Source organism: Cognatundibacterium oligocarboniphilum (assembly GCF_013377855.1).
GTDB lineage: Bacteria > Pseudomonadota > Gammaproteobacteria > Burkholderiales > Burkholderiaceae_D > Undibacterium > Undibacterium oligocarboniphilum.
In genome coordinates this window covers 345,605-403,275 of record NZ_JABXYJ010000005.1, presented here as the reverse complement: position 1 = coordinate 403,275, position 57,671 = coordinate 345,605, and the positions used below count along the sequence as shown (strand labels likewise).

Genomic DNA, 57,671 nt, shown 5'->3' with positions numbered 1-57,671 from the left:
CACCGGATAAACCAAGCAGCACACCGGGGAAACCATTCTTATTCACATAATCACGCAAACCCAATACCAGCGCCTGATAAATCTGTGCTTCGGCACTGCCATTTTCAACTAATTCTGCCGACTGCGGCTGCGCGCCTTCAAATTCGATCACATGCAGACCAGTTTCACAGTGTCTGAGCTGCGCGCACACATTTCCAGCCTGATCCAGCACAAAAGAATTACCATCAAAAATCAATTCATCCTGCCCACCAATCAGATTGGCATAAACCAGTGCAAGACCTGCAGAAGTGACATTGGCACGCATGACTTGTTGACGTCTGTGCAGCTTGTCCATATGAAATGGAGATGCATTAGGTACCAGCAAAACCTGCGCACCGGCATTTTGAGCTGCCATTGGTGCATCTGCAAACCAGGTATCCTCGCAGATATTAATCCCAAAACAAATACCCTTTACCGTAAACACGAAGACATCAGATGCAGGACTGAAATATCTGCGCTCATCAAAAACAGCGTCATTTGGTAAATGACGTTTGCGGTAAGTTCCGACAATCTGGCCATTCATCAGAACAGACACTGCATTGAACAGCATGCCGTCCTGCGCCAACGGATACCCCACCAGTACAGACAGATCAGGAAATTCACGTAGCTGATCAGCAAGCGCCTGTAAGACATTCTGCGATTGCAGACAGAATCCTGGGCGCAGCAGCAAATCTTCTGGCGGGTACCCGGTCAGCGACAGCTCTGGCGTCACAACAATATCGGCATTTCCAGCAGCTGCCCGACGAACATAGTCTACAATCTGTGCAGCATTTCCGGCCAAATCTCCGACCGTGCAATTCATCTGAGCTATAGCAACTTTAATCGTCATAATCGTGCAATCTTATTCCATTTAATAATGAAATTAATTTCTGAAAACCAGCATTATCGCACGTGCATCGCCAGTTCCTTATCAGATGTAGGACAGCTGCCATGGGAAAATCTACTTCGAGCGACCGGAAACAAAAATCCGTTTCTTTCATTTTCATTTTTACATGCATTGCATGAATCGGGCAGCGCATGCACCCAGACTGGCTGGCAACCCCATTTTGTGACCATCTGGGATCGGGAGATTTTGGTAGGTGCCTGCCCGCTATACAAAAAATCTCATTCTTACGGTGAATATGTCTTCGACTGGAGTTGGGCCGAGGCTTATCAGCATCACGGTCTGCCATATTATCCCAAATTACTGGCAGCGATTCCCTTCACCCCCGTAACGGGGAGCAGGCTTATCAGCGCCGTGCCGCAAGTTAGACAATTTCTGATCGATGCATTGAGAGAAATCCTTACAAAAGAACAATTATCGTCCATCCATCTGCTGTTTCTGGACTTACCCGAAATTTCAGTACTACAAGAAGCCGGTTTTCTGATCAGGACTGGCATTCAATTTCATTGGCACAATCATCAATATCTGACTTTTGACGATTTTCTTGATACGCTAGATCATAAAAAACGAAAAAATATTCGTGCAGAAAGAAGGAAAATCACCGAACAAAAAATTAGTTTCAAGCATATCCCTGGAGAACATATCACCAGGGAGAAATGGGAATTTTTTAAACACTGTTACGACCTGACCTATCTGAATCATCATTCTCGCCCCTATCTGAACCTGGATTTTTTCCTGCAGATAGGAGCTACTATGCAGAAGCAGGTTCACATGATCCTGGCAGTCAAAGATCACCAAAACATTGCTGCCACACTGCTTTTTCACGATGAGCAACACGTCTACGGTCGCTACTGGGGTTGCGTGCAATATTATCCTTGCCTGCATTTTGAAGCCGCTTACTATCAGGGAATCGAATTTTGTATTCGCGAAAAATTCCTTACTTTTGAAGGCGGCGCACAAGGTGAACACAAAATGGCACGCGGCTTTTTGCCGGAAAAAACATACTCTGCCCATTTTTTAAGTCGCAAGGAATTCAATCATGCTGTAGCCGCCTTCCTGCGCCGGGAAAGTCATGACGTTCAACTTTACGCGGATATGCTGAACGAGCACAATCCTTACAAAAAATTGCCGCAAAACAAAATAATTACATCAAGCTCACTTGATATTTAATGTTGTACAAGGCATTCTGCTGACATGGAAAACAAGCCAAACCCAACTCCCCCTTCTTCTCCGCCTTCAGCCATGCACAAACGCGTTGGCAGATTTTATCTGACAGAACAATTAGGTAGCGGCGCGAACGGTTCCGTGTTCCGGGGACATGATCCTGTGATCGATCGTGGTGTCGCCATCAAGTTATTGAATACCAATATCGGTACAGCTGATAAAAAATCGCGTGAACAACAGTTCATTAACGAAGCGAGGGCGGCAGGCCGCTTATCACATCCGAACATCGTGACCATCTTCGATGCCTCTACAGAAGGAGGCATTACATTTATCGCCATGGAACTATTGCCTGGTGAGGATTTAAAGACCATGCTTGCGAATGGAAAAAATTTTGATATCGTAGAAACGGCATCGATTATTCAAAAGATTGCAGATGCTCTGTCTTACGCCCATGCACATGGTGTGATTCACCGCGACATTAAACCAGGTAATATCTTCATCCTATCCAATAATCAGCCTAAAGTAGTCGATTTCGGAATTGCACGCGCACCAAACCGTTTAATTGATGAAAACAAGCCTGCCGATGTGACCCTGTTTAACAACAATATTCTGGGAACACCGAACTATATGTCTCCTGAGCAGGCTTTGGGAAAACCAGTCAATGCACAAACGGACATTTACTCCCTCGGAGCGGTGATGTATGAAATGCTGACGATGCAAAAGCCTTTCCAAAGCAATGACATCAATAAGCTATTGCAGCAAATCGCACATAAAACACTTAAATCACCGACTGAAATTAATCCACGCATTCCAAATTCACTGTCCAAAATCGTCATGAAAGCGATGGAAAAAGATTTGAATGCGCGTTATTCCACTGCCGAAGCATTATCGACAGCACTGAATAATTTTATAGAACGGGATAAAAGACTCAAGCGCAAACGTAAGTACGCTCAGCGCGCTCCTGCAGCAATCAATCAGCGGAGAGATAAGATCAGCTCCTTAACATGGATCAGCCTGATTGCCGTTCTGGTTGGACTGGTCATTGCTACGACTATGTATTTTCCTCATTAAAACCCGTCCAGCAACAGACTTTTCGGTAATACACGCATCAACAATAAATAATAAACAACGAAACTTCGTCATTACAACAAAAAACGCGGCAAATATGCCGCGTTTTTTGTTAACCACAGATAAACGGAGATTTATTTTCCTGCGTTTTTAAAATTTTCAACGCCAGCCAGAATTTCTCTCTTCGCGGCTTCAGGACCATCCCAACCCTCGACCTTCACCCATTTGCCCTTTTCCAGGTCTTTGTAGTGTTCAAAAAAATGCTGAATTTGTTTGAGGCGCAATTCGTTCATATCTTCAGGTTTTTGCCAGTGGGTATAAATTGGCAAAATTTTGTCGACAGGCACGGCCAGAACCTTCGCATCATTTCCAGCCTCATCCGTCATATTCAGAACACCAATCGGGCGGCAACGAACTACAACACCTGGAATTAAAGGGAAAGGTGTAATGACCAGCACATCGACAGGGTCGCCATCATCAGCGATTGTTTGTGGCACATAGCCGTAATTGCACGGATAGTGCATGGCCGTGCCCATAAAGCGATCGACAAAAATTGCTCCGGTATCTTTATCTACTTCATATTTGATCGGATCAGCATTCATCGGAATTTCGATAATGACATTAAAGTCATTTGGTAAATCACGACCTGCAGGTACATTATTCAAGCTCATGTCAGTCTTTCTTTTCAATATCAGGGAAGTCTCAATCACTACTCGGGATTATATCGGCTTTCAGGTTGAATTGGTGCAATGCACACAGCGCAAAATCATCACAGCGTGGTCGCAATTGCACATTGCCGGTAGTGATAGGCTGCCTCGTCATCCTGACCAAGTGCCTCATGTAATTGCGCGAGCTTCAGATTCGACTCTCTGACTGTCCGCCCGGAAACAGCATCAGATAATGCCTGTTCCATATGACGTTGTGCCTTACCCCATAGTTTCTGACGCAAACATAAAACGCCAAGCGTCAGAGCTAATTCGGGGTCAGTCGGATGCTCGACTGACCATTTTTCACAATTCTCGATTTGCGACAACAAGGCGGCCGAACCTTCCGGGGCTGCCGCATCGCGGTAATCTCTCAGCAAACGCTCATCCCACTCTTCCAGCAAGGCTTTTTCGACAATCGTCCGCGCTTCATCAAACAATCCTCTGGCGTTAAATGCCAAGGCTGCCTGATGTGCTACGAAAGCAGATTTACGGTCGCTTGCGGGAATGTCATACCAGGTTCGCCGTACCGATTCTGCATCATTTGCGCTATCTTTAAGCAGGTCTTCATACGATAACTCTTTTAAACGGCTAGATAATGCGGGGTGCAAGGCATGGTGCTTATCCAGCGTGCGTACCAGCTTCAAGACTTCCTGCCATTTTCTCGCCTGTTGATTTGCTTTCAGGGCCCACCGCAATACCTGGATATGCCGACTGCCATTTGCCTGAAGTTCACGAACGGATTCCAGCGCCTTTTCTGACTGATGCTGATCAACTAATAATTCTGTCATACTGACCAGACGAGCCACTTTATGTGAATTATCCGTCTTGATTCCGTTCATCCACCCATCCCGGCGCTCAAACTGCCCCATGTGATGCGCAGCGCGCGCACCAATTAATGCGGCAATACTGGCGTTTTCGGGCAATTCCGCTGCACGGATTGCAGCTTTTTCTGCGTAACCGAAACGTCCCTCAAACAGAGTGCGGATTGCTTCGCGCAATGCTTTATTACTTTCACGTTCTTTTTTACTATAACGGTATGCAGCGACTTTTTTCGGCATTTTTCGTGCGCTGTTAATGGCGCCAAGCACCAGATAACAAACGACGAATAACACCAGTAATAAAAACAGAAACAGATTCAGCGACAAATCCAGACGATAAGGCGGGAAGAACAATACAACATTACCGGGATTAAAACGCGCGCCGATCGCCAGCCCTACTGCCAGAGAGAAAAGAATCAGAAGCCGGATGAAAATTTGCATATCAGGGCTTCACTTTATAGTTACGCACTGCATTGAGGCTTTCCGACAAAGTCGGCATTTCAATAGACAAATTACTGCCCTGCACCTGGCGCAGCAATGCCTGTACCGTCTGAGTCTGTTTGGCACGAGTGTCAAAATATTTGCTGATTGCATCCTGCGCTGTAACCAGATCATTACGGAAAATACCTTCATTTCTGGAAAGCAGGGCCAAGCGCGCATTCAGCAGCCGCAATTTCAGATTTTCACGCGCAAAATAGGCCTGGTTCGGAGCAAGTAACAACGCATCAGGCGTCTCGACATTCCGGATACGGATCAATTGCCGGACCTCGCCCCACATTTCACTTGAAAAACTTTGCCATACATCCTGTGCTCGCACAGACCAGCTGACATCGTCAGTTTCAGCAACCGCTTTTTTGTTATCCTGCTTGGTACTGGCCGCTGATTTGGGCAATACCCGCAATGGCGCTTTCGGCGCAACTGCGGTGACTACCGACTTTTCATCAGACCATAAAGGAATGTGATCAACCTGAGCAATGACGCTATCCAGACGCAAGGCCAGCCCCGGCAAATCCAGCGCAGGCAAAGACTTCAAACGCTCAATATCTTTTGCAATAGCGCGTCTGATATGAATAAATTGCGGTTTCTCAGACTTAGCTAAGCGATTATCCGCATTTTGCAAGGCAATCAATGCCCCCTGTACATTGCCTGCCAATTGTAATTGCTGGCTGGCAGTTGATAAAACCTGCTCGACCTCCGCCAACGCCCATTCGTCACGATTCTTGGACAAATCCTGATACAACTGTTCCAGCGCTAATTGCTGACTCTGCGCTTCTGATTGTTTGCCCTCAAGCAAAATGACTTTTGTCTGAATTTCCTTCGTTGTGTCCTGAATATTTTTGGCCAGTATTTTCGTTTCGCTGCTGTTGGTATCGGCGCTCAGCAAACGGCGGGCGACCTCTTCTCTTAAAGCACTGATTTGATTTTGCGAAGACCACCAGTTTGCCGCCAACAAAACTGCCAGCACGCCAGATATCAGGTATCCTGGCTGAGTCCAGTTAGGGTTCGCGCCGGAAACGGCTGGTGCAGGAGTCACCGCTGGTACGGTGATTGGTTCGGTTTGTTGAGACAAGGAATCGCTCCCTGAATTGATTGGCTGTTCGTTCATACGCATGATTGTAACGCGACAAGCACATTTTCGTCGCCGGTACCCGTTAAAGTAATGTTGCGAAAACCAAGCGCCGTCGCAGTTTCAGCAATGCGAGCATGAGAAACGATCAGATTCTGATGTTGCATTTTTAATACATATTTTCCACAATCTAGTTTCTCTGTCCATCGCATCAAAGTTCGCACGGCTTCCGAACTGGTTATTACCCAGTCGCTATCCATACTCAGCAAATGTCGTAACTGATCTTCACATTCGACGGAGAATTCGGGCTCTGAGCTGGAATATGCCACCAACTGAACCACATCGGCCCCGTACTTGCGGAACGCATCAGCCAGGAATTCGCGTCCCCGGCTCCCACGAACCACGAGCACTTTCTGTCCAGCCAGAGAAACTGTGTCCATTTCTGCCATCAGGGTTTCAGAGTCTGTCCGGTCTGAGTTGCCCGGCTTGCGGATGTCAGCATTTTGATGATTCAGACCATGCTTTTCCAACGCTCTGCGACTCCCCTCTCCCACAACAGCAATCGGAAGCGCAGCAGGCCATGCAGCAACATGTGGAAAGAAACAGTCAATAGCATTCGGACTGACGAAAGCAACCAGGTCGAACTTCGTCAACAAGCCCACAGTTCGTATGATTTCCGACTGATCGGTTAGTGGACGGATATCGAGTAATGGAAAGACTACCGCCTGCCTTTGCAGGCGTTTCAGCTTTTCCGCAAATTCAAATGCCTGAATCCGGGGACGGGTAATAATCACTGGCCGGCGAGACATCCCTGGCCAGTCACTCTGTGATTTGCGCTTTACAAACTGCAAGAATACCGGCAGCGTCCTGCGCAGATAAAGCATCTGCCAACTGGGCACCCAGCGCTTCAAATTGGTCCGCCACACCATGCACTTCAGCCTGCGCAATCCGACTGCCATCCGGTGTCGCAACCATTCCACGCAAATGCATCTGCGATCCACTGACGGTCGCATAGGCAGCAAGTGGAATCTGGCAACTACCGCCAAACGTCCGGGAAACACTACGCTCAGCATTAACTGCTTGGGAAGTTGACAGATGATTCAATGGTGCCAGCCATGACATCAAATCTGCACGATGGGCAGATATTTCAATCGCCATTGCCCCCTGTCCTGCAGCAGGCAGACTTTGTTCAGGTGACAAAAAGCCCCGTATACGCTCTGATAAACCCAGACGTTTCAGGCCTGCCGCGGCTAGAATGATTGCCGCATAGTCACCATCGTCCAGCTTGCGCAACCGGGTATCCAGATTGCCGCGTAATGGGCGAATCTGCAAATGCGGAAACCGTGCGGAAATTAAAGCTTGCCGGCGCAAGCTACTGGTACCGACTACGGCTCCGGCGGGCAACTCATCCAAGGAAGAAAATTGGTTTGACACAAAAGCATCGCGCGGATCTTCGCGTTCAAGTATAGCTGCCAAAGCAAATCCTTCCGGCAGATCCATCGGTACATCTTTCAGGGAATGGACGGCGAGATCAGCCTGTCCTTCAAGCATAGCGACTTCCAGCTCCTTCACAAACAAACCCTTACCACCCACTTTGGACAAAGCACGATCCAGTATCTGATCGCCACGCGTCGTCATACCAAGGATTTGAATATCGCAGGCCGGATAGAGGGCCGCCAGTTTATCGCGCACATATTCAGCCTGCCACATCGCCAGACGGCTTTCGCGGGAAGCGATAATTAATTTTTCAGGAGTAGTCACTATCAGATTACCTGTTACTTGATCGGAGGCCGGCATACAGGCCGACCAGAATAATTGCTGCGAATTTTACCACCCAACCTTTATTCCATTGCCAACGAAACCAGGGAAACTGATCGTATTTTGATGCACATCCACAAACTTGACACATAATCTGCTCTGGCGGCATCATACTGTCCTGACAAGAAGCAATTTTTCCAAAATGCCGCCATCAATGAGCGGCTTTTTTTACGCACCGAGAACGGATTTCCTATGCAAGCAAGCACGAATGACCATAAAAATCATCTTATCCTGACGGGCGACCGTCCTACCGGTCCGCTGCATCTCGGACATTTCGTCGGAAGCCTGCGTAATCGTGTCAAATATCAGCATCAATACGAGCAATACATCATGCTGGCAGATGCCCAGGCTCTGACAGACAACATGGATGATCCGGCCAAAGTACATAACAATGTCCTGGAAGTCGCACTCGATTACCTTGCTGTCGGAATTGATCCTGCAAAATCCACTATTTTTATCCAATCGCAGATTCCCGAATTAACCGAACTGACGTTTTACTATCTGAATCTGGTTTCTGTCGCACGACTGGAGCGCAATCCAACGATCAAACAGGAGATTATCCTGCGTAATTTTGAACGTGATATTCCAGCCGGATTCCTGACTTATCCGGTCAGCCAAGCAGCGGACATTACCGCATTCAAAGCCACGCTGGTTCCTGTTGGCGAAGACCAGATTCCAATGATTGAGCAAACAAATGAAATCGTCCGGCGCTTTAATCGTTTAGTCAATAAAGATATTCTGGTGGAATGTCAGGCACTGGTGCCGGAAATCGGCCGGCTACCCGGTATTGATGGTAAAGCCAAGATGAGCAAATCTCTGGGTAACACCATTAATCTGGGTGCTTCACCAGCAGAAATCAAAGCAGCTGTGCGCAATGTTTATACCGATCCGTTGCACCTGCGCGTGAATGATCCAGGCCATCTGGAAGGTAATGTCGCGTTTATTTATCTGGATGCTTTTGATGAGGACAAAACCGGTCTGCAGGCGATGAAAGACCATTATGTCCGCGGCGGTCTCGGGGACAGTGTTGTAAAAGCGCGCCTCGAAGGTATTCTGCAGGATTTGCTGGCGCCGATTCGGGAGCGCCGTGAAGAGTATGCGAAAGACCGTGGACAAGTATTGCAAATGCTCAAAGAAGGAACGCACAAGGCAAGGGAAATCGCCGCTCAGACCACGGACGAAGTCAAGGCGGCGATTGGTCTGAAACATTTCTGAGTACGACAACAAAACAATGCGGCACAGTACCATCCCTCCCAACAAGGGTCATCGCATCCAGTTTATTTAAGGAAAACGCCTGCACTCATGTCCAGCTCATACCAGATCAGCCTTGACTCTGCCAGAGCACTGCACCTGAGTGCTCAGGGCTTACTGAAGAACCCGCGTCGCCAGCCAGTGAAGGAAGACGTACTGCAATGCATACGCCGCATGTCTGCGCTTCAGATTGATACCATCAGCGTAGTCGCCAGAAGTCCTTATCTGGTTCTGTGGAGCAGACTCGGCGCTTATCCCGCAGCCTGGCTCGATGAACTGCTGGCGGAAAAAAAACTCTTTGAATACTGGTCACACGAAGCCTGTTTTCTGCCGATTGAAGACTATGGCTTGTACCGACATCAGATGATTTCTCCTGATGGAATGGGCTGGAAATTCAATCACCGGTGGCAGCAGGAGCATCAGCAGGAAATTATTCGTCTGCGCGACTTCATTAGCCAAAATGGCCCTGTGCGCTCTGTTGATTTTGAACGACAGGACGGAAAAGCCGGTGGCTGGTGGGAATGGAAACCCGAAAAACGTTCATTGGAAGTGCTGTTTACCACGGGGCAGCTCATGGTTGCCCAGCGGCGCGGCTTTCAACGTGTCTATGATTTGCGTGAGCGTGTGCATCCGGCATGGGACGACGAAATTCACCTGCCAACCCGGCACGATGCCGAAAAAAGCAAAATCCTGTTGTCGGTCAAGGCACTCGGCGTGGCGAAAGCAAGCTGGGTCAAAGACTATTTCCGGCTGAAAAACATCAGTCCTGAAAATCACCCCGATCAACTTTGCAAACAAGGTCTGCTGATCAAAATTAAGGTAGGGCAATGGGAGCAGCCTGCATACGTACACACAGATCATCTCGAACAACTGGAACTCGCCGCAGATAAAGCTCTAAAGGCAAGCAGCACAAGAGTTTTATCGCCTTTTGATCCGGTGGTATGGGACAGAAAACGCGCAGCGGATTTATTCGGTTTTGAATACCGGCTGGAATGTTACACTCCCGCAGCTAAACGGCAATATGGCTATTTTTGCCTACCTATCCTGCGCAATGGCAAACTGGTTGCAAGAATCGATGCCAAAGCACACCGCAAACAACAGATCATGGAAATCAAATCCCTGTTTCTGGAAGCCGATGTCCGTATCAGTGACACATTGGCGGCTGATCTCATGAAAGTCATCCGTGAATTCGCTGTCTGGCATACATGCACAGACGTTCACTTCAGTCCTGCGGATATTACCCCTTTCATCAGACGGATGCTGGCGTTCTGATACTACTCCTTATTTTCCGATAACCATACCGCGATACCATCCTTGCAAAACGGATATTTCGCCATAAACTTGTTCAGCATCAAGCTCTGTCTGCATCGAAGATACAAGATAGAATCTGTTTAACACCCCTCAGATCTGGAGAGAAAATGTACAGCAAAATTTTGATGCCAACAGATGGCTCCGAACTGGCCAACGCCAGTGTTCAGGCAGGAATCGATTTCGCCAAACAGCTTAATGCAAAAGTGGTCGCCTTATTTGTAGCGAGTAGTTATCAATATCCGATCTACATCGACATCATCCCTCCCAATACGCCAACCGAAGAAGAATACCAATCGGCCATGCGTACGCTTGCCGAATCCTATCTGCAACCAGCCCGCGATGCGGCAAAACAAGCAGGTGTGGAATTTGAGAGCGTGATTCAGTTCAATGATTCTCCGGCCAAGGAAATTGTTCATACAGCGCAGCAATATGGCTGTGATCTGATTTTCATCGGCTCGCATGGCCGTAGTGGCGTCGGCCAGCTTTTGCTCGGCAGCACAACCACCAAGGTTTTGTCGCTTTGCAACATTCCCGTCTTAGTCCACAGGAACAAGGCACACTGACAATTGCAGACTCTCCATCTTGCAGTGCCACATCAGGATAGCATTACAGTACAATAGGAAGGAAACTGCCCCCATGTGCCAATTTTCACCTGAATGTATTGAATGATCCGAATTCTGATTGCAGACGACCACACAATTATGCGCGAGGGACTCAAGCGCATTCTGGACGGTATTGAAGATGTGCAGGTCGTCGGGGAAGCAGTGGATGGATTTGACACATTGGAAAAAGTACGCACCATGGAATTCGACGTACTGCTCATGGATCTGTCGATGCCAGGCAGAAGCGGGGTTGATCTGATCCGGCAAATCAAGGACGAATCGCCCAAGCTTCCGATCCTGATACTGACCATGCACGAAGAGGAGCAGTACGCCGTCAGAGCCATCAGGGCTGGCGCCAGGGGTTATCTGACCAAAGAAAGCGCAGGCACCCAGCTGCTGACTGCCTTGCGTAAAGTAGCTTCCGGCCGGCCCTATATCAGCATTGAAGTGGCAGAACAATTGGCGATGAATGTCATGCCCGCAGATGACAACCTGCCGCATACTGCACTTTCAGACCGTGAGTTTGAGGTTTTCAGTCATCTGGTCAAGGGGAAGTCGATTACAGAAATCGGCGACTTTTTACATTTAAGCGTTAAAACTGTCAGTACCCATAAAATGCGGATTCTTCAGAAAATGAATATGACAAATCTGTCAGACCTGGTGCAATACGCAGTGGCGCATCACTTGCTAAACAACGGTTCCTGAAATCTTCCATCTCCCCGCATTTCACCTGCTCGCCTGAAAGCTTGTAGGAATATTCCTAGCCATCCCTCCACAAATCCGACAGGGCAAATCAGCATCGCCTGATATAAATCAAAGCGCTAATCCGCAATAATGGACTCAAGCAAACAAAGCATTGTCCTACATCAAGCGCATTATGAATTTATATATTGTCGAAGATTCTGTCCTGATTCAGAACCGCCTCATCCGTTTCGTGGAAGAAATCCCGGGGATGTATGTCGTCGGTGTATCCGGAGATGTCGACAGCGCTTACAACGGGGTCATTAACAGCGAGACCGACGCGATCATTCTTGATCTGCAACTGGGAACGGGAAATGGCCTGCAGTTATTAAAAGAAATCAAGCAACACAAACCTGAAATCAAAATCGTGATTCTGACCAATCACTCGACCGAAGACAACCGCCTTCACGCACTTCGCGCAGGTGCCGATGATTTTCTGGATAAATCCACCGACTTTGAGCAGATTCAGAATATTTTGCACAGCTGGCAGCAACCGCTTGCCCCTCACAGAATTAATTAATCTTCCCTCCCCAGGAGACTTCTATGACTACCGCCCTTCACACATCCCGCCATACGAACCCACATGTTATGGTAAAAAATTTACCTGCCACAGTTTCCAATGAAGCTGGATGGCGTTGCCACGGCAACTTGTGGTCAAATTTGCGTGAGATCTGTGAACTGCTGCACATACCTGCCCCGGCATGTTCAGGCGAAGAAGAGGTACTGTTTCAGCATGTCCGCTTCAAAGCTGGTCAACGCGTTCATACTATCGGCCAGGATTTCGACTCACTTTATATTGTGAATTCCGGCTTTTTGAAAACAGTGTTGATTGACGAATATGGTAATGAGCAAGTGCTGAGCTTCCCGATGAAGGGCGACTTACTCGGCATCGACGGCATACATAATCAGCACCACGCCTCAGAAGCGGTGGCCTTATCCGACTGCGACATCATTTTGCTGCCCTACAAAACATTTGCAACGCTGGGACGCACCTACTCCGAATTGGAAAATGCGATGTACAGCGTCATGAGCCGGGAACTGGTGCGCGAACAATCCATGATCGGCATGCTGAGCGCACTGAGCGCAGAAGCCAAGGTTGCCCGCTTCCTGACCAGTCTGGGTGAGCGTTTCAGCCAACTCGGCTATTCAGGTAAATGTTTTAATCTGCGTATGACGCGTCATGAAATAGGCAGCTACCTCGGTCTGACACTGGAAACCGTCAGCCGCACCCTGTCCGCATTTAATGAAATGGGATTCATCAGCGTCGATCAGCGTGAAATCTGCTTACTGGATACGAATGCGTTAAAAACATTGCGTCGCCTGCCTCCCGCTAAGGCAAGAAGCAAGGTCACAGAAAAAGTTACTGAAAAGGTATCCGTTCTGGTGGGGAAAAAATTATTGCCTCAATGGAGCAATGAAACTGTTGTCGCGGCATGAGAAAATTAAGCTAAACTCGCTGCTGGAATTTCTCAACAAGAAATAATAAGAGCAATTTCAGGGAAATACGCATTTTTCGTTTAGCAAAATAAGTTGTTTTCGTAGAGAAAAACTCAACAGGAGCAATGACATGGCATACAAAACCGTACTGGTACACGTAGATGAATCTGCGCGTTCAGAACTCAGAGTTCAAATCGCCGCAGATATAGCAAAAGCAGAGAGCGCACACCTGATCGGAACTGCTGTGACCGGTGTATCCCGCTTCATTTACCAGGACGGCAACATCAGTGCCAGCGATCCGAATCTGACGATTCACCTGAATTTTCTGAAAGAACGTGCAGAAAAAGCCGTTGCGCAATTTAATGCAAGTGCCGAAAAAATCGGTGTCAGTTCTTATGAAAGTATGATCGCAAACGATGAGGCTGGTGGCGGGATTGGCCTGCAGGCGAGATACAGTGACCTCGTTGTGATTGGTCAGACCAATCGCGAAGAACCTTCGCCATCTGTCCTGCCCGATTTTCCTGAATACATCGTTATGAATTCGGGCCGCCCGGTTCTGATCATCCCTTACGCGGGTGAGTTCAAGACGGTTGGCAAACGTCCCCTGATTTCCTGGGATGCCAGTCGCGAGGCGACGCGTGCATTAACAGATGCCCTGCCCTTGCTAAAACGGGCAGACCTGGTTCAGATCGCCATTTTCAACCCTAAATCCATTCCGGATGCACATGGTGAACAACCCGGAGCAGATATCGCACTTTATCTGGCAAGACATGGAATCAAGGTGGAAGTATCTGTTCACAAAACATCTACAGATATTGGCAATGCGCTCCTTTCCCTCGCACATGATCTCGACAGTGATTTGTTGATAATGGGAGGGTATGGCCATTCACGCTTCAGAGAAATGATTATGGGCGGCGTGACCAGAACCATCCTGGAGAGTATGACCATTCCGGTATTCATGTCTCACTAACGCCATATTTTCAATACCGGAAACAATCGAATGGCATCCGCAAGGATGCCGTTTTGTTTAAGCGTCGTACAACCATTCTCTTTTTAACTAAGCCTTCGGAGGCATCCTGACCTGCTCCTGGCATTAGCCAAAACCAAATAGAGTTCCCAGTTAAAAATTTCTGTCATTTGATTCAACACCACACTCAGCAGGTCAGAAGAATCAAAGCCCCTGCGAGAAACTTATTTACTCTTCGCTGGCTTCCGGTAATTTGAGTCGTCCGGTATGGTAATCGTATTCATAGACTTCGCCATAACGCCCCCACTCAATTGCAACCTCAAGCACACGCTTGGCTTCATCCGCTTTCAAAAACTCTTCCAGCATTTCAAGCAGTGGTTGCTCTGACAGGCTGCCATTATCTTCGATTTCCAGGTTATTTCGGATATGCGATGCCAGTGGTACATGAATCAACAACTGTTGCCCGAATAACTCCTGCTTCTCAGCCTGTTCCGCTTCGTAATATTTTTTCCCCAACGGAGACAGAATGATGTCACCTTTTTCAAGTACCGCAAATCCAAGCAAGCTCAATGCCTCATAAGTCGGAAACAATTCTTCATCCGATAATTCGGCCTCTTCTGCCAGTTGCGGCAAATCAGCACGTCCATTGAACGGCGCTTCGGCAATCATGTCCAGCACCGCCTCAATACGACTGACGTCGGTATCAGGCAGGCGATAGCCAATATGCCGCGTATTCGGTGCATCCGAAGCCGCTTCATGTGTATGCCGCATCGTCATCAGACCGTAAATTTCATCCATTAATGCACGGACTTCAACAGCCTCAACATGGCGTGGGCGCGGCAAATCAATCTTGACTTCACACCGGACGGTTCCAGGATCGCTAGAAAGAATAATGATCCGGTCAGCCATCATGACCGCTTCTTCAATATTATGCGAAACGATCAGAATTCCCTTGGTCGAAATCTTTTTCTCTTCCCATAAATCGAGCATATCATTTCGCAGCGTTTCGCCGGTCAGCACATCCAGCGCGGAAAAGGCTTCGTCCATCAGTAAAATGTCCGGATTTGTCACCAGAGCGCGGGCGATACCGACACGCTGCTTCATACCTCCGGATAACTCCCTCGGCAACGCGCCGCCAAAACCTGCCAGACCAATCAGCTCTAACACGGCATCTGCCCGTTGCTCGCGTTCGTCAGCAGGCACACCCTGCGCCTCCAGTCCAAGCTCCACATTCTGCTGGACAGTCAGCCACGGAAATAAGGCAAAAGACTGAAACACCATGGCCACGCCAGCCACCGGCCCATAGATATGCTGATCACGATAAGCAACCCGCCCCTTATCGGCAGGAATCAATCCAGCCATGATGCGCAGCAATGTCGACTTACCTGAGCCAGATTTGCCAAGTAGCGCAACAATTTCACCTTCTTTCAGCTGAAAATCCACTTTGTCCAGAATCAGGCGGGATTTGCCATCAGCGGCTTTGAAAGATTTGGCAACATGATTCAGGTCAATCAGTAAATTCTGTGTCATCGGTATTCTCCAGACTGACTCTGCCGGCTTCGGCCATCGTCAGTCTCATTATTTTGATAATATAATCAGCGTCTATCTGCAGAATGACATGCCAGTCAGCGAATATGATCCTCTGCCAGCAAATACAGTTTGCGCCAGAAAAAACGATTCAATAAAGTCACAAAAATACACATGATCCCAATACCCAGTGCAATGCGGTGAAAGTCTCCGGCCTCGGTCATCTGTTTGATATAACTTCCAAGCCCATCAGCCACCAGCGTCGTTTTGCCCCAGGTGACATATTCTGCAACGATACTGGCGTTCCACGAACCACCGCTCGCTGTGATGGCGCCCGTAATAAAACTGGGGAAAATCGCCGGTAGATAAACACGTTTCCATTTCAGCCATCCACTCAGCCCCAGATTATCTGCAGCCAGACGAAGCTCATTCGGAATCGTCGATGCCCCGGCAACCACATTAAACAAGATATACCACTGGGTACCAAAAACCATTAACGGACTAAGCCAGATGTTCGGTGAAAGATTCAGTGCCAGCATCACAAACACTACCAGCGGAAACATGAGATTGACCGGAAAGGCAGCCAAAAACTGCGCAACCGCCTGCACCTTTTGAGAATACTGAGGGCGCAAACCGATCCACACCGCAATCGGCACCCAGACAAGCGATGCGAGTCCGATCAGCAACATCACCCGCAACAATGTAATGAATCCGAGCCCAACAACGTGCACGGCTTCATGCCAGCCAACATCGCTGTGAATGAAACTCATCAAGCGGTAAATAGCCAGCAGCGTTATCAGAATCAAGCCCACATCCCATAAACGGGACCAGACAGGACTGACCAGTTTCTTCCGCATTTTTTCAGAAGTACCATCATGATGGACGCTAAACCAGCCGAGCACACGTCCTAAACGCCCCCAGAATTTTTCTGTCCATCCGCGTACCCAGCGACTATTGCGCATCCAGTCCAGCAACCAGGATTGCTGTGCTGTTTCCCCCTGAGATTCCTCGAAGCGGAATTTATCTGCCCAGGCCAGCAATGGGCGGAAAAACAGTTGGTCATACAACAGAATTCCAGTCAGCATTGCGGCGATTGCCCAAGCAATTGCCGGTCCGTTTTTCGCTTCAATGGCAACGGCAATATAAGAACCAATCCCTGGTAACTTGATGTCTTGACCAGCGACGGAAATTGCCTCTGCGGCAACCAGAAAAAACCATCCTCCGGACATGGACATCATCATGTTCCACAACAATCCGGGCATCGCAAAGGGCAACTCAAGACGCCAAAACCGCTGCCACCCCGACAACCGGAAAATATGTGCCGCTTCCGCTAATTCAGAAGGTACATTCCGCATCGACTGGTACAAGCTGAAAGCCATATTCCAGGCTTGAGAAGTGAATATCGCAAAAATAGCTGCACACTCCACACCCAGTAAATTTCCTGGAAACAGCGCAATAAATGGCGCAATTGCAATAGCCTGAAAACCGAGAATTGGTACGGACTGCAAAATATCCAGCGCCGGAATCATGACCTTTTCAGCTGCCGCATATTTCACAGCCACAGCAGCAAAAATCAAACTGAACAGTAAAGAAAATCCCAGCGCGGTAAACATCCGGAGAATGGTGCGCAAAAGATAATAAGGCAAATAAAACGGATCCAACGACACTTGCAACGCTTCCCCGACCAGAAAAGGCCGGCTCATCTGCATTGCTGCAAAAGCAAATACACTCAGCAACGCAAGAATCAAAGGTAATAATGCCCAGTCCCAACGGTTAGGACCTGTGTCTTCCCGTGGCTCTTCTCCTGTCTGAAGTTTAAATAATTCAAACATTGACGATCCCCCAGATAGCGACTGATCCGGAAATAAATAAAATAATACTCAACAAACGACCTCCCCTGCTGTTGATGCCCGTCAGGCGAAACAATTGCATACGTCTGCTCACACTCAATGCTACAGTTGCTATCTGCATTGAATCTGAAAAGTGATTGGATAAGTAGGAAGTCAGCGAATGCTGTTAGAACTACTCCCCGCCGTCTGGCAAGGTAGTAGCAGAGTTTCTGCTTTACATTGCCATGTTGTGATTAGAAGATAATCTACAACTATAACTGTCCACAGAATGAACTCCGAAATGATGAAGTCCGCACTCTAACACAGGGAGCTATCTGCTCACAATATGCTGCGTCGCGGAATTTATAAAAAATTTCAGAATGACTGCGTCGGGGTAAAACATCATGCATTAATTACTGGAAGAACGCGTTTTTCTTGCGTTCAAAATATCAATCAGATCACGCCTCTCTAGTTCAATTGCAAAATCCAGTGCTGTCATACCTTTGTCATTTTTCAGATCTGGGTCAGCACCTTCATCCAGTAACAGCTGGAAGGCGGCAGCCCGACCGTAGCGCGCTGCCATCATCAAAGGCGTGGTTTTATTCGGTGACTCAGCATCAATGTAGGCATAATGTTCCAGCAAAATAGCAACCACTTCCGCGTTGCCACTGGCCGCAGCATAATGCAATGCAGTCCACCCCGGCTGATTCACTTCCGCACCTGCATCAATGAGTTGTGAAACTGCCGTCGCATTCCCCAAAAAACTGGCAATCATTAATGCGGTATCGCCATTTTTTGCTCTCGCTGCCACCCTGATATCCGGTGAGTGCAGCAGTACATCAACCACACGCATTGCCTTTTCTCGCAATGCGATCATCAATATTGTTTCGCCACGCTCGCCTTCCACAGAGTTAACATCAATTCCCTGCTGTAAAAAATTTTTAACAGTTTCTGCATCATTAAAACGGATCGCAAACAAAAAATCTGCATAAGAATCCGCATACGAATCTGTCGGACAAGCCAGCAATAAACAAAAGGTCACCAATACGCAAGCGATACGGGATAGCATCACAATCCTCGTTGAGCGAATTGAAACAAATCAAAAAAATTCTGCGTTGTCACGGTTTGCACCTGATGCGCCGGAATACCTTTAAGATCAGCGAGAAATTCACCGACATGACGCACAAACCCGGGTTCATTCATTTTCCCGCGATGCGGTGCAGGTGCCAGGTAAGGCGAATCAGTTTCAATCAGGATTCTGTTCAAAGGCAAAGCTTTAGCCACTGCCTGTAAATCTTTCGCACTCTTAAAAGTCAGTATGCCGGAAAAAGAAATGTAAAACCCCATCTCCACTGCGGCAAGCGCAACCTCCAGAGACTCTGTGAAACAATGCATGACACCTGCCACACCACCATGATCCGTTCCCGCTCCCTCTTCCTGCATGATGCGGATCGTATCTTCTGCAGCAGAACGGGTATGGATGATCAGTGGTTTCCGACTCAAGCGGGAAGCACGGATATGCTGACGAAAACGTGCCCGCTGCCACTCCAGATCACCCTTCAGGCGAAAATAATCCAGGCCGGTTTCTCCGATTGCGATGATTTTAGGATGCCGGGCCAATTCGACAAGCTGCTCCGCAGTCGGTTCAGGCGTATCTTCATAATCAGGATGTACGCCGACGGAAGCATAGATGTGAGGATAGCGCTCTGCCAGTTCAAGTACTTGTGGAAAATCGGGCAAATCAACCGATACACACAAAGCATGACTGACACCATTATCCTGCATTTTCTGCAAAATTTCCGGCATACGGATGGCAAGCTCAGGGAAATTAATGTGGCAATGAGAATCAACGTACATAACGGGTCATTCAGTGTGTTCAAAAATTCGGATGTGCGTGTTCTGACCGACGATGAGTTGACGGACAAAAGTCCGGAGAGATGACGATCAACGTTGACCGATGACGTCCAGCACAGCTTGCGCAGAAATGCCGGCAGTATCTCTCAGCAAAGTATGGTGCATAGCTGTAAATCTGTCCTTCAGATTATTTTGCAAGACATCATCATTTAACTGCGTCCAGATTGCCTCTGCCATCGCTTCCGGCGTGGCGGCTGACTGTAAAAATTCAGGAACAACAAATTCACCTTCCAGAATATTTGGCAGCCCGACCCATGGCTGATATCCCATATGCTTGAGAATCTGCCATGATGCTTCCATCATCTTATACGCAATGACCATTGGCTTTTTAAATAAAGCCACTTCCAGAGATGCCGTACCAGAAGCCACCAACACTGTATCTGCTGCGGCAATCGCCGTATGAGAGCGACCATCAATCAACAGTACCGGAACACCTTCCAGTTTCGCTGCCACTACTAGCTGAATGTAATAGCTGCGCTGCGCATTGCCAGCCATCGGTACAACGATCTGTAAGTTGGGTTCACGATCTGTGAGGATTTTTGCTGTACGGATAAAAGCTTCCGTATTGTATTTAATCTCCGACATCCGGCTACCCGGAAGTATCGTCACCACTTTGAACCGTGGATCCAGGCCAAGCTCCTCACGTGCTGCAGCCGTATCTATTTCCAGAGGAATCACCTGAGCGAGCGGATGGCCGACATAAGTGACGGGAATACCTGCATTTCGGTAAATTTGTTCTTCAAATGGGAAAACAACCAGCATGTGCGATACTGCTCTGGCGATCTTTTTAATTCGCCCGCCACGCCAGGCCCAGATAGACGGGCTAATATAATGCATGGTAGGAATACCAGCCTGACGCAAATCAATTTCCAGATCAAGATTAAAATCCGGCGCATCGACACCGATAAATACATCGGGTTTCTCATTGAAAAGCTGCTCACGCAGCTGCCTGCGTATACCGCTGATTTCCCGATAGTGACGAAGCACTTCAAATAATCCCCGGACAGACAGTTTTTCCATTGGCCAGTCATTAATAAAACTGTGCTCGGCCATGCGCGGCCCGCCAATGCCGTGTATGCGCGCATCAGGTATACGCGGACGCAGCCCGGATAGCATCCGGGCTGCCAGCATATCACCGGATGTTTCGCCGGCGACCATCGCAATGACTGGTTTCTCTGTAAGGGACATGTGATGACTGGCTGCCGTCAGATAATTAACGAACAATGCCGCGTGTTGATTCGTTCAGGAATTCACGCATCAACGAGACCTGAGATGCGGCTGCCGGATCCAGCGTTTCTTCATAGCTGTGCAACGCGACTTTGGCTTCTTCCAGCGTCAGTCCTGATTTATAGGTCAGCTTGTAAGCATGACGAATTGCATTCAGCTGGGCACGGTCAAAACCTCTGCGTTTCAGACCTTCCAGATTCACGCCATGCGCCTGCGCCGGATTTCCCGACAACAGGACAAAAGGCGGCACATCCTGCGTCAGGCTGGTATTCATCCCGACAAACGCATGGGCTCCGATCTTGCAGAATTGATGGACAGCAGAAAATCCGCTCATGATCACCCAGTCACCAATCTGAACATGCCCTGCCAGTGCCGCATTATTGGAGAAGATCGTGTGGTTACCGACTGTGCAATCATGGGCAATATGCACATAAGCCAGGAACCAGTTATCGTTTCCGATTTTGGTGATACCTTTGTCCTGAGTGGTACCGCAGTTAAACGTACAGAATTCACGAATTAAATTCCGGTCACCGATTTCAAGATAAGTGATTTCACCGCCATATTTTTTATCCTGGGGGGGGCCGCCTATCGAAGAAAAAGGATGAAAGTGATTATCCCGCCCAATCGTCGTATGCCCATCAATGACGACATGTGAACCAATCTTTGTCCCAGCCGCAATGCGTACATGCGGACCGATAATGGCATAAGGTCCAACCTCAACGGAGCTGTCCAGCTGAGCCTGGGGATCAACCAACGCTGTTGAATGAATTGGCATTATTTCTCCGCGGCATCGTCTGTTGTGCGCATGGTGCACATCAACTCGCCTTCGAGGGCAAGCTGTCCATCCACCGTACCTTTTGCTTTATATTTCCAGATGCCACGGGCCACCTTCAGAATTTCAACTTCCATTTTCAACTGATCGCCGGGTTCAACCGGTCGTTTAAATCGCGCACCGTCAATTCCAAGGAAATAAACGATCGTTTTGTCGTCCGGTTTTTGTCCCATAGTCAGGAAAGACAGAATAGCGGCTGTCTGCGCCAATGCCTCGATCATTAATACGCCCGGCATTACGGGTTTATTGGGAAAATGCCCATTAAAGAACTCTTCATTCGCCGTTACATTTTTGATTGCAGTGATGGTTTTTCCACTTTCCCAGTTCAATACCCGGTCTACCAACAGCATCGGATAACGATGTGGCAAATATTCTTTAATTTCGTTAATGCAAAGTGTATTCATGATGTCTTTTCAGTCAATGTTTTGATTGTCTTTTCCAGTTGGCGAATTTTTTCGCGCATACCGGATAAATTACGAACGATAGCAGCAGTTTTTTCCCAATCCGCATTTTTTGCCAGAGGATAAAAACCCGTATATTGCCCAGGCTCGAGAATGGATCTCGAGACCATGCTGCCAGAAGAAATGTGAACATGATCAACGATAGTCAGATGCCCCAGAACCATTGCTGCGCCCCCAAACGTACAGTGTTTGCCAATTTTTGCGCTACCGGCAACACCAACACAGCCAGCCATTGCAGTATGCTCGCCAATATGGCAGTTATGGCCTATCTGAATCTGGTTATCAAGTTTGACGCCATTTTCAATAATCGTATCTGCGAGGGCACCACGGTCAATGCTGGTGTTGGCGCCAACCTCAACGTCATCACCAATCATGACACGCCCAGTTTGCGGGATCTTGATCCAGGAACCGCGTTCATTAGCAAAACCAAAGCCATCAGCACCGATCACTGCACCGGAATGAATAATGCAACGTTGACCAAGCTCGCAATAGTCGTAAATACTCGCATTGGCATGAATGATCGTTCCGCTCCCGATGCGGACACCACGGCCAACAGACGTGCCCGCATGAATCACCACATTGCCTTCAATCACCGCCTCTGCCTCAATGCTGACGTGAGGGCCAATGCTCGCATCAGGTGCAATTACTGCGTGCGGACTCACCCAGGCGTCCGGGTGAATGCCTGGAACAGGAACAATTGCAGCCAGAGATGCAAAGTATTGGGCGGAACGGGCAAAATAAACGTAAGGATTTGAGGTCAGAATACATGCCCCAGGATACTGGGATGATATCTGCGCGTGATCTGTCTCCGTGAGTATCAACGCAGCGGCATGGGTTGACGCTGCCTGCTGACGGAGTTTTGAATTTGAAAGGAAGGTTATATGAGATTGGCCGGCATCACTCAAAGGAGCAATACCGGTTACTGTCAGGTCTGGTGAACCAATTAATTGACCACCGAAGCGATCGACCAATTCTCCCAGCCGAGTGCTTGTCGTGGTCATGGCTTATTTGGCGAGTGCTTTAAGAACCTTGTCGGTAATATCAACGCGAGGATTAAAATAAACAGCATCCTGCAAAACAATGTCGTATTTTTCTGTTTCTGCAATTTGCTTCACAACTTTATATGCTCTATCGACCAGTGCAGCGATTTCTTCATTTTTCCGCTGATTCAGATCTTCATTAAAAATCCGCTGTTTGCGTTTGAAGTCCTGATCCAGATCAGCCAGCTCACGCTGTCGCTTGATTCTTTCCGACTCAGACAGAACAGGAGAATCTTTGTCCAGTTTTTCGGCCATCGCTTTGATCCGGGTTGCAAGATCCTGCAACTCTTTACCACGCTTGGAAAATTCCTGTTCAATCTTTGCCTCTGCGGCTTTTGCCGGGGCAGATTCGCGGATAACACGCTGAGAATCAAAAATCGCGATTCTCGAATCCTGTGCTTGCGCCTGAGATAAACCCACAAAGCAGGCCGCACAAATCACCAGACGCTGCAACAATTTGGACGGGGTAATATGCTGACTCAAAATAATCTCCGTAACCTCTATGGCAAAACTAATTAAAAACCTGTACCCATCTGGAACTGGAAGGCTTGCTTCTTATCATCCGGTTTTGCGTTCAGCGCACGACCAAAACTGAGCTTCAGCGGCCCTACAGGAGATATCCAGCTGATACCGATACCGGCGCCAAAACGCAGGTCGCTCCAACGCATTTTCTGTCCTTCATCAAACACCTGACCACCATCCAGGAAAGTGAACCAACGCAAAGATTTATCTGCGCCAGGGAAAGGAATCTGTAATTCTACATTACCCAGAACCCGGCTGGCACCACCGGTCGCATTGCCATAAGGGTCTTTTGTACCCAGCGATGAAGGCTCATAGCCACGCACGGAGCCGATACCACCAGCATAGAAGTTCTTGAAAATCGGGTATGGCTTACTACCAATTCCATGACCATAATCAAATTCACCGTTTAAAGCCAATGTGACCGAACGATAAATAGGCTTGAAATACTGAGCATTGTAAATAGCGCGGTAGTATTTGAAATTACCAATCGCCGCCAATTCCAGATTGGCGCGCTGATAACGACCGATCGTCGGCGTCAGAACACTGTCTCGGCTATCGCGCTGCCAAGCAACCGTCATCGGGAACGAATTCGTTGTCGCTGTTCCCACGCCATAGTAAGGGTCAGTAGGATCTTTTACCCCATTACCATAGGCAGCAACATAGCGCAAATAAGCCTGCGGACTACCTGTAATATAGGTTTCTACTTTTGTCCGCTCAAAACCCTGTCCAAAGAATACGGTATCCACCTCTGAGAATGGGACGCCGAAACGCAGGTTAGCGCCGGTCGTCTGTACGCGGTAATCACCGATACTGCCAATAATCGGACGTGTCGTTCTCAGATAAGCCTCTACGCTACGACTAATGCCGTCATCCGTAAAATAAGGGTCAGTATGCGCCAAAGCAACCGTGCGGTACTGACGGCTGGTATTGATTTCAAGACCAATGGTATCGCCGCTGCCAAAAGCATTAGCCTGCTGAATGGCACCTGTCAGCGTCAACCGTTCCGCACTGGAGTAGCCCGCACCAAAAGTCAGATTGCCAGTCGGTTTTTCTGTGACCGACAAATTCACGTCCACCTGATCCGTACTGGTAGCCACTTCCGGCGTCTCAAGTTTTACATCACCAAAATAACCAAGGCGTTCCACACGGTCTCTGGACGCCTTGATTTTCTCACCATCATACCAAGAGCTCTCAAACTGACGGAATTCCCGGCGGATCACTTCATCCCGCGTACGGGTATTACCGGCCAGATTGATGCGCCGGACATAAACCCGTTTTCCACCATCAACGAAAACGGTAAACGCCACTTCTTTCTTTTCTTTATCCAGAATCGGATTAGCATTCACATTCGCAAAGGCATAACCAAAATTCCCCATGCGTTCAGAAATTCGTTTAGTGCTCTCGGTCAGCCGGGCAGCGTTGTAAATATCCCCCTTCTTTAACAACATTAACGATTTCAACTCATCTTCACGCCCATACATGTCGCCCTCAAGCTTGATGTCGGAAATCGTGTATTTATCACCCTCGGTCAGATTAATGGTGATGTATATATCTTTTTTATCCGGAGTGATCGAGATCTGGGTAGACAGAATCTGCATTTCCAGATAACCACGATTCTGATAAAACGAACGTAGCGTTTCAATATCGCCGGATAATTTTTGCTTGGAATATTGGTCAGCTTTGGTGTACCAGGAAAACCAGGTTGGCGTATTCAATGCCATCAGGTCACGCAGCTCGCTATCTGAAAAAGCCTTGTTGCCGATAATATTAATCTGTGCAATACGGGCAATCTCGCCCTCGTTCACCGCAAAAGTCACTTTAACGCGATTACGTTCAATCGGCGTGATTGTTGTGGTGATCTGCATCCCGTACAAACCTTTTGACAGGTACTGCCGCTTCAGCTCCTGCTCAGCGCGGTCAACAGTCGCCTTATCGAAAATTCTGGATTCACCGATACCAATATCTTTCAGAGCCTTAACCAACGCGTCTTTTTCGAATTCTTTAGTACCGGTGAATTCAACACCTGCAATCGTTGGGCGCTCATCCAGTAATACAACCAGAACTCCGTTCTGCTCTTCAATTTGGATATCCTTGAAAAAACCTGTTGCGTACAAGGACTTGATGGCCGCCGTACTTTTTGCGTCATCAAAAACCTCACCCACTTTCACGGGCAGATAGCTGAATACAGTGCCGGCTTCCGTCCTTTGCAAACCTTCGACACGAATATCCTTGACTGTAAATGGCTGAATGGCAAAGGCACTGCCCGAGCAGACTGCGAATGCAGCCAATGCGATGGAACGAAGGGGAAAATTTGGCAAAGTGGATCGCTCAATATGTAATTTCATTGGGTGTACAGTTCTCTCAATACTCTCAATTATGCTATCTGAAATGCGTCTTTATCATTAAACCGGCTATTATGACATCAGTCTTGCGATGTCATTAAAAAAAGCGATAGCCATGATCGCCATTAATAACGCAACACCTGCCCGTTGCGCCATTGCATTAAAACGTTCAGATACTGGTTTGCCAGTCAAAACTTCCAGCGAATAATACAACAAATGGCCGCCATCTAACACCGGAACGGGGAGCAAATTCATGACACCCAGACTGATACTGATCAATGCCAGAAAACTGAGAAAACTGATCAACCCTGAGCGAGATGTCTGACCGGCATAGTCTGCAATGGTCAGGGGCCCTGTGATATTTTTTAAGGACGCCTCGCCAGCCACCATTTTTCCCAGCATTTTGAAGCTCAAAATGCTGGCATCAAACGTCTTTTGCGCACTTTGAGCAATAGCTTCACCCAACGTACTGCGCACGGTCAGCATTTCTGGCGTCAGCGTAAGCTGCACTTTCAGACGCCCGATTGCTTTACCATTTACCGTATCGGCAACCGGAGTCGCCTCAATATCCAACTCCTGAGCCTGCCGCAATACATGCAATTTTAATTTTATCCCGGCCGAGGCATTGATTACTTCCGTCAAAGCGAGACCATCAAGCACCGGGCGATTATTGATCTGCGATATGACGTCCCCCTGCTTCAGACCGGCCGCCTGTGCCGGACCATCAGGCAGGATCTGTCCCAATACCGCCGGTGGCCGCTGAACGGAAAAACCTAACTGGTTCAGAAAATCACCTTCCAGATCATGATTACTCAGATGATTAAGTGGCAGAGTGACTATTCGTTCAGCAGAAATACTGTGATTATCATCGACGGCCTGTCGGCTGACCGCAATTTCAGCATCCTTTTTTTCGAGCCCGCGTTGCATCAGAATCCAGTGAACATCATTCCAGCTGCGCACAGACCGTCCATTAATACGCTGAATCAGATCACCCTGCCGCAAACCTGCATGATAGGCAACCGAATCGACAGATGGGACACGTATTTTGGCAACAGGTTCAGGAACGCCATGTACGAATAAAATCGTATAGAGAAAAATTGCCAGCAGAAAATTGGCGACCGGACCGGCAGCCACGATGATGATGCGTCTCCATACAGATTGACTACAAAATTCCCGCGCCATCTCGTCGGGAGCAATCGGCATATCACCTTGCTCCCGGACATCCAGCATTTTTACATAGCCGCCGAGAGGGAGCATAGAAATCGCCCATTCGGTCTGATCTTTACCCAGCTTTCTCGAATAAATAATTCTTCCTATTCCGACGGAAAACCGCAATACTTTGACACCGCATAATCGAGCTGCCAGGTAATGACCAAGCTCATGAATGGTGACCAGGGTGCCGATTGCCACCAGGAAGGCAACGATAGTCCGTATCAGTGTCATGATGTGATGAGTGCACTGGCTACAAGTCGGGTACGGGCATCGGCAGCCAGAATACTTTCGAGATCATGTGCCGAATCGATTCCAATCTGATTCAGGCATCGCTCAATAATCTGATCAATCATACGAAAACCAATTTTCCCATCCAAAAACGCTTGGACAGCAACTTCATTACTTGCGTTCAATATCGTTGGTGCAGAGCGACCGGCCCCGAGTGCCTGATAAGCAAGACTCAAACACGGGAAACGCTGAAAATCAGGTGCCTCAAAATTCAGCCGCCCCACTTTAATCAGGTCAAGCGGACTGACGCCGGAATCAATCCGCTCAGGATAGGCCAGACCATAAGCGATTGGTGTGCGCATGTCCGGATTTCCCAGTTGCGCCAGAACCGAGCCATCCGCATAAGACACCATAGAATGAATCACGCTTTGCGGATGAATCACTACCTCAATCGATTCTGCCGGGGCAGAAAATAACCAGTACGCCTCAATAACTTCCAGACCTTTGTTCATCATCGTGGCAGAGTCAATCGATATTTTTTTACCCATCACCCAGTTAGGATGTGCGATTGCCTCTTCAGGTGTCACCTTGTCCAGACTGGCAATATCCCGTTTCAGGAAAGGACCTCCGGATGCAGTCAGTAAAATTTTACGTACCCCACGCTGCGCCATTTGACCATCGTAATTCGCTGGGAGACATTGAAAAATCGCATTATGTTCGCTGTCGATAGGCAACAATACAGCACCGCTGGCTTTTATCGCATCCATGAACAGCGCACCTGACATCACGAGTGCTTCTTTATTTGCTAGCAAAACCTTTTTACCTGCCCTGGCGGCCGCTAAAGATGCAGGCAAACCTGCAGCACCAACAATCGCTGCCATGACTGTATCGCATCCTGATGCAGATGCCACCTCACACAATGCATCGGAACCATGCATAATCTGTACATGACCAGCATCAGTTCCAGCCAACAGTTTATGCAGCGCATCGGCCGCCTCAGCAGTTCCCACCACAATCACCTCAGGACGATGCAACCGGCATTGCTGCGCCAGCTTCTCCACCTGCGTATGCGCAGTCAGTGCATAAATGCGATAACGATCCGGATGCTGGCCAATGACATCCAGAGTGGAAACACCGATCGACCCGGTCGACCCTAAAATACAAACACGCTGCATCATCTCTTTACTCATTTTATTATTCTTACGATCAGTACCACATTTCCAGCAATACTGCGAGGGGCAATACCGGTATCAGAGCGTCAATCCTGTCCAACACCCCACCGTGACCAGGCAAAAGCCGACTACTGTCTTTCATTCCGACCCGGCGCTTCAAAAGAGATTCAAACAAGTCACCAATGACACTTGCGGCACACAGCAAAGTCATCACGACTGCAAGTATGATCCAGCCTTTGCGCAACCATATCTGACTGGCGAATGTATCCTGTAATTGTGGAATTTGTGTCGAAATCGCAGACAGGACAAGAACTGCACACCAGCCGCCAATTGCACCCTCCCAGGATTTCCCGGGGGAAATAGAAGGTGCCAATTTGCGTTTCCCGAAAGCTTTACCGGCAAAATAGGCGCCAATATCAGCAATCCAGACGATACACATCACCGACAGCAGATACAACGGAGACATCCGGAACAATACAGCCATTGCGATGAAGCATCCGAATATGCTGATGGCATACAGCGTGCTCAATATGCCATTTGAAAAACCAAAATCCGGCAAGCCCTTAAATAATAACGGGGTAAGACGCAACGCCCAAAATGCCACACATAGGGAAAATAGCAACTGGGTCGAAAAACTTTCCAGATGAAATAATAAAAAACCAAAGAAGCCAGTCCACAACATCGACATAACAACAGGCGCAGGTTTTTTAAATAAACGCTGACACTCCCAGATTGCTGCTCCAAAAAACAAAACAACAACAAACGAGAAAGCAATATAGTTGGCGGAATACAATACCGGAAACAAGATGCCAAGCAGTACCAATGCGGTAATGACACGGGTTTTTAACATCAGCGACTTTCAAAAAATTATTTTCCGGGACAGGGTAGAAAACCCGACTCCCGGCATTCCGGGATTAAAAATCAACAATCCACCAATATGATGACACTAAAAAATAAGCTTAAATCCCTGTGACCAGCCAGCCGACAAAAAATCACCGTTCGTACCCGCCATGCTGAAAACATGTGCGGACAGGAACGGTTGTTTTTTATTTCTGATTGCCTGACTCATGAAGCGATACGGTATCAAAGGGCTTATACCGTCAATACTTCTTTTTCTTTCTCAGCCAGCAATTTATCAACTTCGGCAACAAATTTGTCGGTCAATTTCTGGATATCATCCTGCGCGCGGCGCTCATCATCTTCAGAACACTCTTTATCCTTCAACATTTTCTTCAGCGACTCATTGGCATCGCGACGAATATTACGGATAGCAATCTTGGCGCCCTCGCCCTCGGTCTTGACCAGCTTCACCATTTCTTTACGGCGCTCCTCAGTCAGCGGCGGCGTAGGAACACGAATCATATCTCCCTGACTGGACGGATTGAGACCAAGATCGGAATCACGGATCGCTTTCTCAATGACGTTCAACATCTTTTTTTCCCAAGGCTGCACGCCGATGGTGCGTGCATCAATCAAAGTCAGGTTTGCCACCTGACTCAGATTGGTTGGTGAACCGTAATAATCCACCATGACATGATCCAGAATTCCGGTGTGCGCGCGGCCTGTCCGGACTTTTGCCAGATCAGCCTTCAGAGTCTCAATTGACTTCTGCATACGCTGATCACTGTTTTTTTTAATTTCTGCTACGGTCATACTGTCCTCCTATACATCATTTCGGGCATTCTATGCGCAAAAAAATCTTATCAAAATCAACTCATCCAATCAGAGAGGCTGCATTATACGTGGACTAAGGTTCCTTCGTCTGCCCCCATGATGACATTCTTCAGCGCACCCGGCTTCACGATTGAGAATACTTTGATTGGCAGCTTCTGATCCCTGCACAAGGCAAACGCAGTTGCATCCATTACCTGTAAGTGACGGGAAATAGCCTCATCAAAAGAGATTGTGCTAAAGCGGGTCGCATTCGGATCTTTTTTCGGATCTGCCGTATAGACCCCATCCACCTTAGTCGCTTTGAGCACAATTTCAGCGCCGATTTCAGAGCCGCGCAATGCAGCTGCCGTATCAGTCGTAAAGAAAGGATTTCCCGTTCCTGCAGCAAACACAACCACCTTCCCCTCTTCCAAATATTGCAGCGCCTTAGGGCGAACATACGGTTCAACAACCTGCTCAATGCCGATTGCCGACATCACACGGGCAGTGATGCCAACCTGGCGCATGGCGTCCGCCAGAGCCAGCGAATTCATGACGGTTGCCAACATTCCCATATAATCTGCAGTTGCGCGATCCATGCCCTGAGCTCCGGGAGCAACGCCGCGGAATATATTACCGCCACCGATCACAATGGCCAACTCAACACCCAGGCGGGATATCTCAGCCACATCCGCAACCATACGCTCAATCGTGGCACGGTTAATACCAAATGGATCATCGCCCATCAAGGCTTCGCCAGAGAGCTTCAAGAGCACACGCTTGTAAGCAGGTTTTGTCATGACAGGACTCCTTCTGGAAAATTAAAATTAGTAAAACAAAAAATCATTTGATCTGTGTAATCGCACCAATTACACAAATCGAATAAAACTTCATTCCCGGCTGTCTGGCAAACACCTTAAAAAAACGGGCCTTTCGGCCCGTTTTCTGTTACGCCTGATTACGCTTGTTTTGCTGCAGCCACCTGAGCTGCCACTTCTGCTGCGAAATCATCCACTTTCTTTTCGATGCCTTCGCCAACAACAAACATCGTGAACGCCTTAACAGATGTATTGCATGCTTTCAGCATCTGCTCAACAGTCTGTTTATCGTTTTTCACGAAAGGTTGATTCAGTAAGGAAACTTCCTTCAGGAATTTTTGCACAGAACCTTCAACCATCTTCGCTGCGATATCAGCTGGCTTACCAGATTCAGCTGCTTTCTGCTCAGCAACAGAGCGCTCTTTTTCGATCAGTTCTGCAGGAACCTGTTCTGTAGACAGGGAAACTGGCTTCATCGCTGCGATATGCATTGCCACATCTTTACCGACCTGCTCATCGGCACCATCAAACTCCACGATCACGCCAATACGTGTGCCGTGCAGATAAGATGTCAGTTTTGCCGGTGTTTCGAAACGGGCAAAACGGCGGAAAGACATATTTTCACCAATCTTGCCGACCAGTGCGGAACGCACTTCTTCAACCGTCTTACCTTCGAGTGGCAATGCACCCAAAGCAGCGACATCAGTCGGATTGTGTTCAGCAACCAGCTTTGCACAGGCGTTAGCCAAAGCGATGAAATCATCGTTCTTGGTCACAAAATCGGTTTCGCAATTAACCTCGATCAGCGCGCCAACATTACCAGCTATATGAGAAGCAACCACGCCTTCTGCAGTAATACGGGAAGAAGCTTTAGATGCCTTGCTACCCAGTTTCACACGCAGAATCTCTTCCGCACGGTCCATATCACCATCCGCTTCCGTCAAAGCTTTTTTGCACTCCATCATTGGCGCATCCGTCTTTGCGCGCAACGCGCCAACCATTGCTGCTGTAATCGCTGCCATGTCATTCTCCTAATTCAGTAGTGCCTCAGGCACCGATCATCAAATTTAGTTTAAAAAAAAGGGCGACCACAGTTGCCCCATTTTTCATTCCCGGCTCACGTCAGCAAGCCGGGTGAGTTACTTCAACAAGATTACGCTTGCTCAACTTCCACAAATTCGTCAGAGCCAGGCTTTACCGCTTCCAGAACTTCATTGACCGCATTTGCGCGACCTTCCAGAATCGCATCTGCAACACCGCGTGCATACAGAGCAATCGCTTTGGAAGAGTCATCGTTACCAGGGATAACATAAGTGACGCCTTCCGGGGAGTGGTTAGTATCAACCACGCCGATTACGGGAATACCCAGTTTGGCAGCTTCAGTGATCGCACCTTTGTGATAGCCAACGTCAACCACGAAGATTGCATCAGGAATACCACCCATATCCTTGATGCCGCCGATGGATTTTTGCAGCTTGATCATTTCACGTTGGAACATCAACGCTTCTTTTTTGGACAATTTTTCAACGGAACCGTCTTCGATTGCCACCTCCATCTCTTTCAGACGCTTGATCGATGTTTTGACTGTTTTGAAGTTGGTCAGCATGCCGCCCAACCAGCGCTGATCAACGAATGGCATGCCAGCGCGTTGCGCTTCAGCAGCGATGATATCGCGAGACTGACGCTTAGTGCCAACCAGCAGAACTGTGCCACGATTAGCAGACAGCTGACGAATATACTTCATCGCCTCCTGGTACATAGACAATGTCTTTTCCAGGTTAACGATATGAATCTTGTTGCGGTGACCGAAAATGAACGGTGCCATTTTTGGATTCCAAAAACGGGTTTGGTGACCAAAGTGCACACCAGCTTCCAGCATTTCACGCATTGTTACAGACATAATAACTCCAGGGTTAGGTCTTGAATCCAGCCAGTGATCTTCCTGATTAATTTCAGTCAGACACCCTTTTCGACCGGATTCGATTAATAAAAAATAAATTAACTTGAGCAAATTAAGCATCAACCACAAGCTAACCATCTATTCTACTATAAATTCCGATATTTTCTCAAGTCGGAAGTAGGACGCCACAGGCAAGAGTACGGTTCCTCGACTATAATTCCAGCTTTATGTGCCTCAGCTCGAGTAGCCCGCACCAACATCTGCGGGCACGCAGCCCATTCTATAGCCCAAATAGTTAAAATAAAAGAAACAAAAATGGAATCCATCTCAATCAAAACCGCAGAAGATATTGCAGGAATGCGTATTGCCGGCCGCCTGGCCTCCGAAGTCCTCGACTACATCACTCCATTTGTACAAGTCGGCGTAACGACTGGCGAACTCGATCGCCTGTGTCATGAATACATGGTCAATGTGCAGGGCAGTATCCCTGCTCCACTGAATTATTGCCCACCTGGCTACACCCCTTACCCGAAAGCCATCTGCACATCCGTGAATGACGTCATTTGTCACGGCATTCCTGGCGACAGAGTGCTGAAAAGCGGCGATTCGGTGAATCTGGATATTACAATTATCAAGAATGGTTATCACGGTGACACCAGCAGAATGTTTCTGCTCGGCGAACCATCCATTATGACCAAGCGTCTGAGTGAAATTACCTATGAATGTATGTGGCTGGGTATATCCAAAATCAAGCCGGGCGCTCATCTCGGCGATATCGGCTATGTCATTCAACAACACGCAGAAAAAGCAGGCTATAGCGTCGTGCGCGAATTTTGCGGCCATGGAATCGGTAAAATTTTCCACGAAGCACCACAAGTCATGCACTATGGAAAACCCGGTACGATGGAAAAACTGGAAGCTGGCATGATTTTCACTGTTGAACCGATGATCAACGCCGGACGTCGTGAAATCCGCGAAATGGGTGACGGCTGGACGATCCGTACCAAAGACCGCAGCCTGTCAGCCCAATGGGAACATACCGTACTGGTCACCGAAACCGGTTTTGAAGTGCTGACATTATCAGCAGGCTATCCACCAATCCCTGATTTCATCAAGCTCGCATAAGGCAAAGAATAATGCTGTCACCGGCGCTAGCTTTCAAAGAAGACATAAAAAAAGCACAGACTGCTGTGATTGATAATTACCGCGACAGTCGCAAAGCAGAAAAACTGTTGCATGACCTGTGTCGTAATGTCGATCACACGCTGGATAAAATCTGGAAGCATTTTCAGATGCCTAAAGACTGCTCTCTGATTGCTGTCGGCGGTTATGGCCGGGGAGAATTATTTCCGCATTCGGATGTCGATGTTCTGATACTGCTCAGTCAGACTCCGGATACAGATCTGAGGGACAAGCTGGAAAATCTGGTGCAGCTATTCTGGGATATCGGTCTTGATATCGGGCACAGCATCCGTACGGTAGATGAATGCCTGCAAGAATCAGCAGCAGATATCACCGTGCAGACCAGCCTGCTGGAAGCCCGGCTAATCACCGGTAGCCGGAAATTATTCTGGGAACTGCAGCAGCGCTATGCGGAAGCAATGAATCCGCAAAAATTTTTCCAGGAAAAGCTGCTCGAATTACAGCAGCGCCATGTCAAATACGAAGATACCCCTTACAGCCTGGAGCCTAACTGCAAGGAAAGCCCCGGTGGTTTGCGCGATCTGCAGGTTATTTTGTGGGTGGCAAAAGCAGCCAATCTGGGAAATTCCTGGGCTGAACTGGCTGGCCGCGGATTGATTACAGATACCGAGGCACGTCAGTTAAAGCGTAACGAACGGGCTTTCAAAGATATCCGCATCCGCCTGCATGCCCATGCCGGCCGGCGTGAAGACCGCCTAATTTTTGATGTGCAGACTCCGATTGCCGAGTCATACGGTTTCAAAACTACCGATTCGCGCCGCGCCAGCGAATATCTGATGCAGCGTTATTACTGGGCAGCCAAAGCGGTCACCCAACTGAACCAGATTTTGTTGCAAAATATTGAAGCGGTCTTGTTTCCGCAGCCATCCGTGCCGCGGCCAATCAACGAACATTTCAATGAAGTGAATGGCTTTATTGACATTGCGCGCGACGACACATTCGAGTCTGCGCCCTCAGCCTTGCTGGAGGTATTTCTGGTACTTGCCAAGCATAGCGAATTGAAAGGTATGACAGCGCGAACCCTGCGCGCCATGTGGCATGCCCGCCTGCTGATGGATGCAGAATTCCGGCACGATATTTTTAACCGTGCCCTGTTTTTACAAATACTGCAGTCGCCGCAAGGGATTACCCATGCGCTGCGTCGAATGAACCAGATGAGCATTCTGGGAAGATATCTTCCTAATTTCCGCCGCATTATCGGGCAAATGCAGCACGATCTGTTTCATGCCTACACGGTTGATCAACACATCCTGATGGTTGTGCGCAACCTGCGCCGCTTCACAATGGCAGAGCATGCGCACGAATACCCGTTTTGCAGCCAACTGATGGCAAACTTCAACCAGCCCTGGGTGTTGTATATTGCGGCATTATTTCATGATATCGCCAAAGGGCGCGGCGGCGATCATTCAGTACTCGGTATGACCGACGCCAAAAAATTCTGCTATGACCACGGCTTGACGAAAGCGAATACCGAACTAGTGGTATTTCTCGTTAAAAATCATCTGACCATGTCGCATGTGGCACAAAAACAGGATTTATCCGACCCGGATGTTGTCAGAAATTTCGCCGCACTGGTGAAAGATGAACGCCACCTGACTGCCTTGTATCTGCTGACAGTTTCCGATATTCGCGGCACGAGCCCAAAAGTCTGGAATGCGTGGAAAGGCAAGTTGCTCGAAGACTTATACCGCATGACGCTCAGAGTGCTTGGCGGTGAAGCGCCCTCCAAAGACCGGGAACTGAAAAATCGCCAGGAAGAAGCGTTAAAAGCATTGCGGCTGGCCGGCATCAGCCCCGATGCCCATGAACGCCTGTGGGAACAACTGGATGTCTCTTACTTCCTGCGTCACGATGCCTCGGACATCGCCTGGCAAACAAGAGTCCTGCATGACAAGATCAGCCATCCGACACCGGTCGTCAAATGTCGTCTTGCACCGATTGGTGAGGGTCTGCAAGTTACGGTCTACGTGAAAGACCAGCCGGATCTGTTTGCACGCATCTGTAACTATTTTGATGGCAAGAATTTCGGCATTCTGGATGCCAAAATTTACACCACCAAAAATGGCTATGCGCTTGATACATTCATGGTGACCGAGCCGACATTCGCCAATCAGTACCGGGACATCATCAATCTGATTGAACATGAGCTGAGCGAGGTTCTGGCGCAACAGACACCACTATCACCTCCAAACTGCGGACGCCTGTCGCGCATGTCGCGCAGCTTCCCAATCGTGCCGACGGTGGATTTGCGCCCCGATGAAAGAGGTCAGTATTATCTGCTCTCGATCTCTGCCAACGACAGAAACGGCTTGCTGTATGCGATTGCGATGGTACTGGCCAAATATAAAATCAATCTGCATACCGCCAAAGTGATGACCCTTGGTGAACGTGTGGAGGATGTTTTCATCGTTGATGGTGCAGCCCTGCAAGGTGCAAGAACCCAAATCCAGTTTGAAACCGAATTACTGGAAGCTTTGCGCGTGGGGTAAACAACGCATCATTTCAACTTTATCGTCACCCCGGCGCCGCTTTCCGGCGCTGATGCTTTTATTTTCTTATGACTGAACTAGTACGACTTTCAAAACGCATGTCCGAACTCGGATTATGCTCCCGCCGTGAGGCAGATGAGTGGATTGCCCGTGGCTGGGTACGTGTGGATGGAAAAATTGTTGCCGAACTGGGTAGCAAGGTGCTTCCACATCAGCGCGTCAGCGTCGAGCGCCAGGCTGCGGCCGAGCAGTCAAAGCGTGTGACCATATTGATCAACAAGCCGGTCGGCTATGTCAGTGGTCAGGCGGAAGATGGCTATACGCCAGCCATAGCACTCGTAAAACCGGAAAACCGCTGGCCGGAAGACAAGGTGCAGACGGTATTTCACCCGACCCAATTGCGCAGCCTGGTGCCGGCCGGTCGTCTGGATATCGACTCGGTGGGCCTGTTGGTATTGACGCAGGATGGACGTATCGCAAAACACCTGATAGGCGAAACAACTTCGGTCGAGAAGGAATATCTGGTACGGGTTGCCTACAGCAAACCAGGGCGCCTGCCGGATGCCGACCTGCGTCGCTTAAATCACGGACTGAGCCTGGACGGCAAAAAACTGCTGCCGGCCAAAGTGACCTGGCAAAACGAAGATCAGCTCAACTTCATTCTGCGGGAAGGAAAAAAACGCCAGATCCGCCGCATGTGCGAACTGGTAGGATTGAGAGTCATCGGACTCAAACGCGTCCGCATCGGCAAAGTCAAACTGGGTAAATTACCTGAAGGACAATGGCGTTATCTGCGGGATGATGAGGAATTTTAATTTTACACATACTCCCCCTGATTTCAGAAAAACCGCCCTGTCTTCCTCATTAAATAAAGTCTTTAAAACATACTCCCAGGGGGTATGTTTTAAAGGTTAATGACAACTGAGTAAGCTCATACATATCGAACAGCAAAGCATTGCAAGAGCAATCGGCATCAGATGCTCAGTCGTCCATGGCAGGATCTAATTCGGGAAACAGGATTTCAGTAAATCCGAACTGAGTCAGATCCCGGATGCGGCGCGGGTACAAAATGCCATCCAGATGATCGCATTCATGCTGCACGACCCGGGCGTGAAAGCCATCCACTTCGCGACTCAAGTGATTGCCGAACTGATCCATGCCCGCATAATGCAGAGCAGACCAGCGCGGCACCAGTCCCCGCATACCCGGCACGGACAAACAGCCTTCCCACGCATCATCCGTGGCATCCGAAAGTGGTGTCAGTACCGGATTGATCAATACCGTTTCCGGCACCACCGGCGCATCCGGATAACGGGAGTTGGATTGAAAACCAAAAATCACCAGCCGCAGATTGACCCCGATTTGCGGCGCCGCCAGCCCTGCACCATTGGCTGCCCGCATCGTGTCAAACATATCGCTGATCAGCTCATGCAAGGCCGGGGTATTGAACTCGGTGACCGGTTCTGCAATCCGCAGCAAGCGCGGATCACCCATTTTTAAAATTGGATGAATCATTTACCTCACCTTTTCTGGCACGACAATCAGATAACTCAACACCATCAGCATACACTGCACAACCTGATAATACGTAAAAAAACGGCCCGAAAACTCAGGCCGTCAGTGCATTTTTAAAAGCAGGCAGATCCCAATTCCGGATAAAACCTTATTTAATATTCTTCAGAAATTCAGCGAATTCAACGCTGGTTTCCTTGTGCTTCAGGCCCAGAGCCACACTGGCCTTCAGATACCCGAGCTTGGAACCGCAATCATAACGGGTCGCAGATGGGCGATAAGCATAAACCGGAAAATCTTTCAGCATGGCAGCAATACCATCGGTCAGTTGAATTTCCCCTCCGGAACCTTTGCCCAGATTTTCGAGATAGGAAAAAATCCGGCCGGATAAAATATAGCGTCCGACCACCGCCAGCGTGGACGGCGCCACATCCGGCATCGGTTTTTCGACAATACCCTGCATACGTTCCAGACGGTCCTTGTAAGGCGCGCCGCTGACGATGCCGTACTGGCGGGTAAATTCACGCGGTACATCCTGCACGGCGATAATACTGCCGCCCTCCTGTTCGTATTGCTGCGCCATTTGTGCCATCACGGATGGTTGTCCCGGGTCGGCGTCCATCAGATCGTCCGCCAGCAGGACCGCAAAAGGATCATCGCCAATCACAGGCCGGGCGCACAACACCGCGTGCCCCAGCCCCAGAGCCGCAGGCTGTCGGATATAAATGCAGTTAATGTTTTTAGGGATCACGTTCCGCACCAGATCCAGCAGAGCTTCCTTGCCCGCTGCTTCCAGCTCGCTTTCCAGTTCATAGGCTTTATCAAAATGATCTTCGATCGCGCGTTTATTACGACCGGTGATAAAAACCATCTCGGTGATGCCAGCCTCGACAGCTTCTTCCACTGCATACTGAATCAATGGCTTGTCCACGATCGGCAGCATTTCTTTTGGCTGCGCTTTCGTGGCAGGCAAGAACCGACTCCCCAGACCCGCGACCGGAAAAACGGCTTTTTTAATCTTTCTCATTTCAGCTCCTGGAACATAAGTGAAGCAAGTCTGCTTCGGTCAATATAGAAATACCCAACTCTTGTGCTTTAACCAATTTGCTGCCCGCTTCATCGCCCGCGACAACATAGCTGGTTTTTCCAGATACCGATCCAGTGACTTTGCCACCAGCTTTTTCGATCAATGCGGTTGCCTGATCCCGGCTCAGGGTTGGCAATGTCCCGGTGAGGACAAATGTTTTTCCTGCCAGTACACCTGCTGCAGAAACATCGTCCGTTTCAGGTAGCAGCGATTCCAGCAAGCGACTGCGCCATTGATCCAACTCCAGCAGACGACTCCGGTGTTCAGGAGCAGCCAGCCATTGCTGCAATGCCTGCGTCAGATCTGACGGAAATCCAGTCACCACAAATCCATCTGCAGGCATCTCTGCCAATGCCCTCAGCGACAAACCACGTTCCTGTAATTGCTGGCAGCGCTTCAAAGTCAGCTTCGGAATATCCACCTCTGCCAGCAGCACAGCAGGCTCCAGACGCTGGCGCAATTGGGCCGCAGGTGCGTGCTCTCCTGAGGGCACCACGCCAGCCTCCAGTAACTGGCTGATCGCCTGCTGATTTTTCGGTTCGGAAAAAAAATCGGCAATCGATTCCGCCACCGCAGCACCGATATCCGGCAGGATACGAAATAATGTCACCGGCGCATGGCGAATCAACGCCAGTTGTCCCAGCCAGTCTGCCAGTGTTTTTGCCGTTGATTCGCCGACATGACGAATACCCAGCGCAAACAACAGGCGCTCCAGTGGCGGCTGTTTACTGGCCGCAATCGCAGCAATCAGGTTTTCTGCCCACTTGGTGGCAATCTTTCCTTGCTGGACCGTTTCCGGCACCACACCGTCGCGCTCATCCGCACGTTGCTTCATGTTCAGTAAATCTGACAGCGTGAGCTGATACAGATCGGCAATTCCATGCACATAGCCCAGATCTACCAGATGATCAATATATCGTTCGCCGAGTCCGTCAATATCCATCATCCGGCGACCAGCGAAATGCCGCAGAGCTTCTTTGCGTTGCGCAGTACAGAATAAACCGCCAGAACAACGCGCAACCGCCTCCCCTGCTTCACGCACCACGTGGGAGCCGCAAACCGGACAGTGTTTCACCATTTCAAATGGCGCGTTCATACTGTCGCTTCTTTTTTCCATGACGACAGAAGCGATTTCCGGAATCACGTCGCCGGCACGCCGGACGATCACGGTGTCGCCGATCCGCACATCCTTGCGCCTGACCTCATCCTCATTGTGTAACGTGGCATTGGTAATCGTCACTCCGCCGACGAAAACTGGCGCCAGGCGCGCCACCGGCGTCAGTGCACCAGTACGTCCAACCTGAATGTCGATACTTTGCACCACGGTAGTCGCCTCTTCGGCCGGAAACTTGTGCGCGATCGCAAAGCGCGGTGCCCGCGAGACAAAGCCGAGCTGCTGCTGCGCCGCTGTATCATTGACTTTGTAGACAACACCATCAATTTCATAGCCCAGCGTATTACGGCGGCTCTGAATATTCCGGTAAAAATCCAGCAAACCCTCTGCCCCGCTGACCAAGGCGCTTTCTCCGTTCACCGGAACGCCCAGCTTCTGATACCAATCCAGCAAAGCACGATGTGAAGCGGGTAATTCCCCCCCTTCCAGAGACCCAATGCCGTAGGCAAAAAAACGCAGATGTCGCTGAGCAGTGATTTTTGAATCGAGTTGCCGCAAACTTCCTGCTGCCGCATTGCGCGGATTCATGAATTCCTTCCCGCCAGCTTCACGTTGCCGCCGGTTCAGCAAATCAAAATCCTTTTTGAACATCAGGACTTCGCCACGAACATCCAGCACAGCCGGTGGCTGCTCTGTATTCAAACGTAAAGGAATACTGCGGATCGTGCGGATATTTTCGGTGACATCCTCACCAGTGAAACCGTCACCGCGCGTCGCGGCCTGTGTCAGGATGCCGTCCACATAACGCAGATTAATCGCGAGCCCGTCAAATTTCAGGTCAATCGCATATTCCACTTTCTGCGTAGCTTCCAGCCCCTCTCTGACGCGGCGGTCAAATGCAAAAATGTCCTCATCTTCAAAGCCGTTGTTTAAAGACAGCATGGGAATCGCGTGCTGTACCTGCCCGAATTCAGGCAAAGCCTGGCCACCAACCCTCAAGGTCGGAGAATCTGAAGTTTTGAGTAAAGGGAAATCCTGTTCCAGCTGTTCCAATTCACGAAACAGCTGATCGTACTCGGCATCCGGAATCGTGGGCTGATCAAGTACATAATAAGCATGGCTGTGACGTTCAATCTCTGCACGCAACACCGCGGCACGCGCGGCAGCCTGCTGAAACGCGGAATCCCCCGCGTCATGAAACAGGTTATTTTGCATAATTCAGACAGACAATCAGCTGAACAGGCGCTGAGCGCGCATAGAACCGGCAGGAATCCGGGCTTCTGCCATTGCAGTGTAAAACTCATTGACCTGCCCGGCAATTTCATCAATCGCCGCCTTGGAAATCAGCTGATTGCCGTCATCCACAATCGCGCCGTTCAGACGGGTTGCCAGCGACTTTGCGCACGCCGCCATCGCACCGAAACCATCACGGGATGGTGCAACACAGGGAACGTCAAGCAACAGGGTCAGGCGCGACGTCACTGTTTCACTGACGCCGACATTGGTTGATAAGGTGAACAAACTGCCGCCGTCACCATCAGGCATCATCAGGCGGCCGTCCGGACGCTGATCGAAGCCGAGTTTTTCCAATGCCGGCAACAGGGTATGCAATGCCCAGGTGGTGCCGTTGGCAGCAATGCTGAGGCTCAACTGGGCATCATGCTCGGCAACGAACTGGTGTAGTTCGCGCGCATTGCTGATCACGCTGTTCATATCCGGAATATCAGGGTGCGCATTCAGATTATCGGCAATCGCACGTAATTTCATGATGAATTCGGAATACTCCAGTTCCGTCAGCGGACCGCTGCGGCTGACCATTTGAATACCGGCAAACAAGGTAGTATAAGCGCCGCCGGTAGCAATCACATCGCGCTCACCGGTATGACTCTGCCCGATGAAATGGACAGGTTTTTTGCCGACATATTTCAATTCTGAAATTTCAGCCAGAATCTTTTCGCCACGTACCGGCACATCAAATTCCAGCGGAATCACACAATCAATCAGTTCGTCCACCGGCAATTCTTTTTCTGACTGCGGCATCACACCATTTACCGTCTCAGCCGCTGCCGGCAGCACGCTATCCTCGTGAGGCAGCGCCGCCTCTTCAGACTCGATGCTGATGATCTCATCACTGGAAAACACTGGCTCCTGGCGTTGCAAAGAAAGTGCATCATCCGGTTGCGCCGGATTCAGCAGGACATCATCATGTCCGTCACCAAAGGCATTTTCAACGGTCTTCTTTGCTTTATATTCCTGCCATTTATTGAAAATAAATACGCCGACAACCAAAGTACCACTGACTGCCAATAAACTTAATTGTAGATCTGTCATGCTGCTTGAACCTCAGTAGCAAAATTGACGGCAGATTCCATATCCACCGCCACAATACGGGAAACTCCCTGCTCTTGCATGGTCACGCCGATCAGTTGCTGCGCCATTTCCATTGCAATCTTGTTATGGGAGATAAATAAAAATTGTGTGTTGGATGACATCCGTTTCACCATATTACAGAAACGTTCGGTGTTTGAGTCATCCAGAGGAGCGTCCACCTCATCAAGCAGACAGAACGGCGCCGGATTCAGCTGGAACATAGAAAATACCAGTGCCGTTGCTGTCAGCGCTTTTTCTCCACCGGACAACAAATGAATCGTCGCATTCTTCTTTCCTGGCGGCTGCGCCATGACCTGTACACCGGAATCCAGAATTTCGTCACCAGTCATGATCAGTTTTGCCTGTCCTCCGCCGAACAACACCGGGAATAATTCAGCAAAATGATGATTTACCTTATCAAAGGTATCCTGTAACAATTCCCGGGTTTCCATGTCGATTTTCTGAATGGCATCCTGCAAAGTAGTGATTGCTTCAGTCAGATCGGCATGTTGCGCATCGAGGAAATTTTTCCGTTCTTTTGCTTGCGCCAATTCTTCCAGCGCGGCCATATTCACAGCGCCCAGAGCGGCAATCGCATTCGATAGCCGGGTGACTTCCCCCTGTAGATACGCAGGTTTCAGATCCGGATGTAACTTGTCGGATAAACTCTGTTCATCCACTTCAAAATTACGCAGCTGCTCATCATATTGCTCCTGCGCCAGACGGGCTGCCTGCTCTTTCAGTTGCAATTCAACGATACGGTCACGTTGCGGCTGCAGGCTGCGTTCGGTCTGGGTTTTATGGTCTTCCGCCTGACGCAATTGCTGCGACAACTGATCCAATTCATGGCGCGCATCCGCCAGAGCCCGTTCCTGCGCAGTCCGCCTGTCGAGCAGATCCTGCAAGCCTGCCTGGGCAGTCTGATCATCCATCGACTCCAGTTCCAGCTGCCCCTGCTCCATGCTGGCAAATAACTGCGCCGACTGCTCGAGTGCTGTGGCGATATTACGCCGTAACTCGTCCATTTTATGACGATGCGATTTTTCGGCAAATGCAGCTTCCTGTGCTGCCAGCTCCAGATCTCGCAGCCGCTGTCGTGCCTGATTCAACTGCTGCTCTTTTTCCAGATAAACTGTTTGCCCCTGCTCGTGCGTCTCCTGCAATTCAGCCAGTTCAATATCCAGGGTTTCAAACTTCTGCTCAGAAGCTGCACGTGCCTGTTGCTGCTCACTTTCCTGAGCAATGATTTCTGCCAGATCCGCATCGATCTGCGTACTGCGCTGGTTGAAGCGTTCCTGAATTTCAGCCAGCTTCATGTATTCAATCTGCAATGTATGCGTGGCCTGCGTGAACGCGCCAGCGCGTTGGCGCAATTCCTGCAACTGCATGGACGCCTGGCTGTATCCGGCATCAGCCCGAATGGCGCGATGTTTGGCTTCATCAGCCAGCAATTGTCTGGTGCGACACTGCTTGCTGATATTTTCAATTTCCTGCTGCCGGCCAAGCACACCATCCTGCTCAGAATCGGCAGCATAAAAACGGACGCTGGAACGGGAAATCATGTGTCCTTGACGTGTGACGAACATCGCACCGGCTGGCAACTGATGCCGACCGGCAAAAGCTGTCGTCACATCCTCTGCGATATAAATCTGGTGCAACCAGTCCTGCATCAGACCGCGAATACCGGGTTCATTCAGTTGCAACAGACCGAGGAAAGGTTTAAATCCATTGAGCGATGAAACCGGCTCTGCATTCACCAGCGGACTGTATAAGGCCAGTTTGGCAGGCGGCGGATCACTAAAAAAAGCCTTTGCCCAATCCAGACTGGACATTTCGAGCGATGTGGTTCGCTCGCGCAATACAGCTTCCAGCGCTGTTTCCCAACCAGTTTCGATATGTAATTTTTGCCAGAGTTTAGGCAAATTGCCCAGTTCGTGTTTTTCCAGCCAGGGCTGCACTTTCCCCTGAGACTGTACCTTCTCCTGCAACTGTTTCAGTGCAAGCAGTCTTGCTTCCAGCTGCGCCAGCTCGGCAGCGTCCTGATTGACCTGCTGTTGCGCCTGCTTCCTCTCATCATCCAGCAAAGGCAGCCGTTCCTGCGCTTCATCGAGCTGCATATTCAGCTCTTCCAGCATTTGTTTTTTTTCTTCGAGTTGAATGGACAGATGATCCAGATGAACCGAATCGGGCATCACCAAACCTTGCCGCTCCTGCTGCAACCTTTCTTTACGGGCAGCGAGACTATTCAGGATGTTTGATGCATTACGCTGTTGCGCAGATTCCAGTTCAATCTGCTGCTGCATCTGCATAATCTGGCCACGCGATTCAGTGGTTTTCAGCTGACACTCTCGCCATTGCTGCTCCAGCTCCGGCAAGAGATCCTGCTGCGATTGCGCAGTCTCGCTGGCCTGCTCAGCCCGCATCGCCAGTTCTTCGACCTGGATTTCGGCTTCGGATAAGTCATCCTGTAACTGATGACTTTGCCGTTGCCACTGATCCCGCTGTGCTGTCAGTGAATGCAACTGGGATTGCAGTCTGCTGCGCGATTCGATAACAAATTTAATTTGTGCTTCCAAGCTGCCAATTTCAGCATTGGTCTGGTACAAATGCCCCTGCGCCTGGTGCAGGCGATCGCCAACGGCGTAGTGCGCCTGCCGCATTTGTTCCAACTCCAGTTCGACATGACGCAACCTGGCTGTCTGCTCTTCCAGATCCAATTGCGTCTTTTCTATCTCGGAAAAATGTTTTTTCTGCTCACCGGCCGCTTCATTTCTACGCAACAGCCAGAGTAATTTTTGCTTTTCTTCCTGATCGGCCTGCAAAGTATGAAATTTATTTGCAATCACTGCCTGCGCTTCCAGTTTTTCCAGATTCGCATTCAGTTCCCGCAAAATATCTTCGACCCTGACCAGATTTTCATGGGTATCGTGAATCCGGTTTTCTGTTTCGCGGCGGCGTTCTTTATAGCGGGAAACACCGGCAGCCTCTTCCAGGAAAATTCGCAACTCTTCCGGTCTGGCTTCAATAATACGGGAAATCATACCCTGACCAATAATCGCATAAGCACGCGGCCCAAGTCCGGTCCCGAGGAAGATGTCCTGAATATCCCGCCGCCTTACGGGCTGGCCATTGATGTAATAGGTCGACGTGCCATCGCGTGTGAGCGTACGTTTGACGGCTATTTCAGCATACTGACTCCACTGTCCGGCCGCTTTGCCCAGACTGTTATCAAAAACCAACTCTACTGAAGAACGCCCAGCCGGCTTTCTGTGCGTGGAGCCATTGAAAATAACGTCCTGCATCGACTCACCGCGCAATTCGGATGCCTTGGACTCCCCCAGCACCCAGCGTACTGCATCGATGATATTGGACTTACCACAACCATTGGGACCAACAACGCCGACCAGTTGTCCCGGAACCTGAAAATGGGTGGGATCTACAAATGATTTGAATCCCGACAGTTTAATAGACGTTAATCGCACTTGATGAAATTTTATTATCGTTGACAGTCAGACCCAGGGTACCCGCTTACGGCGGGAAAAAGTGCAGCATCCTCTATAGGAATAGCCTTGCATCATACCATTTGAAACAACGAAAATTCACATGCAGAGATTGAAAAATGAATAAGCTGGATCATTTCTCCGAAAAAAGAAACCTATGCAGTGTTGAATTTTCTTCAAAGCCTTTCTTTGAAGAATACGTCGAGCAGCTATAATACGGCAAAGCAGGCCATCATCAGAATTATCGTCAGCCCACTGCCCTGACGGCAGACAAAACTGATACAAGCAAAAGGCAGGCACCAGATTGTCCGGCATGTCTCTTTAATTAAAAAATGACCTTTCACCCTCACCTCAGCAAGTTACAGCCGTATCCCTTTGAGAAACTCAAGCGTCTGTTTGCAGGCGTCCAGCCCAATCCAGCGTATTCGCCCATCAGTCTGGGGATCGGAGAACCGAAACATCCGACACCGGAATTTATCCGGGATGCGCTGATCAGGAATATGGATGGTTTAGCCAGCTATCCGGCAACAGCTGGCTCCGAAGCTTTACACAACGCAATCGCCAACTGGCTGGCGCGACGCTATAACATTCAGGCACTCAATCCGGCAACACAGATTTTGCCGGTCAATGGCTCCAGGGAAGCCTTATTCGCACTGGCGCAGACGATCATTAATCCTTCAGTATGTCAGGATGGGCCGCCACTGGTGCTGTGCCCTAATCCGTTTTACCAGATTTACGAAGGTGCAGCCTATCTGAGCGGTGCCGAGCCTTATTTTGCCAATGCAGACCCGCAGCGCAATTTTGCACCTGACTATCAAAGGATTCCTGAGGCTGTCTGGCAGCGGGTACAGCTTTTGTATATCTGCTCGCCGGGTAATCCTACCGGAGCCGTGCTGACATTGAATGACTGGAAAGAATTATTTGATTTATCAGACCGCTATGGCTTCGTGATTGCTGCCGATGAATGCTATTCGGAAATTTACTTCAAACGGGAAGCGCCACTCGGCAGCCTGCAGGCAGCCCATTTACTGGGTCGGGACTATCGACGCCTGATCACGCTGTCGAGTTTGTCGAAACGCTCCAACGTTCCGGGTCTGCGCTCAGGTTTCGTCGCCGGTGATGCAGAGATCATGCAGAAATTTTTGCTCTACCGTACCTACCACGGCAGTGCCATGAGTCCGATGATTCAGGCCGCATCTGTTGATGCATGGAATGATGAAACGCATGTCGAAGAAAACCGGACAAAATATATCCGGAAATTCGAGCAGATCACCCCCCTATTGGCGGAGGTGCTGGATGTGCAACTGCCGGACGCCGCATTCTATCTGTGGGCCAGGGTGAATGATCTGAATGGCATCAGTGACACTGAATTCGCCCGCCAGCTGTATGAGCAATATAATGTCACCGTATTACCCGGCAGTTATCTCGCCCGCGAAGCGCATGGCATCAACCCGGGCGAAAACCGTATTCGCATGGCGCTGGTCGCCGAAGTGGAAGAATGCCTTGAAGCGGCACAGCGTATCGTGGCCTTCTGCAAAACACTGAATGACCGCTGACGCGCAATCTGAACAGCGATGGACTGTTCAGGACAATTTATCCTCTCTGTTAATTTATTGGAAGAAGTGACTATGACACAGCAATTGCAGCAAATCATCGATCAGGCCTGGGAAAACCGCACTGAGATTTCCCCTAAATCCGCGCCGGCAGAAGTGCGTGAAGCAGTGGCGCATGTATTGGGCGAGCTTGACGCAGGCAGCCTGCGCGTTGCCGAAAAAGCAGAAGGTCAGTGGCACGTCAATCAATGGATTAAGAAAGCGGTTCTGCTGTCTTTCAGGCTCGAAGACAACGTCTGTATGCCATCTGGTGATCACATGCAGTTTTTTGATAAGGTTCCGACCAAATTTGCCAATTACACCGCAGAAGATTTTGCCAAAGGCGGATTCCGCGTGGTTCCTCCTGCAGTCGCACGTCGCGGTAGCTTTATCGCAAAAAATGTGATCCTGATGCCTTCTTACGTCAATATCGGCGCTTATGTTGATGAAGGTGCCATGGTCGACACCTGGGCCACAGTCGGTTCCTGCGCGCAGATTGGGAAAAATGTGCATTTATCTGGCGGCGTCGGCATTGGCGGCGTACTGGAACCAATGCAGGCGAATCCAACCATCATTGAGGACAACTGCTTTATCGGTGCGCGTTCTGAAATTGTGGAAGGTGTGATCGTCGAAGAAAATTCCGTCATTTCTATGGGAGTGTATATCGGCCAGTCCACCAAGATTTACGATCGCGCAACCGGCGAAGTGACTTATGGACGTGTTCCGGCTGGCTCTGTGGTCGTGTCCGGCAACCTCCCTTCCGCAGATGGCAAATACAGTCTGTACTGCGCCGTGATCGTCAAGCGTGTTGATGCGCAGACCCGCTCCAAAACCAGTATCAATGAGCTGTTGCGCGGAGCCTGACTCTATCTCCTGATAAGACCCTACCAATCAATCATCAGGCCGGCAATGACCGGCCTGAACTGAATCACAGCAAAGAGGATACATCATGGGAGCAATGGAACGATTATTTCAGCTCATGAAGGAAAAACATGCCTCCGACATGTTTTTTGCGATGAACTCGCCGGTTCATTTGAAAATTAATGGCAACCTGCTGCCAATTAATCAGCAAAAAATGGATCAGGGAAATATTTTGTCGCTTTTGTCTGAGGTGGTATCTCCCGAGCATCTGGAAGTGCTGGAGCGCGAAAACGAACTCAATATCGGTATCGGTGCACCTGGTATTGGGCGCTTCCGTCTGTCGGCCTTCCGTCAGCGCGGCTCCATTTCTGCTGTTTTCCGTTATGTCCCCGGTGATATTCCGAAAATCGACACACTGAATCTGCCACCGGTTCTGTCTGACCTGATCATGGAAAAACGTGGTCTGATTCTGGTGGTTGGTTCGACCGGTTCAGGAAAATCCACCACTATCGCTTCCATGCTGGATCATCGCAACGGCGTTAAAACAGGCCATATCCTGACACTCGAAGATCCAATTGAATATTTATTCCGCAGTAAAAAATCGATTGTGAATCAGCGCGAAATCGGCAGTGATTCAGAAAGCCTGAAAACAGCACTGAAAAATTCCCTGCGCCAGGCGCCAGACTGCATTCTGATCGGTGAAATCCGTGACCTCGATACCATGATGTCTGCCATTGCCTACGCCCAGTCGGGCCATCTTGTACTGGCAACGCTGCACGCCAATAACAGCTATCAGGCGCTGAACCGTATCATCAGCTTTTTTCCCATGGAAAACCGTACAGCCCTGCTACTGGATCTGGCCTCCTCGATCAAAGCCATTATTTCTCAGCGTCTGATCAAAGCGGTCAATGGCGGTCGCTGTCCGGCAGTCGAAATTATGCTCAATACCCGCTACGTTTCGGAATTGATTGAGCAAGGCGATATTTTTCAGATCAAGGAAGCAATTGAAAAAAGCCTTTCCCCTGGCTCGCAAACCTTTGAACGGGCGCTGTTCACCCTGATTAAAGAAGGCCTTGTCAGCAAAGAAGAAGGTCTTGCGAATGCAGACTCTGCCAATAATTTGTTGTGGTTGCTGAATAATGAAATTGCCGCCACCACAGCCGCCGCCCCTGAACCGGAACCAGAAACCAAAGAAGAAGCCTCGTTTACCGAATTTACCCTGAATGTCTGATAGCAAAACTCCTCATGATCAGCCGTACTATTCACATCACTGCCTACGGTATCCCCAATTGTGATACCGTCAAAAAAGCCCGCGTCTGGTTGCAAGCGCATCACCCGGATTTCGTCTTTCATGACTTTAAAAAACAGGGACTGGATCAGGTTCTGATTGAAAACTGGCTCGAACACATCGGGTCTGACCAATTGATCAATCGTAAAGGAACAAGCTGGAAAGCTCTGAGCGATACTCAAAAACAATCCGCCGACACACGGACGGGTGCGATAGCGCTGATGCTGAACAATCCCTCCCTGATCAAACGCCCTGTCCTGCAGATTTCAGATGAAGATGGCATACACCACGTTTCAGTCGGCTTCTCTGACAGCCAGTTCAGCAATATCTTTTCTCAATTCTGATCATGATGAGCAAAACCTTAGCACTGACTGAACAACTCATTGCCCTTGATTCGGTCACCCCGGAAGATAAGGGCTGCCAGCGCACCTTGATCTCCCTGCTGGAGCCGCTGGGATTCCAGTGCGAAACCATCCAGTCCGGTGATGTGACCAATTTATGGGCGCGTCGCGGTACGCAGCAGCCTTTGCTGGTCTTTGCTGGCCATACAGATGTTGTGCCGACAGGGCCTGTCGCGCAATGGCAGTCCGCACCTTTTACACCGACTCAGCGGGATGGCAAGCTGTATGGGCGCGGTGCTGCCGACATGAAAACTTCCATCGCAGCTTTTGTCGTCGCCACTGAGGAATTTATTACCGCCCATCCTGACCATCGCGGCTCCATCGGTTTTCTGATTACCAGTGATGAAGAAGGTCCGGCTACCGATGGTACGGTAGTCGTCTGCAACCAACTGAAGGCGCGTGGAGAGCAGCTTGATTACTGCATCGTCGGCGAACCCACTTCTACCGACAAACTGGGAGACACCATTAAAAATGGTCGCCGCGGCACGATGTCCGGTAAACTGACAATCAAAGGTGTGCAAGGACATATCGCTTATCCGCATCTGGCGAAAAATCCCATTCATCTGTTCGCACCAGCCATGTCGGAACTGGTGGCGGAAATCTGGGATGCAGGCAACGAATACTATTTGCCGACATCCTGGCAAATATCGAATATCCATGCGGGCACCGGTGCCTCGAATGTGATTCCCGGCGAAGCTGTGATTGATTTTAATTTCCGTTTCTCGACAGCCAGCACAGCAGAAGGTCTGCAGCAACGGGTGCATACCATACTCGATAAACACAGTCTCAATTATGACCTCAAATGGACTGTCGGCGGACATCCTTTTCTGACTCCGAAAGGTGACCTCAGCAACGCGCTGGCCGATGCAATCCGTACAGAAACAGGATTGGAAACCGAATTATCGACAACCGGCGGCACCTCCGATGGACGATTCATTGCCAAGATTTGCCCGCAAGTGGTAGAGTTCGGCCCGCCGAATGCCAGCATTCATAAAATCGACGAGCATATTGCGCTGGTCGATATTGATCCATTAAAGAATATTTACCGCAAGACCTTAGAAAATTTACTGACCTGATATTTTCAGGCCTGCTTCACGGTACGCTATCATCAGACTGAAATTATGCCCACACCAGCCACAACCTTTAAAACACTGCGTGACCTGTTACGCTATGCCGTCAGCCGCTTCAATCAGGAAAAACTGTTCTTCGGCCACGGTAGTGCCAATGCGCTGGATGAGGCTGCTTACCTGCTGCTGCATTCTCTGCATTTACCCTTGGATAAAATCGATCCTTTCATGGACGCAAATTTACTGCCCCATGAAATTGATGCCGCATTGCGCATCATTGAACGCCGGGCAACTGATCGCGTGCCGGCGTCTTACATAACTCATGAAGCCTGGCTGGGCACCTATAATTTCTACGTCGATGAACGCGTCATCGTACCGCGCTCGTTCATTGCAGAATTAATTCCCGAGCATTTTTCACCTTGGGTCAATGATCCGGATAGCATCAGCAATATCCTTGAACTTTGCACAGGATCAGGCTGCCTGCCGATCATGCTGGCCGACATGTTCCAGAATGCCCACGTCGATGCGGTTGATATCTCGCAAGATGCGCTGGCTGTCGCGCAGATCAATGTCAACACATACGAACTGCAAGACCGCATCACGCTGATTGAATCCGATGTATATAACCGGGTTCCTGATAAAAAATACGACCTGATCATCAGCAATCCGCCTTATGTAAATTCTGGTTCGATGGCAAAATTGCCAAAGGAATATCTGCACGAACCGCAGATTGCATTGGCTGGCGGCAATGACGGAATGGATCTGGTGCGAAAAATCATTGCCGGCGCGACTCAACGACTGACCGAAGATGGCATTCTGATGGTAGAGATCGGGAATGAGCGCGCTTTTGCAGAGGCTGCATTTCCAGAACTGAACCTGACCTGGGTTTCAACCAGTGCGGGTGACGACATGGTATTCCTGATTGAAGCCCGGGACTTGATCAATTTTCAGGTCTGAAAACATCTTTCGGTAACATAACGGGCAACTCTGCGTTTGCCCGTTTTTTTATTGACTCCAACAAACGAACGACCTTCAGGGTCAGATAACGAATCCACGCTGAATTGCTTGACTGCTACGGCAGACTGCTTACAGCTTTCCCCCAAATTGAATTCCCTATGATACGTTTGCAGCAAGTTATCCTCGCCCGTGGCACCAAACCATTATTCGACAGCGTCGATGTCACGTTGAATCCCGGTGACAAAATCGGTCTGATCGGCTCAAATGGAGCAGGCAAATCCAGCCTGTTTGCCATGCTGCGCGGTGAATTGCATCCGGATCAGGGCAGCATAGAATTTCCGGCTAAATGGCAATTGGCTCATGTTGCTCAGGAAACGCCACCACTGGAGCGTAGTGCGATTGACTATGCCATCGACGGTGACGTTGCCCTGCGCAAACTGGAGGCTGAACTGGCCGATCTGGAGGCGCAACCGGAAAGTCATGACAATGGCATTGCAATCGGCAATCTGTATGCTGCGCTTTCTGATGCAGATGCCTATACGGTTCGCTCGCGTGCGGAGCAATTACTGATTGGCCTGGGTTTTAAGCTGGAACAACTAGATCAACCTATTGCCAGTTTTTCCGGCGGCTGGCGTATGCGTCTCAATCTTGCTCAGGCACTGATGTGTAAATCTGATCTGTTGCTGCTGGACGAGCCGACCAACCATCTGGATCTCGATGCCATCATCTGGCTGGAGGACTGGCTGAAGCGTTATGCAGGAACACTGATCATCATCTCGCATGACCGGGATTTTCTGGATGGCGTAGTCAATGTGATTGTCCATATTGACGACAGAAAGCTCAAACGCTACTCCGGAAATTATTCTGCCTTTGAACGTCAGCGCGCAGCACAGTTGGAACTGGCCCAGGGCATGATAGAAAAGCAGAACCGCAAGCGTGCACACCTCCAGTCATTCATCGATCGCTTCAAAGCCAAGGCAACTAAAGCCAAGCAGGCGCAAAGCCGTATCAAGGCCTTAGCGCGCATGGAAGAATTGGCGCCGTTGCGGGCTGCTGCAGAATTCTCGTTCGAATTCCGTGAACCATTGAGCGCACCAAATCCGATGCTGGTTATGGAAGATGTCGATTGCGGCTACCGCACAGAATCCAAAACAGATCACAGTTTTACTGAAAAGAAAATCGTTGGCGGAGTCAATTTTTCTTTGCAGATTGGCCAGCGCATTGGTTTGCTCGGGGTGAACGGCGCAGGTAAGTCAACGCTGATTAAAACCATCGTGGGTGATATTCCTCCGCTGGCAGGTACGATGCAGACAGGTAAAGGGCTGTCGATCGGTTACTTTGCTCAACATCAGGTAGAAATGCTGCGGCATGATGAGTCGCCTTTATGGCATCTGGCGCATATCGCGCCGGATGTGAGGGAGCAGGAGCTGCGCAATTTTCTCGGTGGTTTCAATTTTCCTGGCACCATGGTCACGAGCCCGATCAAACCGTTTTCCGGCGGCGAAAAAGCCCGGCTCGCACTGGCGATGATTGTCTGGCAGCGCCCCAATCTTTTATTACTGGATGAACCGACCAATCATCTGGATCTGGAAACCCGCGAAGCGCTGACGGAGGCATTGGCGCAATTTGAAGGCACACTGGTCGTCGTATCCCATGACCGTCACTTGTTACGTGCCACAACAGATCAGTTCATTATCGTGGCAGACGGTAAACTGATGCCTTTCGATGGTGATCTAGATGACTACAAAGACTGGCTATTTAAAAACAAACTGGAAAATGCGGCCAGCCCGGCTTTGCCAGAAAAAAACAAAGAGAAAAACAATCTGCCGCAAGTCAGTCCTGTCACTGTCAAAATCGATGATAAAGAACAGCGAAAGCGTGATGCAGAAGAAAGACAACGCTTGTCGGCACTACGCAAACCAATAGAAAGCCGCATTAAACGGCTTGAAGAACAAATGGCGAAGCTGAATCTGAAAAAAACCGCATTGGATCAGCTACTGGCAGACAGCGACATTTACAGTGATCAGAATAAAGAAAAGCTGAAAACTTTGTTGCTGGATCAGGCTTACCTGCTTAAAGAGGTGGAACAGATGGAAAGCGACTGGCTTGAACAACAAGAACTCCTGGAAGCAGCGAAATAAATCATGTTGAGATTTTATCTGATGATGAACCCAGTATTGCGAATCGGCGCTGTAATCACATTCTTGTGGGCTTTGATGCCTGCTTCTATCCATGCGGAAAACCAGTCATTACCGGACACAGGTCACTCATTAAAAGAGGAAACCACAAAAATAAAAAAGCACCGTATGAAAAAGTTGGAAGAGCGGGTCACAGTGGATGAAACTACGTTAAAAGAGCATTGCCGCTTTATTTCTGAAATTGCTGCTGTACCACCGGCTGGGGAAGTAGTGCTGACTTTTGATGATGGTCCTGAACCTGGTCAGACAGAATTGATCTTAGCGTTACTGAAAAAATACCAGATTCCTGCCACCTTTTTTATGATTGGCCAAAAGGCCGAGGCCTATCCTGAACTGGTCAGGCAAGTGACCGATACCGGGAACACCCTGATCGCAAGCCACTCCTGGAGTCATCCAAATTTTCACGATATCCCGGTCAGTGAACAGCAAGAAGAAATCAATAAAGGACTTGCTACCGTAAGCAAGGACAATGAATACAAACTGTTTCGCTACCCTTATGGGAACTCCAGTTGCGAATCCAATCAGCTACTCAAATCCCTTGAATATCGCATCGTCGGCTGGCATGTTGATTCCTGTGACTGGGCATTTGATCATCATGGTGAAGTGGATGCGAAAGAAGCACTAAGCTGCGGCGTACTTGCCCGAAATCGCAAAGATTATAAAGAGCACGTTTTATCCTCAATCCGTGCGCATAATGGCGGAATTATTCTGATGCATGAAATTCATCCCAACACGTTGAAGCAGCTGGATGGCATCATCGCCCGTTTGCTGAATGAAGGATATCGTTTTAAAAATCTCAATGATCCTGTATTCCAGAAAGCATTACAATGAACAAAATCAAGCATTGATTGAAAAGGGATACGCGTCAATGTATCCCTTTTTTTAGATGCCGATACGGTATCTACTTTGTGCTTTCTGGATTCAAATCCCGAAATGACTAAGTATCAATTACTGAATTTCGGAAATAAACTGACTTGCAGGACGGCGTACTTTTTTCAGATTCACCAGCCAATCCTTATCCTCTTCACGATAGCCTAACGGCAAGATGACGACACTGCGCAGGCCTTTTGCGCGCAACCCAAGAATTTCGTCGAGTGCTGCAGGATCAAATCCTTCCATAGGTGTGCAATCGACCTGTTCTTCCGCAGCAGCAATCAGCGCCGTTCCTAAGCCGATATATGCCTGACGGGCCGCGTGTTGGAAATTCACTTCGGCATCACGCTGAGGATAATTAGCCAGCAGCATATTCCGATAATTCTCCCAACCCTCATTTTTAAAACCGCGCTCGTCATTGGTCAGATCAAACATCATGTTGATGCGCTCAGGCGTGTAGTTATCCCATGCGGCAAATACCAACAAATGAGACCCCTCTGTAATCTGGGCCTGCTTCCATCCGATTGCCTTGATTTTTTCACGTATCTCGGGATTGGTGATGACCAATACCTCATATGGTTGCAATCCGCTGGATGTGGCCGTCAATCGTATGGCTTCCAGGATATGGTTAACTTTTTCCTGTGGAACTGCTTTCGCAGGGTTCATTTTTTTGGTGGCATAACGCCACTGCAATGTATTGATTAAATTTGTCATTATTAAGTTTCGGTTAATGTTTAAATCGGTTTCTGCCCTGCTGTTCGTACGGGAGATCTTCACATATCTACAAATGCGTAGAGTGGCTACTCCATATCAGGACAAACTCATCTATTCACAAGAGCTGACACCCCCGAATAATCTGGACAAGTCATTCAAATATTTTGGATCCCAGATATTGACCTCTGTCGTACGATCCGGATAAGCGTGATGATCGTCAGGGAAGGAAGCAGCATTCATTATTTTGACTTATGATGCCGGGTAAGATTTTTTTAATCAAAGAAAGATAAACCAGATGAGCACGCTGTTTTCTCCCATTAATCTTGGTTCATTGCACCTTAAAAATCGCATTATTATCGCTCCCATGTGCCAGTATTCAGCACAGGACGGCCTTGTCAGTGACTGGCATACCATCCATCTCGGCAACCTGGCATTATCCGGTGCGGGTATGCTGATTATCGAAGCAACGGCGGTCGAGGCGATCGGGCGAATTTCTCCTTATGACGTCGGCCTGTGGTCCGACGCTACAGAGTCCGGTTAAAAAAACACCCTGAGTGCGGTCAGAAAATACTCTTCCATGCCGATCGCCGTTCAGTTGGCACATGCTGGGCGCAAAGCATCCAGCCAACGGCCATGGGAAGGTGGGCAGCTGATTCCTGTGGCCGAAGGTGGTTGGCATACCGTAGCGCCTTCAGCTATTCCTCATGGGTCCAATGAACCGGCTCCGGCAGCATTGGATCTCGCAGGTATGCAGAGAATCAAACAGGCTTTTGCCGATGCCGCGATTCGCGCCTATCGTCTCGGAATAGATGCCATCGAGATTCATAGCGCACATGGTTATTTGTTGCATCAGTTCTTGTCACCGTTGTCGAATCAGCGCACTGACCAATATGGTGGAAACCTGGAAAATCGGATGCGATTTCCGTTGGAAGTGATCGATGCGGTAAAAGAAGTGTTGCCAGCAGATTACCCGCTTGGGGTCAGAATTTCCGCCAGCGATTGGGTTGAGGGCGGTTGGGATATCCTGCAAAGCATTACCTACACTCAGGCACTGGAGCAAAAACATTGCGCGTTCATCCATGTGTCCAGCGGGGGCTTATCAACACAACAGAAAATTCCACTGGAATCTGGCTATCAAGTTCATTTTGCCGAAACGATCAAAAAAATTACTTCTATGCCAGTGATCGCCGTCGGTTTAATCACTGAAGCGGAACATGCCGAACGCATCTTAAATGATGGTCAGGCAGACCTGATCGGCATTGCACGCGGCATTCTTTATGACCCACATTGGCCTTGGCACGCTGCAGCAAAACTGGGGGGGACGGTGGATGCTCCGCCACAGTACTGGCGCTCGCAACCAAGAGAATTGAAAAATCTGTTTGGAGAAATCAGACA

At 49.2% G+C, this 57,671-nt stretch carries 49 protein-coding genes and 1 pseudogene (2 of these 50 running past the window's edge); 21 read left to right on the top strand and 29 right to left on the bottom strand.

Features of this window, described 5'->3' with window-relative positions; genetic code table 11:
• Positions 1 to 868, bottom strand: the 5' portion of a protein-coding gene (locus HV832_RS11170) for an NAD+ synthase (protein ID WP_176803901.1). The gene continues 746 nt to the left of window position 1, outside the view; only the first 868 of its 1,614 coding nucleotides appear in the window; its start codon is at positions 866 to 868; its stop codon lies off the left edge, out of view.
• 27 nt (positions 869 to 895) lie between these two features.
• Between HV832_RS11170 and HV832_RS11165 the strand changes: the two genes are divergently transcribed.
• Together HV832_RS11165 and HV832_RS11160 are read left to right on the top strand one after the other, a co-directional pair.
• Positions 896 to 2,092, top strand: coding sequence for a GNAT family N-acetyltransferase (locus HV832_RS11165; protein WP_176803900.1), 1,197 nt, complete (start codon positions 896 to 898; stop codon positions 2,090 to 2,092).
• Between the two features lie 24 nt (positions 2,093 to 2,116).
• Entirely contained in the window at positions 2,117 to 3,157 is a 1,041-nt protein-coding gene (locus HV832_RS11160; protein WP_176803899.1) for a serine/threonine protein kinase, read from the top strand.
• 131 nt (positions 3,158 to 3,288) lie between these two features.
• Here the strand turns inward: HV832_RS11160 and ppa are convergent, their stop codons facing one another.
• The 5 genes from ppa to hemC form a co-directional block, all read right to left on the bottom strand.
• Positions 3,289 to 3,825, bottom strand: coding sequence for an inorganic diphosphatase (gene ppa, locus HV832_RS11155; protein ID WP_176803898.1), 537 nt, complete (start codon positions 3,823 to 3,825; stop codon positions 3,289 to 3,291).
• A gap of 98 nt (positions 3,826 to 3,923) precedes the next feature.
• Complete coding sequence (locus HV832_RS11150; RefSeq protein ID WP_176803897.1) at positions 3,924 to 5,120, bottom strand: heme biosynthesis HemY N-terminal domain-containing protein; 1,197 nt, start codon at positions 5,118 to 5,120, stop codon at positions 3,924 to 3,926.
• 1 nt (position 5,121) lies between these two features.
• Positions 5,122 to 6,285 (bottom strand): uroporphyrinogen-III C-methyltransferase, encoded by a 1,164-nt coding sequence (locus HV832_RS11145; protein ID WP_399310684.1) that lies wholly within the window; start codon positions 6,283 to 6,285, stop codon positions 5,122 to 5,124.
• Positions 6,282 to 7,040 (bottom strand): uroporphyrinogen-III synthase, encoded by a 759-nt coding sequence (locus HV832_RS11140; protein ID WP_317889317.1) that lies wholly within the window; start codon positions 7,038 to 7,040, stop codon positions 6,282 to 6,284. Before HV832_RS11140 ends, HV832_RS11145 begins: the two co-directional genes overlap by 4 nt.
• Before the next feature lie 25 nt (positions 7,041 to 7,065).
• Positions 7,066 to 8,007, bottom strand: a complete 942-nt coding sequence (gene hemC / locus HV832_RS11135) for a hydroxymethylbilane synthase (RefSeq protein ID WP_317889316.1) — start codon at positions 8,005 to 8,007, stop codon at positions 7,066 to 7,068.
• 249 nt (positions 8,008 to 8,256) lie between these two features.
• On the opposite strand from hemC, the gene trpS reads away from it, so the two are divergent.
• The 7 genes from trpS (at position 8,257) to HV832_RS11100 (ending at position 14,376) form a co-directional block, all read left to right on the top strand.
• Positions 8,257 to 9,279, top strand: coding sequence for a tryptophan--tRNA ligase (gene trpS / locus HV832_RS11130; protein WP_176803894.1), 1,023 nt, complete (start codon positions 8,257 to 8,259; stop codon positions 9,277 to 9,279).
• Positions 9,280 to 9,366: 87 nt separating this feature from the next.
• Complete coding sequence (locus tag HV832_RS11125) at positions 9,367 to 10,587, top strand: winged helix-turn-helix domain-containing protein (RefSeq protein ID WP_176803893.1); 1,221 nt, start codon at positions 9,367 to 9,369, stop codon at positions 10,585 to 10,587.
• Positions 10,588 to 10,733: 146 nt separating this feature from the next.
• Positions 10,734 to 11,189 carry a universal stress protein gene (locus tag HV832_RS11120; protein ID WP_176803892.1) on the top strand — a complete coding sequence of 152 codons (456 nt, stop codon included), beginning with the start codon at positions 10,734 to 10,736 and terminating at the stop codon, positions 11,187 to 11,189.
• A 102-nt stretch (positions 11,190 to 11,291) separates the two neighbouring features.
• A complete protein-coding gene (locus tag HV832_RS11115; protein WP_176803891.1) occupies positions 11,292 to 11,933 on the top strand; it encodes a response regulator in 642 nt (213 codons plus the stop codon).
• Between the two features lie 172 nt (positions 11,934 to 12,105).
• Complete coding sequence (locus HV832_RS11110; RefSeq protein WP_176803890.1) at positions 12,106 to 12,489, top strand: response regulator; 384 nt, start codon at positions 12,106 to 12,108, stop codon at positions 12,487 to 12,489.
• A 68-nt stretch (positions 12,490 to 12,557) separates the two neighbouring features.
• Positions 12,558 to 13,406 (top strand): helix-turn-helix domain-containing protein, encoded by an 849-nt coding sequence (locus HV832_RS11105; protein WP_176803947.1) that lies wholly within the window; start codon positions 12,558 to 12,560, stop codon positions 13,404 to 13,406.
• A gap of 130 nt (positions 13,407 to 13,536) precedes the next feature.
• The gene (locus HV832_RS11100) at positions 13,537 to 14,376 is read left to right on the top strand and encodes a universal stress protein (protein ID WP_176803889.1); all 840 of its coding nucleotides are present in this window, start codon (positions 13,537 to 13,539) and stop codon (positions 14,374 to 14,376) included.
• A 225-nt stretch (positions 14,377 to 14,601) separates the two neighbouring features.
• Here the strand turns inward: HV832_RS11100 and HV832_RS11095 are convergent, their stop codons facing one another.
• The 17 genes from HV832_RS11095 to rpsB all read right to left on the bottom strand — a co-directional run bounded on the left by HV832_RS11095 (position 14,602) and on the right by rpsB (position 33,050).
• Positions 14,602 to 15,903, bottom strand: a complete 1,302-nt coding sequence (locus tag HV832_RS11095) for an ABC transporter ATP-binding protein (protein ID WP_176803888.1) — start codon at positions 15,901 to 15,903, stop codon at positions 14,602 to 14,604.
• A 95-nt stretch (positions 15,904 to 15,998) separates the two neighbouring features.
• A complete protein-coding gene (locus tag HV832_RS11090) occupies positions 15,999 to 17,732 on the bottom strand; it encodes an ABC transporter permease (protein ID WP_176803887.1) in 1,734 nt (577 codons plus the stop codon).
• A 406-nt stretch (positions 17,733 to 18,138) separates the two neighbouring features.
• Positions 18,139 to 18,798: an ankyrin repeat domain-containing protein gene (locus HV832_RS11085; RefSeq protein ID WP_176803886.1), complete on the bottom strand. Its 660-nt coding sequence runs from the start codon at positions 18,796 to 18,798 to the stop codon at positions 18,139 to 18,141.
• A complete protein-coding gene (locus HV832_RS11080; protein ID WP_176803885.1) occupies positions 18,798 to 19,586 on the bottom strand; it encodes a TatD family hydrolase in 789 nt (262 codons plus the stop codon). The genes HV832_RS11085 and HV832_RS11080 overlap by 1 nt, the downstream gene beginning before the upstream one ends.
• An 87-nt stretch (positions 19,587 to 19,673) precedes the next feature.
• Positions 19,674 to 20,831, bottom strand: coding sequence for a lipid-A-disaccharide synthase (lpxB, locus tag HV832_RS11075; protein ID WP_223827253.1), 1,158 nt, complete (start codon positions 20,829 to 20,831; stop codon positions 19,674 to 19,676).
• Between the two features lie 25 nt (positions 20,832 to 20,856).
• Entirely contained in the window at positions 20,857 to 21,648 is a 792-nt protein-coding gene (gene lpxA / locus HV832_RS11070; protein ID WP_176803945.1) for an acyl-ACP--UDP-N-acetylglucosamine O-acyltransferase, read from the bottom strand.
• On the bottom strand, positions 21,645 to 22,106 hold the full coding sequence (fabZ, locus tag HV832_RS11065; RefSeq protein WP_176803884.1) for a 3-hydroxyacyl-ACP dehydratase FabZ: 462 nt from the start codon (positions 22,104 to 22,106) through the stop codon (positions 21,645 to 21,647). The genes lpxA and fabZ overlap by 4 nt, the downstream gene beginning before the upstream one ends.
• Positions 22,103 to 23,164 (bottom strand): UDP-3-O-(3-hydroxymyristoyl)glucosamine N-acyltransferase, encoded by a 1,062-nt coding sequence (lpxD, locus tag HV832_RS11060; RefSeq protein ID WP_176803883.1) that lies wholly within the window; start codon positions 23,162 to 23,164, stop codon positions 22,103 to 22,105. The genes fabZ and lpxD overlap by 4 nt, the downstream gene beginning before the upstream one ends.
• Before the next feature lie 3 nt (positions 23,165 to 23,167).
• Positions 23,168 to 23,692 (bottom strand): OmpH/Skp family outer membrane protein, encoded by a 525-nt coding sequence (locus HV832_RS11055; protein WP_399310707.1) that lies wholly within the window; start codon positions 23,690 to 23,692, stop codon positions 23,168 to 23,170.
• A 26-nt stretch (positions 23,693 to 23,718) separates the two neighbouring features.
• Positions 23,719 to 26,070 (bottom strand): outer membrane protein assembly factor BamA, encoded by a 2,352-nt coding sequence (bamA, locus tag HV832_RS11050; RefSeq protein WP_176803882.1) that lies wholly within the window; start codon positions 26,068 to 26,070, stop codon positions 23,719 to 23,721.
• A gap of 69 nt (positions 26,071 to 26,139) precedes the next feature.
• Positions 26,140 to 27,510, bottom strand: coding sequence for an RIP metalloprotease RseP (gene rseP / locus HV832_RS11045; RefSeq protein ID WP_176803881.1), 1,371 nt, complete (start codon positions 27,508 to 27,510; stop codon positions 26,140 to 26,142).
• Complete coding sequence (gene ispC / locus HV832_RS11040) at positions 27,507 to 28,682, bottom strand: 1-deoxy-D-xylulose-5-phosphate reductoisomerase (protein ID WP_176803943.1); 1,176 nt, start codon at positions 28,680 to 28,682, stop codon at positions 27,507 to 27,509. The genes rseP and ispC overlap by 4 nt, the downstream gene beginning before the upstream one ends.
• Positions 28,683 to 28,713: 31 nt before the next feature.
• On the bottom strand, positions 28,714 to 29,529 hold the full coding sequence (locus HV832_RS11035) for a phosphatidate cytidylyltransferase (protein WP_176803880.1): 816 nt from the start codon (positions 29,527 to 29,529) through the stop codon (positions 28,714 to 28,716).
• A gap of 242 nt (positions 29,530 to 29,771) precedes the next feature.
• Positions 29,772 to 30,332 carry a ribosome recycling factor gene (gene frr, locus HV832_RS11030; protein WP_176803879.1) on the bottom strand — a complete coding sequence of 187 codons (561 nt, stop codon included), beginning with the start codon at positions 30,330 to 30,332 and terminating at the stop codon, positions 29,772 to 29,774.
• 83 nt (positions 30,333 to 30,415) lie between these two features.
• Positions 30,416 to 31,132, bottom strand: a complete 717-nt coding sequence (gene pyrH, locus HV832_RS11025) for a UMP kinase (protein WP_176803878.1) — start codon at positions 31,130 to 31,132, stop codon at positions 30,416 to 30,418.
• Between the two features lie 158 nt (positions 31,133 to 31,290).
• Positions 31,291 to 32,172 (bottom strand): translation elongation factor Ts, encoded by an 882-nt coding sequence (gene tsf / locus HV832_RS11020; RefSeq protein WP_176803877.1) that lies wholly within the window; start codon positions 32,170 to 32,172, stop codon positions 31,291 to 31,293.
• Between the two features lie 131 nt (positions 32,173 to 32,303).
• Entirely contained in the window at positions 32,304 to 33,050 is a 747-nt protein-coding gene (gene rpsB, locus HV832_RS11015; protein WP_176803876.1) for a 30S ribosomal protein S2, read from the bottom strand.
• 300 nt (positions 33,051 to 33,350) lie between these two features.
• Between rpsB and map the strand changes: the two genes are divergently transcribed.
• From map to HV832_RS11000, 3 genes are all read left to right on the top strand, one after another.
• Positions 33,351 to 34,175: a type I methionyl aminopeptidase gene (map, locus tag HV832_RS11010; protein ID WP_317889322.1), complete on the top strand. Its 825-nt coding sequence runs from the start codon at positions 33,351 to 33,353 to the stop codon at positions 34,173 to 34,175.
• A gap of 11 nt (positions 34,176 to 34,186) precedes the next feature.
• Entirely contained in the window at positions 34,187 to 36,742 is a 2,556-nt protein-coding gene (locus HV832_RS11005; RefSeq protein ID WP_176803874.1) for a [protein-PII] uridylyltransferase, read from the top strand.
• A 68-nt stretch (positions 36,743 to 36,810) separates the two neighbouring features.
• The gene (locus HV832_RS11000) at positions 36,811 to 37,557 is read left to right on the top strand and encodes a pseudouridine synthase (protein ID WP_176803873.1); all 747 of its coding nucleotides are present in this window, start codon (positions 36,811 to 36,813) and stop codon (positions 37,555 to 37,557) included.
• Between the two features lie 166 nt (positions 37,558 to 37,723).
• On the opposite strand, the gene def is transcribed toward HV832_RS11000, so the two are convergent.
• From def to smc, 5 genes are all read right to left on the bottom strand, one after another.
• The gene (def, locus tag HV832_RS10995; RefSeq protein ID WP_176803872.1) at positions 37,724 to 38,257 is read right to left on the bottom strand and encodes a peptide deformylase; all 534 of its coding nucleotides are present in this window, start codon (positions 38,255 to 38,257) and stop codon (positions 37,724 to 37,726) included.
• 148 nt (positions 38,258 to 38,405) lie between these two features.
• Positions 38,406 to 39,281 carry a UTP--glucose-1-phosphate uridylyltransferase GalU gene (gene galU / locus HV832_RS10990; protein WP_176803871.1) on the bottom strand — a complete coding sequence of 292 codons (876 nt, stop codon included), beginning with the start codon at positions 39,279 to 39,281 and terminating at the stop codon, positions 38,406 to 38,408.
• Between the two features lies 1 nt (position 39,282).
• Entirely contained in the window at positions 39,283 to 41,670 is a 2,388-nt protein-coding gene (gene ligA / locus HV832_RS10985) for an NAD-dependent DNA ligase LigA (protein WP_176803870.1), read from the bottom strand.
• Between the two features lie 15 nt (positions 41,671 to 41,685).
• Positions 41,686 to 42,786, bottom strand: a complete 1,101-nt coding sequence (locus HV832_RS10980) for a cell division protein ZipA C-terminal FtsZ-binding domain-containing protein (RefSeq protein ID WP_176803869.1) — start codon at positions 42,784 to 42,786, stop codon at positions 41,686 to 41,688.
• A complete protein-coding gene (gene smc, locus HV832_RS10975; protein ID WP_176803868.1) occupies positions 42,783 to 46,307 on the bottom strand; it encodes a chromosome segregation protein SMC in 3,525 nt (1,174 codons plus the stop codon). The genes HV832_RS10980 and smc overlap by 4 nt, the downstream gene beginning before the upstream one ends.
• Positions 46,308 to 46,657: 350 nt before the next feature.
• On the opposite strand from smc, the gene dapC reads away from it, so the two are divergent.
• The 8 genes from dapC (at position 46,658) to HV832_RS10935 (ending at position 55,520) form a co-directional block, all read left to right on the top strand.
• Positions 46,658 to 47,881, top strand: a complete 1,224-nt coding sequence (dapC, locus tag HV832_RS10970) for a succinyldiaminopimelate transaminase (RefSeq protein WP_176803867.1) — start codon at positions 46,658 to 46,660, stop codon at positions 47,879 to 47,881.
• A 72-nt stretch (positions 47,882 to 47,953) separates the two neighbouring features.
• On the top strand, positions 47,954 to 48,781 hold the full coding sequence (gene dapD / locus HV832_RS10965; protein WP_176803866.1) for a 2,3,4,5-tetrahydropyridine-2,6-dicarboxylate N-succinyltransferase: 828 nt from the start codon (positions 47,954 to 47,956) through the stop codon (positions 48,779 to 48,781).
• A gap of 85 nt (positions 48,782 to 48,866) precedes the next feature.
• A complete protein-coding gene (locus tag HV832_RS10960; RefSeq protein WP_223827252.1) occupies positions 48,867 to 50,009 on the top strand; it encodes a PilT/PilU family type 4a pilus ATPase in 1,143 nt (380 codons plus the stop codon).
• Positions 50,010 to 50,026: 17 nt separating this feature from the next.
• A complete protein-coding gene (locus tag HV832_RS10955; RefSeq protein ID WP_399310702.1) occupies positions 50,027 to 50,410 on the top strand; it encodes an arsenate reductase in 384 nt (127 codons plus the stop codon).
• Between the two features lie 5 nt (positions 50,411 to 50,415).
• Positions 50,416 to 51,543 (top strand): succinyl-diaminopimelate desuccinylase, encoded by a 1,128-nt coding sequence (dapE, locus tag HV832_RS10950; RefSeq protein ID WP_176803941.1) that lies wholly within the window; start codon positions 50,416 to 50,418, stop codon positions 51,541 to 51,543.
• A gap of 45 nt (positions 51,544 to 51,588) precedes the next feature.
• On the top strand, positions 51,589 to 52,491 hold the full coding sequence (gene prmB / locus HV832_RS10945; RefSeq protein WP_176803864.1) for a 50S ribosomal protein L3 N(5)-glutamine methyltransferase: 903 nt from the start codon (positions 51,589 to 51,591) through the stop codon (positions 52,489 to 52,491).
• 158 nt (positions 52,492 to 52,649) lie between these two features.
• Entirely contained in the window at positions 52,650 to 54,632 is a 1,983-nt protein-coding gene (locus tag HV832_RS10940; RefSeq protein WP_176803863.1) for an ATP-binding cassette domain-containing protein, read from the top strand.
• 3 nt (positions 54,633 to 54,635) lie between these two features.
• Positions 54,636 to 55,520 carry a polysaccharide deacetylase family protein gene (locus HV832_RS10935; RefSeq protein WP_176803862.1) on the top strand — a complete coding sequence of 295 codons (885 nt, stop codon included), beginning with the start codon at positions 54,636 to 54,638 and terminating at the stop codon, positions 55,518 to 55,520.
• Positions 55,521 to 55,637: 117 nt separating this feature from the next.
• Here HV832_RS10935 and HV832_RS10930 read toward each other — a convergent pair whose 3' ends face one another.
• Positions 55,638 to 56,276: an NAD(P)H-dependent oxidoreductase gene (locus HV832_RS10930; protein WP_176803861.1), complete on the bottom strand. Its 639-nt coding sequence runs from the start codon at positions 56,274 to 56,276 to the stop codon at positions 55,638 to 55,640.
• Between the two features lie 295 nt (positions 56,277 to 56,571).
• Here HV832_RS10930 and HV832_RS10925 point away from each other — a divergent pair.
• Positions 56,572 to 57,671 (top strand): annotated as a pseudogene (locus tag HV832_RS10925) (NADH:flavin oxidoreductase/NADH oxidase) (it continues 13 nt past the right edge of the window).

Bases quoted from the DNA above. Each gene is read 5' to 3' on its own strand.
- HV832_RS11165 (WP_176803900.1), top strand. From the start codon at position 896: ATGAAATTAATTTCTGAAAACCAGCATTATCGCACGTGCATCGCCAGT.
- HV832_RS11160 (WP_176803899.1), top strand. From the start codon at position 2,117: ATGGAAAACAAGCCAAACCCAACTCCCCCTTCTTCTCCGCCTTCAGCC.
- ppa (WP_176803898.1), bottom strand. From the start codon at position 3,825: ATGAGCTTGAATAATGTACCTGCAGGTCGTGATTTACCAAATGACTTT.
- HV832_RS11150 (WP_176803897.1), bottom strand. From the start codon at position 5,120: ATGCAAATTTTCATCCGGCTTCTGATTCTTTTCTCTCTGGCAGTAGGG.
- HV832_RS11145 (WP_399310684.1), bottom strand. From the start codon at position 6,285: ATGAACGAACAGCCAATCAATTCAGGGAGCGATTCCTTGTCTCAACAA.
- trpS (WP_176803894.1), top strand. From the start codon at position 8,257: ATGCAAGCAAGCACGAATGACCATAAAAATCATCTTATCCTGACGGGC.
- HV832_RS11125 (WP_176803893.1), top strand. From the start codon at position 9,367: ATGTCCAGCTCATACCAGATCAGCCTTGACTCTGCCAGAGCACTGCAC.
- HV832_RS11120 (WP_176803892.1), top strand. From the start codon at position 10,734: ATGTACAGCAAAATTTTGATGCCAACAGATGGCTCCGAACTGGCCAAC.
- HV832_RS11115 (WP_176803891.1), top strand. From the start codon at position 11,292: ATGATCCGAATTCTGATTGCAGACGACCACACAATTATGCGCGAGGGA.
- HV832_RS11110 (WP_176803890.1), top strand. From the start codon at position 12,106: ATGAATTTATATATTGTCGAAGATTCTGTCCTGATTCAGAACCGCCTC.
- HV832_RS11105 (WP_176803947.1), top strand. From the start codon at position 12,558: ATGGTAAAAAATTTACCTGCCACAGTTTCCAATGAAGCTGGATGGCGT.
- HV832_RS11100 (WP_176803889.1), top strand. From the start codon at position 13,537: ATGGCATACAAAACCGTACTGGTACACGTAGATGAATCTGCGCGTTCA.
- HV832_RS11095 (WP_176803888.1), bottom strand. From the start codon at position 15,903: ATGACACAGAATTTACTGATTGACCTGAATCATGTTGCCAAATCTTTC.
- HV832_RS11090 (WP_176803887.1), bottom strand. From the start codon at position 17,732: ATGTTTGAATTATTTAAACTTCAGACAGGAGAAGAGCCACGGGAAGAC.
- HV832_RS11085 (WP_176803886.1), bottom strand. From the start codon at position 18,798: ATGCTATCCCGTATCGCTTGCGTATTGGTGACCTTTTGTTTATTGCTG.
- HV832_RS11080 (WP_176803885.1), bottom strand. From the start codon at position 19,586: ATGTACGTTGATTCTCATTGCCACATTAATTTCCCTGAGCTTGCCATC.
- lpxB (WP_223827253.1), bottom strand. From the start codon at position 20,831: ATGTCCCTTACAGAGAAACCAGTCATTGCGATGGTCGCCGGCGAAACA.
- fabZ (WP_176803884.1), bottom strand. From the start codon at position 22,106: ATGAATACACTTTGCATTAACGAAATTAAAGAATATTTGCCACATCGT.
- lpxD (WP_176803883.1), bottom strand. From the start codon at position 23,164: ATGACCACGACAAGCACTCGGCTGGGAGAATTGGTCGATCGCTTCGGT.
- bamA (WP_176803882.1), bottom strand. From the start codon at position 26,070: ATGAAATTACATATTGAGCGATCCACTTTGCCAAATTTTCCCCTTCGT.
- rseP (WP_176803881.1), bottom strand. From the start codon at position 27,510: ATGACACTGATACGGACTATCGTTGCCTTCCTGGTGGCAATCGGCACC.
- ispC (WP_176803943.1), bottom strand. From the start codon at position 28,682: ATGCAGCGTGTTTGTATTTTAGGGTCGACCGGGTCGATCGGTGTTTCC.
- HV832_RS11035 (WP_176803880.1), bottom strand. From the start codon at position 29,529: ATGTTAAAAACCCGTGTCATTACCGCATTGGTACTGCTTGGCATCTTG.
- frr (WP_176803879.1), bottom strand. From the start codon at position 30,332: ATGACCGTAGCAGAAATTAAAAAAAACAGTGATCAGCGTATGCAGAAG.
- pyrH (WP_176803878.1), bottom strand. From the start codon at position 31,132: ATGACAAAACCTGCTTACAAGCGTGTGCTCTTGAAGCTCTCTGGCGAA.
- tsf (WP_176803877.1), bottom strand. From the start codon at position 32,172: ATGGCAGCGATTACAGCAGCAATGGTTGGCGCGTTGCGCGCAAAGACG.
- rpsB (WP_176803876.1), bottom strand. From the start codon at position 33,050: ATGTCTGTAACAATGCGTGAAATGCTGGAAGCTGGTGTGCACTTTGGT.
- HV832_RS11005 (WP_176803874.1), top strand. From the start codon at position 34,187: ATGCTGTCACCGGCGCTAGCTTTCAAAGAAGACATAAAAAAAGCACAG.
- HV832_RS11000 (WP_176803873.1), top strand. From the start codon at position 36,811: ATGACTGAACTAGTACGACTTTCAAAACGCATGTCCGAACTCGGATTA.
- def (WP_176803872.1), bottom strand. From the start codon at position 38,257: ATGATTCATCCAATTTTAAAAATGGGTGATCCGCGCTTGCTGCGGATT.
- galU (WP_176803871.1), bottom strand. From the start codon at position 39,281: ATGAGAAAGATTAAAAAAGCCGTTTTTCCGGTCGCGGGTCTGGGGAGT.
- ligA (WP_176803870.1), bottom strand. From the start codon at position 41,670: ATGCAAAATAACCTGTTTCATGACGCGGGGGATTCCGCGTTTCAGCAG.
- HV832_RS10980 (WP_176803869.1), bottom strand. From the start codon at position 42,786: ATGACAGATCTACAATTAAGTTTATTGGCAGTCAGTGGTACTTTGGTT.
- dapC (WP_176803867.1), top strand. From the start codon at position 46,658: ATGACCTTTCACCCTCACCTCAGCAAGTTACAGCCGTATCCCTTTGAG.
- dapD (WP_176803866.1), top strand. From the start codon at position 47,954: ATGACACAGCAATTGCAGCAAATCATCGATCAGGCCTGGGAAAACCGC.
- HV832_RS10960 (WP_223827252.1), top strand. From the start codon at position 48,867: ATGGGAGCAATGGAACGATTATTTCAGCTCATGAAGGAAAAACATGCC.
- dapE (WP_176803941.1), top strand. From the start codon at position 50,416: ATGAGCAAAACCTTAGCACTGACTGAACAACTCATTGCCCTTGATTCG.
- prmB (WP_176803864.1), top strand. From the start codon at position 51,589: ATGCCCACACCAGCCACAACCTTTAAAACACTGCGTGACCTGTTACGC.
- HV832_RS10940 (WP_176803863.1), top strand. From the start codon at position 52,650: ATGATACGTTTGCAGCAAGTTATCCTCGCCCGTGGCACCAAACCATTA.
- HV832_RS10935 (WP_176803862.1), top strand. From the start codon at position 54,636: ATGTTGAGATTTTATCTGATGATGAACCCAGTATTGCGAATCGGCGCT.
- HV832_RS10930 (WP_176803861.1), bottom strand. From the start codon at position 56,276: ATGACAAATTTAATCAATACATTGCAGTGGCGTTATGCCACCAAAAAA.